We start from the raw sequence: 57,671 nt of genomic DNA, 5'->3' as shown, positions 1-57,671 counted from the left end.
ACAGGTGGTTATACACTGAATACTTTTCAGTTACCAAACTATCTATATGGTGAGAATTCTGTATTTTAATATACTGATTTTGATTTAAAGATTAAAAAGTTTCCTAAGAAAATTAGAATGGCACAAATGATCATAATAATTACATTAATATCCTGATCAAATAACACAAATGCAAATAGAGGCCCCCAAATAATATAAGTAATATTTAATGACATTGCCAGCGTTACATTAGAGTGTTTAAAAGCTTGCATATATGATAAGTCAGCGATATATCCAATAATTCCAATGGCAAGAATTAGAAGTAAAATATAAATGTTAACAGTATCTATTACAAGCCATGTGACTGGTAAAAAAACAAATATTGTTGAGATTTTACGTAAGAAAAGCAGAGTGTTAACCTCAACATTAGCATTAAGAATTAATTTATAAATAACTCCTTCTAACCCCCAAAATACTGCAGCTAAGATTGCAAAAAATAGACCAGTTAATCCATTTGCTTTGTCTCCGAGTTCATTTGTGGCTGTCAAGGCTATCCCTATGGCAACTATTATAAATCCTATTATCTTAAGTTTTGTTAGTGATTCTCTAAGAAATATTCTAGCTCCGATCATCCCTACTGCAGGATAACATGAAGATATTATAATAGCCGTTCCTGTAGCAATATCTTTGGTTGAAAGCATATACATAGTCATTGCTAAGCCACCTAGTAGAGGGATACAGCAAATACTTATGATTTGCCATGGTTTTAGATCTTTGACTTTTTTTACGGATGATTTGGAAATAACTCCTATAGTTCCAGCAACTCCTAAATCATGAATAGAAGTTAGCCACATTGAAACTAAGAAAGTCATAGTTAATAAAGTATGAACTTGTCCTGCTAATGTATAATCAAGTCCCCAGAAAATGCCTGATAAAGCGCCAAAAAGAAATGCTCTTTTCTTAAAATCCAAATGTATAACCGATATTTATAAAAATTTACAATACTTTAGCGAATTGAGGTAGTTATTACAAGTTAATAATTTATTTTATAGATTTTTATTAACCACTAATAGGTTCTTTTTGAGGTTCTATAAGGATTTCATTTAAAGCGACATTTTTGGGTTGATTCATGGCGAATACTATTGTTTCAGCTATTTGCTGAGGTGTTATAAAACATTTAGAGTCATTACTGGCATATTTTTTGACAGCATCATGATCAGAAGACATATTCTGTAGAGGTGTTGCAACATTGCCTGGTTGGATATTTATAACTCTAACATCCTTATCTATAAGCTCTTGACGGATTGCTCTTAGGGTATATTCCATAAATGCTTTTGATCCAGAGTATATCGCAAGTCCTGGGAAAGCTTGTCTAGCAGCATCAGAAGTTATATTAATAAGCATACCTTTATTTTTGATTAACGATGGTAGAACTGCGTAAAGTAGATTTGTAAAACCAATTACATTGGTATTTATAGTTTTCATCCACTCTTCGTAATTTCTATTTTCTATACATTGATAGTACATTACCCCAGCACAATTGACTATATAATCAAATTCGCCAAAGGTTTCTATAGATTTAGTGATAAGATCCTCCACAGAACTTAGCTCTTGAATATCTACAGACTGATAAAAAACATTATCGCCTGTGATATTTGTCTTGCGGCGAGAGCATAGAGATATCTTCATTTCTTTAGTAAGACATAGTTCAGCTATAGCTTTGCCCATTCCGCTAGATGATCCAACTATTAGAATATGTTTATCTTTGAGTAGATTCATTATCTCTCCTTAGGAAAATTTTATTTATGTAGCTTTCAGTTATTTCTGGATAATCAATATTTATCTTTGACATTAGTGATTCATAATTTGACCTATCATATAAGTTTATTGAGGCATCAATATTTGCATGGTCAGAAGCTAAGTATTTAGCAGAATTATCAGTAATTGATTTGCTCCAAGTATCTGAAGGAATAATCTCGTAATTAGAAACTTTTGCTAATGTTTGTGCATTAAGGAAATTCTTGTTAGTTATATTGTAGATATATCTATCAGCATGCTTCTCTAAGACAAGGTGCTCTATAATTTTAGAAATGTGATCAACAGGAGTCATTTCTAGATTTATATCAGTTGGTATTTTTCGTTGAGAATTTATTTCTTTAATTAGTATCCAGTTTGTATCTGAATCATTAATATAATTATTATATACAGGTGAAATATTGCCTAGCCTTAGTACTGTAGCATTTAAGCCTTCTTTTACTGAATTATGAATTAGTTTTTCAGCAGCCCATTTAGTTTGAGAATATCCTGATTGTAATGAGTCTAGCCATTCGATATTTTGGTTTTCGCTAAACTTTTTGTTAAGGTGTAAAGGGAAGATACCATTTGTAGATATATGGACTAAGTGCTTTGCTTTACTTGTAGAGCAAAAATCAATAATATTTGCGGTTCCAATAAAGTTGCTACTTCTTAAAGCATTATATGGAAGTAATAAATTAACAGATGCAGCTGTATGAATTACAGTATCAATTTTGCTAGCATACTCTAGATACTTTCCTGATTGCCAACCAAATTCTTTTGCTGAAATATCTCCACCTAGACAAACAATTTTATGAGATTTTTCAATATTGAGTTTTTTAAGGATATTTTCTAGTCTAGTTTCTGCTTGCTGTTGGTTCTTAGCGCGAACTAAACAATAAATAGCTTCTATATTTTTATTAGCAACTAATGTTTTAAGAGTATGAGATCCAAGAAAGCCTGTTACTCCAGTAAGAAGTATATTTTTAGATGATTCGTTTAGCTCTTGTTTAAGGTTTTGTATTTTAGGCTTTAAATCTGTAAATAAATTATCAACATCATCTAGAATTAATTTTGAGAGATTTTGCTCAGAACCTTTAGAAGATTTTGATAATAAATTATAGCTACTACTAAGTTGACTTGCTGCAATAAAATCAGTTATTTTAACTTCAAAATCAAGTTCTTTAAGTTTGCTTATTAGTAACATCGTTGATAATGAAGAACCACCAAGCTCAAAAAAACAACTATCTGTATTAATATCATCTTTTGAGATATTCAGGATATTTGCCCAAAGTAATTTATAATCATCTAGTGATTCAATATTTTTTATTTCCTGCTCAACATAAACAGCTTTATCATCGAGAGTTAAACTATTTCTATCTAATTTGTTTGAATACCTATTTAGAGGGATCTCATCAAGAAGAACTATATGTTTTGGAAGCATATAATGTGCTAGGAAAGGTGATATTTTGTCAAGAAGTGCTTTTGAAGGTTTATTATCTTTAAGTTGCCATTTTTCACGAAAACTTTGTTGTTTATCGCTTGGTATTTCTAGATATGCAACTAGATATTCTGACATTCGAGTCTCACCAGTTTTATTAACGACACAATGCATGATATCAAGCTTGTCTTTAATAACTGATTCTATGAAAGGTAGTGAAAGTGTATAGCCTCGCAGCTTTATGATATAGTCACAGCGACCATATATTGTGATTAGTTGACCATCTTCAGATAATTTACCATAGTCACCAGTTTTATATAGACGTTTACCAATAGGACTATTACTAGCTTCAATAAAACGCTCTTTATTTAAATCTGGTCTATTTATATATTCATTAGCTAAGCCTATAGCATGGATATAGACTTCTCCTTTATCGCCATTTTTGACCATTTGATTATTATCATCTAAAACAATAGCATCTACTTTAGGTAGTACATGTCCTACAGGTACAATGCCATCAGCTTCTAGATTTTTATCATTTCTATGTAATTTATAAGTGGCTACATCGTGACATTCTGAGATTGAGTATAAATTATAGATGTTTGTCTCAGACATGAACTCTTCTAAATTATGCTGTAACCAACTAGATACAACTTCACCATTAAGCCAGCAAGTATCTATATTTTTAAATATTTCTTTAGCAATATCTTTTGATGTTGAAAGTAGTGTTTCTAGATATGATGGCGTAAAGAGTATCTCATTAATTTTTTTATCTATAATATATTGTGATAGTGCTTTGAAGTCATAGAGCACATCATCAGGAATAATATTAGTTCTTCCTCCTTTGATTAGAGGTCTAAAAGCTTCCCATAGATAGTAAATATTACAGCCAATTGAGCTATTCTCATTATATGCTTTGACTGTTTCTCTAATCTCATAAGAAGATAGTATTGCTCTATGGGATATGGATATACCTTTATTTTTACCAGTAGTACCAGATGAATATACCAACCAAAATCCTTTTTCAGGATCGACAGAAATTTGATTGAAATTTTGTATATCCTCTAGGTTATACTGATTAATTATATTGATATAGTTAAAACACTCTACAGTCTTTATATCAGGTATTTCATCACATAATATTAAATCTGATTGAGTATCTTCAATAATATCTTTTAGTAAGGGTAGAGGGAAAGATTTATCTAACTGAACACAGCTTGCACCAAAGCTAGAGATAGCTAAAAAAGCTATAATAATTTCATAGCGTTTTGAGCTATATATAGAGATTATGCTTTCTGGCCCATATCCTTTATTTTGTAAATATTGTGCTAAAAATTTAACATGATTAGCAGTTTGTTGGTATGTTAATTCTATATTTGAGTCTGTAATAGCAATATTATTAGGCGTTTGCTTTGCTTGATTTAGAAAAAAATCACTTAAAGTAGAGTTCACGAAATTCTCTTTTAAAATCATTATTAATGATTCGAATAATAATAAATTATTTATGCTGAGATGTATATCTTAGAGGCCAAAATCAGCTTGTAGATGATATTTTTATTAGGATATGCTCTAAAAATATATAATTTATCTTTTGCTATAACCTTAATTATTCGAACTAGAAAAGTAACAAACTGTCAAAAATTAGTTTAGAATAAATATTAGGTAGAAGAAATATTTCTTTAAATAATGATAGATAAAAGTGGGTATAGAGCAAATGTTGCTATAGTTTTACTTAATAAACAAAATAGGGTTTTTTGGGGCCAAAGAAGAAACAGGGCTTCATGGCAATTTCCTCAAGGGGGAGTATCTTCTGGAGAGACTCCATTACAGGCTATGTATCGTGAACTTCACGAAGAGGTCGGTTTGAGGCCTCAGGATGTTGAGGTTATAGCTTCAACAAGAGAATGGTATAAATATGATATCCCTGATTCATTACTTAGAGGTAAAGAGCCAATATGTGTTGGACAAAAACAAAAATGGTTTTTATTAAGATTGAAAAGCTCTGAAAATAACATTGATTTAGAGGCTAATGATTCGCCAGAGTTTGATAATTGGCGTTGGGTTAGTTATTGGTACCCAATAAATCATGTGGTTTATTTTAAACAAGATGTATATAGAAAGGCTTTGACTTATTTTAAAGAGTTTATTTAGTAGCTTGTCTACTTTCGACAAAAGCTTTTGCCCATAAATAGCAAAATGATCCTATATATGCAGATAATATAACATCAGAAACATAATGATCTAAGACAATAACTCTGCTTATCGCAACTACAGTTGCTATAACTGCAGCGATTATCGTAATGTATTTTTTCTCAAAAAAGTTAGCTATTGCTAATAAGCCAGCAAATGATAAAGTAGTATGCCCAGATGGCATTGAGTTATAAGCTTTTTTAAAAGATAAAAAGTGAAAACCGTATTGATCTTTAAATAAAAGCATCTCGGGTCTATACCTAGCAAGTAAAACTTTTAAAACACCTGCAACGATAATAGTTAGTATTAAAGATAGAGACATTACATATAATTTGTCAGAGGTTTTTTTACGCAAATATCTGATAATGCAAATTACTGTAACTATTAAGGTAAGTACTGCCCAAACTTTTGGTGATGCTACTTGAGATATTAAAGAAGCTAAAGTGCTTATCTTAGTGCCAAAAAAATCATCTGAGTGGATTGCTGTAGTTACTTTGATATCCAAAAAGTTATAACTAAGTATTACAATAATTAATGTAATAATCCCATATATAATAGTATTTTTCGCAAGTTTACAATCTAAACACTTCATAATTAAACTATTTAAAACCATTAGGTTAGTTGATAGAGTATAATATTATCATAACTACTTTTGAAAACCTAAGATGTTCAATCAAGGCTGGTATAAAAAAGCTAAACATATCGTTAGTAAAAACTTTAATCAAAGACCTAGTGATTTAGAAATTAATTTGGTTGTGATTCACTGTATAAGTTTGCCTGAAGGGGAGTATTTAAACGATAATGTTGAGAATTTATTTAGAAATAAGTTAGATTGTGAATCTCATAAGAGTTTTGCTGATCTAGAGGGTGTTGAAGTCTCTGCACATTTTTACATCAAACGTACTGGAGAGATTATTCAGTTTGTTTCAGTAGATGATAGGGCCTGGCATGCTGGTGTGAGTAGCTTTCAAGGAAGGCAAGGTTGTAATGATTTTTCTATTGGAATAGAGCTACAAGGTACAGATAAAACTGCTTATGAGTTTGAACAGTATAAAAGTCTAAATGCTTTATTGTCAGATTTGAAAAAATCCTACACTGGATTAAATGCTATTACAGGACATCAGAATATAGCTCCAGGAAGAAAGACTGATCCTGGCAAATGTTTTGATTGGGCTAAAGTAAACAATCTACAAGGAATAGATAAATACTGCTAAAATATATTTTTGGGAGGTGCTTGGAGCTATTCTCAAATTTATACATTTTGCTATCATATTTTTAACCACTTTTTAAATTAAATGATAATATTTATCCACATTCGTAAAATGAATATTTAAGAATGTAAATTTGAATGTTAATAAATACTTGTTTTAGGGGAGGTAAACCCTTTGTCATTTAAGAAGAGTTTTATAAAAACAGTTAAGGTATCATTCGGCAATATGATAGAGTGGTATGATTATTCGTTATATGGTTATTTTGCTATAATCATCTCGCATCAGTTTTTTCCATCACAAAGTAGTTGGCTATCTTTATTGCTAACTTTTGGAACTTTTGCTGCGGGGTATATTGCAAGACCATTAGGATCTATATTTTTTGGATATCTTGGAGATAGAAAAGGTCGTCATTTTGCTATGAATATAGCTATATTATTTATGGCTATACCTACTATAATAATGGCTTTTATACCTACTTATGCAAGTGTAGGCGTACTTGCACCTATAATTTTAGTTGTAATAAGAATATTCCAAGGCGTTTCAGCTGGAGGCCAGTTTGGTAACTTGATGGCTATTGCTTCAGAAGATAGCCAGCTTAGATATACTGGATTTAATGTCTCAGTTGCATTTTCAACATCAATTCTTGGCTTTATTTTGGCATCTGCTGTTAGCTCTCTAGCTGTAAATATTTTTCCTGCTGATTGGGGTAATTTAGTTTGGAGAATTCCTTTTGCATTAGGGGCAATACTTTTAATAGCATTTTTATTCTTTAGAGAAAAAGATGAAAAAGAGAGTTTTCTATCAGAGTCAAGATCTCCCGTTATTCAGTTAACAAAAACATATAGAAGACATCTTATATCTGTTACAACAATAGCGACAGTTGCGCTAATGATTTACTATATAGATATAACCTATATGACGACATATATGGTTGATATATTAGGTATGCATCTATCTGTGGCCTTGACAGTTAATACTATTGCCATATTCTTTATGTTTTTATCAACCCCTTTCTTTGGTTTTATATCTGATAAGATAGGCCGAAAAGAAGTATTACTTTTTAGTTTTATAGTTTCATTAATTTTATCACCAATATTGATATATTTATTAGATGCTGGACGCTTAGAGTTTTCAACTTTTATACTTATTATTTTAGCTATTATGACAGGTATGATACAAGGAGCTGCAAATCCATGTTATACAGAAGTGTTCCCTTCAAACGTGCGAGCTTCTGGTGCATCTATCGTATATGGACTTGGAGCATCAATTTCTGGATTTGCTCCTTTACTTGCAACATTTATAACTGGTGTAATGTCTCCAGTGTTAGGTGTTTCTTTACTTATGTTTATACTATGTGGCATTGGTGTACTTATGACATTTGTTATGCCTGTTAAGCAGATGGGTAGAAGAAGATTAAATGATCTTGAGCAGGTAATATATAGTAAAGAAAAAGTTGTTAAATATAGCGTATAAGTATTCTACTTATTAGAATATAATTATCTAGGGCTATAAAAATAAACCTCGTTTTATATTTATTTAATTTTGTTATCTATATAGTGGGTATTAATTAGGATATTAAATATAATGACTAAACAGAGATGGATTTTTAATCAATTTCTGCTTTATCACCATGATTTTCTAACCAATCACGACGATCTTTAGATCTTTTTTTAGCTAAAAGCTTATCAAGTACCTCCTCATCATCATAGATATCTGAGATAGTCAGTTGTAATAGTCTTCTAGATGAAACATCCATGGCTGATTCACGTAACTGTATGGGATTCATTTCACCAAGACCTTTAAAACGCATAATATTGATTTTGCCAGTTAGCTTAGAATTCTCTGCTAAAATAGTTTCTTTTTCAGCTTCGTCTAGAGCGTAAAAGGTATTTTTACCAATATCAATTCTAAATAAAGGCGGTTGAGCTATATAAATATGTCCATTTTCGATAAGTTTTCTAAAATGCTTTAGAAACATCGCGCATAGTAGAGTAGCAATGTGTAAGCCATCAGAATCCGCATCGGCAAGAATACATATTTTGTTATATCTTAGTCCAGATATATCGTCACTATCAGGATCAACACCTATAGCTGTTGCTATATTATGAACTTCTTGAGAATTCATAATCGTATCAGCATCAAGCTCCCAGCTATTTAAGATCTTACCTTTAAGAGGCATCACCGCTTGGAAATTCTTATCGCGCGCTTGTTTTGCAGAACCTCCTGCAGAGTCTCCCTCAACAATAAAAAGCTCAGTTGAATTTACATCAGAACTAATACAGTCTGTTAGCTTCCCTGGTAGGCGAATAGAAGTATTCATTATACGTTTACGAGCAGTTTTCTTATCTGCATTAATACGCTTTTGAGCAATCCTATTAATATTCTCTATTATTTGGCGAGCTTCTTCAGCATTTTGGTTAAGCCAGATTGTTAGTAGATCTTTTACAGTTGTCGCAACAAATGCTGTTACATCTTTGTTGGAAAGCTTTTCTTTAGTTTGTCCAGCAAATTGAGGATTTGTTATTTTTAATGATATAACATAGTTTAGTTGAGCAAATGAATCATTTGCTGTAATTTTGATATTTTTAAGCCCCAAAGAGTTTTTTTCTACATATGTTCTAATGGCGTCATAAATTCCGTTTTTTAGGCCTGTAACATGAGTACCATCTTGAGGTGTTGGGATTAGATTTACATAGCTATTTTTTATAACCTCTGCAGGAGCTTCACACCAGCAGAATACAGCATCTAAAAATGATTCTCCATTTGAAAAGTTATCTATCATAAAAGGCTTATTCGGCAGAGTTTCAGATTCTAGCTTATGATCTAAATAACCTTTTAAACCATCTTCAAAATGCCATACTAGTTTTTCTTTTTTTGCCTCATTAGAATACTTGATTGTAAGAGCTTTACAAAGGATAGCTTTTGCTTCTAATAAGTTCTTTAGAGCTTTAAGGTTTACTTTGATATCATCAAAATATTTTTTATTTGGCCAAAATCTAATTTTTGTCCCTGTGTTTTTTTTACCAACTGTATCGATAACTTCTAAATCTTTAGTCTTAAAACCATCTTCAAAGACTATATGATAAAGTTTTCCATCTCTTTTTATCTCAGCTTCAAGCCTACTAGATAAAGCATTAACAACAGAGACACCCACACCATGAAGACCTCCAGAGTGCGTATAGTTTTTGTTACTAAATTTACCACCAGAATGAAGCTTTGTCATAATAAGCTCAATACCTGACATTTTATGCTCAGGGTGAATATCTACAGGCATTCCACGACCATTGTCAGAGATTTCTATACTATTATCTTGATAAAGAGAAATATCTATTTTATTAGCAAAGCCTGCTAAGACCTCATCGACACTGTTGTCTACTATTTCTTGGATAAGATGGTTTGGGTTTTCGGTATTTGTATACATCCCTGGTCTTTTTTTGACAGGGTCTAAGCCAGTTAATACTTCAATTGATTTAGCATTATAGTTTTGCATTAATATTAATTAGATCGATAAATTATATTTATTAAATGAAATTTTATCACATAATTTACTTAATTCGTAAGCTTGGCAAAGTGTTAATAGCTATTTCCTTAAAAAGTAGCAGCTATATGGTAGAAATACTATCAATCCAATTAAGGGTAAAAGTATGAATGCTAGAGATAGAGTGAACTCACTTCCTAAGTCAATTTGACTCATGATAGCTGTTGTAATTGATGCGATTCCCATTTGCATGAAGCCCATTATTGAGGAAGCTGCGCCAGCTGTTGTAGTGAAATTTTCCAATGCTATTGGTGTAAGTAGTGGCACACTAAAAGATACACCAACAAAGGTTAAGGATAAGATAGCTGTGAGTGCTAAAGAAAGCTCTAAACCTGTAAGCTTTTTAAATGCATAAACAAGTAATATTCCTGATATCAATGTACATGTCATACCAAAGTTGATTAGGTGTTTATATGCTATGACACGACTAAGTTTTGAGCAGATAATAGACCCTGAAACGACAGCCACTACCATTAAACTAAGTAGGTATAGGAAGTTTGATTTCTCGAGTTTTAAAATATTCACAAAGATATCAGGTGCTGTAACAAGGCAAGCATAGATAATACTGATATTTAGCCCTAGAACAAAAGTTGCAAAGAAGAACTGGTGATCACTAAATAGCGAGAAGTAATTCTTAAAGAGTGATCTAATAGTTAGTGCTTCATAATTTTTTTCTCTAATTGTCTCAGGGAAGAATAAGGCAACTTTTATAAAAAGTAAGCTAGCGGCAACTAGAAGTACCCAAAATATTAGAGATGGGCTTAAAAATACACCAAGAATAGCTCCAAAAGCAGGAGCTAATGCAAAAGCTATATTCATAATAGCAAATACAGCTCCTTGCTCATTAATTTTAAATGCATCTTTAACTGCAACTGTAGCAATAACTCCACCAGCAGCAGCTCCAAAACCTTGAAGAAGGCGAGCATATATCAATGTATCAATATGTTCACTGAATAAACATATTACTGAGCTAATTATGAAAAAACAGGATCCTATTAGCATGATAGGTTTACGTCCGAATCTATCAGAAAATGGACCATATAAAATTTGGCTAATAGAGTAACCCAATAAGTATGAGGTTATTGTAAGTTGAACATGTGGATAATCAGTACCAAGAATTTTCTTTAGCTCAGGTAGGGCTGGGGCGTAGATCGTATCGCCAAAGGGCCCTAATGAAACCATTAGTATTAGAATAAAAATTGATGGTCTTATGCCTTTATACATTAGTAGGTTTACCTTTGCTAAAGTCTCCTATTATTATATTAACTTTTAAGCCTTTTGTATCTGCTTTTTTAGATTTTTTGTTTGCTTCGGCTAGGGCAGCTGGCTTAATCGATGAATTAATATGTTTAACATTTTCACCTTTGTCAACTTTATAATCACCTAGGATACTATCATATATAACTTTGTCACTATAAGCATCAACTAAGTAAGTTGTGCCATTCTCAGCCTCAACAAGAATCCCTTGCTTAGTTGGAACTAATTGAGCAGATATTCCAGTACTTGGGAATAATGTTGGTGTAGGTGTAAGCTTGTATCTACCAAGATACTCACCATTTAGTGAACTAAAGAAGTGTAAGTATCCTTGATAGTCTGCAACAACTATTAAACCTTTATAATAGACAGGTCCTGTAATCTTGCGCCATTTTAGAGTATCTTGAGTCCAAACTGTTTCACCATTTTGAATATTGTATGCTTTAAGCTCACTATCAGCTTGAGTTGTGAAAATAACATTATTATCAATAGCCATATTACTGATTATAGAAGCTTTTTTTGCCCATAGCATTTTACCAGAATCTTTATCTAGGGCTACGATAGCACCTTGGAATGCGGCAAAGAGCAAATAATGATGATATAGCATTGGGTTTGCAGTTATATCAACCATTTTATCAGCAGGAGATGATCCGTGAGCTATTGCGATTGGAATATTAATGGTTTTGTCACCATTTTTTACAGTAAAGCCAAGAACTGTACCAAAAGCAGATCCTATCATTACCGTATCATTTAATACTATAGGAGAAGAGTTGCCAGGTAGTGTTAATTCTGGGATATTATTTGAAGCACTCCATTGTTTTTTACCAGTTGTAGCATCAAAAGCAGCTACTGAACCGTCGTGTGTATGGGTGTAAATAGAGTTATTGTAGACAGTTGGTTGAGCAAATAAACTACTTGGAGTTTCACTTAACCATAAAGTTTTACCAGTTTTAGCATCTAGTGCTGTAAACTTACCTTTCATTGAGCCAAAAATTACAGCATTTGCAATAGTATTTGGTTCAGCAGATAAGCTTGAATTAGTATCTTTTTTCCATATAACATCACCATTTTTCATTGATAGGGCATATACCATACCATTTTCATTAGGGACAAATGCAATATCATCTAGGTATGTTGGAGCTAGATTATAGTTGCCTAAGCCATTATCGCCATTGCCAGTACTTTTTTTCCATTTTACTTTTACATGAACTTGTTTAGGAGGCTTCTCATTTAGAGGCGTTGGCGGCGGCACATTACTCTTAGAACAACTAGCTATCAGAAAAGATAATAGTAGGGGTAGTGTTAAAAAATAAGATTTTTTCATTTTTAATTTAGTAGTTATTTATTAGTTGTGTAATCACTTGTTTAAACTCAGCTGAGCTATCAGGATCTTGTAGTGCTTTATGCCAAGCATCTAGGGCTTTTGCTTTATCATTTTTCTGTTGATAGGCTTCTCCTAGTAGCATAAGAGGGTAAGCTTTGTCTTTCAATGATCCTAAGTTATTTAGAGTTTTGATAGCTTGATCTGGTTGTTTTGCAGTAATGTAAAGTCTAGCTAGTCTAGTTTTAGTAACATTAGTTAAGCTATTATCAGGATTATCCTTGATACTTTGCTCAAGTGTATCTATTGCTTTTGGTAAATTTGCAATATTCATATTGAAATTGCTAGTATTTAATTTCGTTGGCGTAATATACAATTCTGCTAATTGCCAACTAGCAAATATTCCAAAACTAGTGCTTGGATATTGGTTTACCACAGAAGTAAATTTTGCTATTTTAGTAGCTGATGACACATCAGAGTTTTCACTAGCGATCAAGGCTTTTTGATATGCCTTAGATGCTTCTATGATCTTTTTATGATTATTTGAATTATAAAATTGAAATAGTATTACACATATCAGTGCTATGATAATTATCCCAACTATTGTGTATAGTGCTTGGTTTTGTTTTTTTGTTAAGCCTTTAATACTCATATTTGTGATTTATTTTTTCAATAAATTTTACAACATCTTAACATAAAAGTACTAAACGTTGTAAGTTTATTAATCAGATTACAATGTAATGTCTAATACTTTTGTGTTAAAATATATTCTTGTTTTTCTAGGTTAATTATTGTAATACACTTTTTATTTTAATATGGCATTAATATCTTTAGCAATTGATTATAAAAAATCCCCAATTGAAGTCCGTAGTGAGTTTGCACTATCTGGGTTAGACGTGTCTATGCTGTATAGATCAATACTTGCTATAGATAATGTGATTAATGCCGTTATTCTATCAACTTGTAATCGTACAGAAATATATCTAGAAATATCTAATCTTAGAGTTGTCGATGATGTTTTAGCATGGTGGCAAAGCTATGTTAGAAACCCTGAATATAAGATAAGAGACTATTTCAAACTAAGACAAGGTACTGAGGTTATAATGCACCTTATGAAACTTGCATGTGGTTTAGAGTCAATGGTTTTAGGCGAGCCTCAAATACTAGGACAAGTTAAGGACTCTTATACTCTTAGTAAGAAAAATCATGCTCTAGGTAAGGAGTTAGATAGGGTTTTTCAGAAGGTTTTTGCTACAGCAAAGAAAGTGCGTAGTGAAACTAGAATAGGACATTGTCCAGTTTCAGTTGCCTTTTCAGCAATTACTTTGGCTAAGAAACAGTTAGATAATATCTCAACTAAAAATGTACTTATCATTGGTGCTGGACAAACAGGAGAGTTATTGTTTAGACATGTTACAGCTCTAGCACCAAAGCAAATTATGCTAGCTAATAGAACTATTGAAAAAGCAGAAAAAATTACCTCAGCATTTAAAAATGCTAGTTCACATGCTTTGTCAGATTTAGAAGCATTAGTTGAAAAAGCAGATATTATAATTACAGCTATACATTCTAAGGGTTATATGATTTCTGTAAATGATGTTGATACTAAACCAAGAGTGTTTATCGATATATCTATACCGCAAGCTTTAGATCCAAAGTTAGGTGAAATGGGTAAAAATGTTTACTATTGTGTTGATGATATTAACGCAGTTATTGCTGACAATAAAGATAAAAGAAAGCATGAAAGCTCTAGAGCACAAAAAATCATTGTCAAATCATTAGAAGAGTATTTAGAAAAAGAAAAGGCAATTATTTCAAATAGTGCAATTAAAGAGCTCTTTGATAAGGCAGATGGACTTGTTGATTTATCTTTAGAAAAAAGCTTAGCAAAAATTAGAAATGGTAAAGATGCTGAAGAAATAATGAAAAGATTTGCCTATGAAATTAAGAAGAAAGTTTTGCATTATCCTGTAATGGGTATGAAAGAAGCTTCTAAGCAAGGCAGAAATGATTGCCTTGTGTGTATGAAACGTATGTTTGGTTTAAATGTGGAAAAGTAAATGAAAGATTCAATTAAAGCAAAGTTACAAAGTTTGATTGAAAGGCATGAAGAAGTAAGTGCCTTATTAAGTGATGCTAATATTATTTCGGATCAAAATAAGTTTAGAGATTTATCAAGAGAATACTCACAGCTTGAGCCAATAGTTAAGGCATTTAAAGAATATTCTCAAGCTTTAGAAGATAAAGAAGCCGCACAAGAGATGCTTAATGAAAAAGATGCTGAGTTGGTTGAGATGGCAAAAGAAGAACTTAAATTAGCAAATGAAGCTATAGAAAATCTTGAGGCAGAATTACAGATTCTTCTTTTACCGCGTGATCCTAATGATGATGCGAATGTTTTTTTAGAGATTAGAGCAGGTACTGGTGGTGATGAGGCTTCGATATTTTCTGGTGATTTATTTAAGATGTATTCTAAGTATGCTGAGCAAAGAGGCTGGAAAGTTGAAGTGATTTCATCAAGTGAAGGTGAGCATGGTGGATACAAAGAAATTATTACAAAAGTTAATGGTGAAGGTGCATATTCACAGCTAAAATTTGAATCTGGTGCTCATAGGGTACAGCGTGTACCAGCTACAGAGTCTCAAGGTAGAGTACATACATCAGCTTGTACAGTTGCAGTTATGCCAGAGGTAGATGAAGTAGAGGGGATCGATATAAATCCTGCAGATATAAAAGTAGATACTTTTAGAGCTTCTGGAGCGGGTGGTCAGCACGTCAACAAAACAGATTCAGCAATTAGAATTACGCATATTCCAACAGGAGTTGTAGTTGAATGTCAAGATCAAAGATCTCAGCATAAGAACCGTGCAGCGGCAATGTCGATGTTAAAGTCAAAATTACTTCAAGCAGAGATAGATAAGCAACAAAAAGAGCAGTCAGATACACGTAAGAGCTTAGTTGGTAGTGGTGATAGATCTGAGAGAATTAGGACATATAACTATCCACAAGGTAGGGTTACTGATCATCGTATAAACTTGACTCTTTATAAGCTTGATGAGGTTATGGAAGGTAGTTTAGATAGTGTTATTCAACCTTTAGTTTTAGAGTATCAAGCAGATCTTTTAGCAACAATGTCAGATGAGTAGTTACACAATTTCATCTTTTATTTCTTATATTGTTGAAAGCTATAAGCAACAGTCTAAATCTAAATATTCTACAAATGAATTAGCTATATTAAAAAATGATATACAAGCTATTGTTTGTGATGTTTTGGATGTTGATAGAACTTACTTATATCTAAATTCAGATAAAGTTTTAGATGATGATGTTTTTGAAAAAATAAATACTAAAATTCATCGTTATTTTTATGGCGAGCCTTTAGCTTATATCTTGGGGTATAAATATTTTTGGAATCAAAAGCTTTTTGTAACACAAGATACTCTTATCCCACGAGCAGATACTGAAACTTTAGTTGAAGCAGTTTTAGATGATATCTCAGATAAGAGTACTAAATTAAATATACTTGATCTTGGAACAGGTACTGGAGCAATAGCGTTAGCATTAGCATCTGAACTACTAAATAGCCGTGTTATAGCGGTTGATTTTTCTAATAAAGCTCTGGATGTTGCAAAGAAAAATGCCAAAGAAAATAAGGTATCTAATGTTGAGTTTATCCAAAGTGATTGGTATCAAAATTTAGAGAATAAAAAATTCGATATTATTGTTTCTAACCCACCTTATATAGACTTTTGTGATGATGAAATTGATCATGAAGTAAAAAAATATGAACCTCAAAGTGCTTTATTTGCTGCAGATAATGGTCTGGAGGATATTAAAACTATAATTTCTCAATCTTATTTATATCTAAATAAAAATGCTCGCATATATATTGAGCATGGGTATACACAATCTAAAGCTATTGAAAATATATTGATTGAGAATGAGTTTAGTAATATTACGACTGTTAAGGATTTAAACGGTAAAGATAGATGCACTTATGCAATATCAAACAAAAAACGTTAATAAAAAACATTCTTAAACTATTTTTAATATAGAAATAATAGTATCTATAATATTATTCAAAAGTACTAGATTATTGATGCAAAGTAGCTTGGTTTTAGGAAGTCCAGAAATATTTTATGGTAGAATCTATACATACAAATATTGAATTTGTAAGGTTTATGTATATATGATAAATGTAAAAAGCAAAGGGTTTACAATATTAGAGGTGTTGATATCATCAGCTCTAGCTATGTTCTTGTTTTTTGCGATTTTCTATACTATAGGTAATATAATTTCCAAAGCGATTTTAATGGAAAAGAAGGTTGAATTAGCAGATGAGTTAGACGACCGAGTTAATAATTTTATGCTATCAGCAGTTTTTGATGATAGTTCTATTGGGAATATGACTTTCTCAAAATCCTCTAATATTGGTGAAAGCATACAGGAGTTTATTGCTACTAATCCTGATATGTCTCTAACTGTTACAAAAAGAGTTTACGCAAGTAATCCAGTTGCAGATGTGATTAATCAACAACTAGGAGCATACATGCAAAGAGCTAATGAAATATATATAAATGCAGGAGTTGATCAAATAGATGATCCTGCGGTACTTGCTGATATCAATACAGCTAGAGATAGTTTGTTATCTAGTAGTACTCAGAAGCATTCAAGTAATACTGGAGTATTATTAAACTTAAGTAACTCTCAGATTAATACAACTGTACCATTAGATAATCCTCCGTTTGATAGTAGTGGGCAATACGTTGTGATCGGTCCTAGTACTAATGCTGATATTACATCTACTGGGGTAATTTGGCGCTGTACAGCCTATAATTTTGATACAGAGCTTTTACCTGGTTGGTGTAGTGTATAAACATAAGAAAGAGGTTGGTATGAGTCATCTACAGCTTAGAGAAAATAGATCTAGAGGTTTTACCTTAATTGGTCTTTTGATTTCTACAGCTATAGCAATGATAGTTGTTTCGGCCTTGATAGCATCTTATGTTGCAGTCAAAGATAAATATAATTCGCATAAAAATAAAACAGAAGTTGAGACAAAAGAATTGTTAGTTAAAAATATTATTTATGATTTTGTGAAAGATGTTGGCTTTGCTTGTAAATTTGGATATTCAAGCCAAGACTACTACGATAGTACATCTGATTCATTAGATAATTATTTTACGAGTAATTCCGCAATTATGGTGGGCAAGCTTCCTCTCCCAAGTGGATCGAGTTTTTCAGAAGCATTGGAAGAAAGCTGTAGTGGCGAGTGTTTCCAGGAAGATACAGACTATATTATGGTTAAAAAAGAGGAAAGCCATACAGAATTTAATGCTATAAATGCTTTAGATACAACACTTTATGCTAAATCAATAAATGATGTTGATGTGGGAGATTATCTGTTTTTGTGTAATAGAAGTGGCATAAATTTGGTTAAGGTTGCAAGTATAAATACTAGCTCTAACGCTATTGGTTTAGCATCAGCGCCTCAAGCTACAGAATATTATCCCGGAGATTATATAGGTAAGTATTCATTGGAAATACTTTATATAAGAGATACAGGTCAAAAAGATAAAGATGGTCAAGATATATACTCATTATATGTATATATAAAAGGAAACTCATCAACTGGGATGTCTTACGAGTTAGTAAGAGGTGTTGAAGATTTACAAGTTGAATATGCAACAGTAAGTAGTGGAAATGTTACATGGAATAGTATCTCAACAGATACTACTATAGGTTTTGATATACCTGCGATTAAAGTATCATTTAGTGTCGATGGTAAAAGTTTCTCAAAGGTAGTTAATTTATAGGATTGTTATATGAGATTTAAAAATATAAAAGGGTCTTCACTATTAGCAGTAATTATATTTGCCTTTGTTGTTATGGTTGTAATATCTGCTTTAGCATATAACTTTAATGTAAGTTCCTTATCTATAAAAACTCAGATACATGAAACTGAAAATATAAATGTTCATGAAGGGTATTTTAAGAATGTTATAGGCTCTGATGTTTTATCTACAGATTCAGATAATAGTATTGGAGACTTTAGATTTCTTACACAGGTTAATAGTGTTACCCCAGGTTTTGATTTTAAGAATGCAAATATAACTTTATATAATTCAACACCATATTTGATTAGTTATAATTTGACACACCATTCTTTTCATGAAAATACTCATGAATATACCCGTGACTTCATTTTTAATGTCTTACCTAATATAACAATGACTCAATATGAGGAAACAATAATTCCGTTGAATCTTCCGTATATAAATACTGATGCCATGAGTAGCGCTTTGAAGAACTACAAGCTAGGATCACAAGATAATAAAGTAGCTATATACGGGGGGTATATTGGCTTTATTGAGAAGCCTCTATTTGATAGTGATCCAGGTGATGATGTAGAGGTTGAGTGTAATATAAATGGAAATGGAAATGGAAATGGAAATGGAAATGGAAATGGAAATGGAAATGGAAATGGAAATGGAAATGGAAATGGAAATGGAAATGGTGGCTGTGAGGCAATGCATGAACATCATATATTAATATGTCATAACCCAGGCGAGCCAAGTGAAAAAACTATGAGTTTAGCTGGTGCTAGTTGGGGTGCTCATAAAGACCATGGTGATTATAGAGGACCGTGTCATGATAATCCAAGTGAAACACTAGTCATTAATGCTTATGGCAATGATTTAGATATAGGTTTTCCACTTATCTTATCCCTAAGTGACTACAGACTTAGTGTAGGTTGGAGTCTTGTTGGTGGTGAATGGATTTTTCATTTAGCAATCTATGACTTTGATAGAGTATATACATCATCAACTACTCTAACTAATCTTCGTACTAATCCTTCTCAAGCAAGAGTAGATTTATCTAATTGGGTAGGAGTTCAAGGTTTGGGGTTTGCTGATGGTGATATAGTTTTGGTTAAGTGGTACTATGATAGTGCTCAAGAGTTGCCAAAGCTTTTGATTTTAGAGAAGTTTCTTAGATCTGGGAACTATGAGTTAGATGCATATAACACAACATATACTAGTTCTAGTAAAGTCTATGCAGCTATTAAAACAGATACGTATACTGTTGGTGGTGATGATTTTGATAGCTCAAGTGTCCATTTATCCATTCCGGATAGTTTGTTTACACTAAGTCCAGGAGCGCCTTTAATTTTTGAGCATAGTAATATTTTGGATTTTAACCTTAGCGGAAGTTATCTCTTTGGAGATGGTACTGGCTCAACTAAAGCTACCTTAGCTGCTGACGTACTTGATGATCCTATCCTTGTAAAGAAAAATACAAATCAATTTTATATAATGTATTTCAATAATAGTAATCTTTATATATATCTTTATAGCCAAGGGGTATCTGCCCCAACTTTGGCTTCATCTCAAACTTTTACTGGAGAAATTATACAAAAGCTTATTGTAAAATTTGGTGCATTATTTATTGTTACAGATAAGAAGATATATGTTGAAGATATTTCAACAAGATCTTTAATAAGTTCTGTATCAACTTCCTCTGGATCAAACTTTCAAATAAATCGTGATGGTAATGGTAAGATTTATGCTATGAGGGATGGTTTAGAGTGTAGTGTCAATGGCAACTGTAATAGTGCCCTTAGGATATACTTAGATACAGGATGTTCAGCATATACAGATGGTTGTCAAGAAATGGCAAAGTTAGATGGAGTTGATCCTCATCTTAATGTAGTATATAAAAGCTTTAAGCATTAAAAGTTCAAAAAAAAATAATATTAGTTATACTGATAATCTATAATATGTAAATATATAAAACTAGGCTGTTTATTTTATGATTTTTTATAATTCCTTATCTGGGAAAAAAGAAGAGTTTAAGCCAATTGAGGCTAATAAGATTAAAATGTATGTTTGTGGAATCACTGTATATGATGATTGTCATATTGGCCATGCTCGTACAAATATAGCTTTTGATGTTATCAATAGATACTTTAAATATCGTGGTTTTAACATTGATTTTGTACGAAATATCACAGATATTGATGATAAAATCATCAAAAGAGCAAATGAAAATGGTGAATCTACTAATCAGTTAGTCGAAAGAACTATCAAATCAATGCATGATGCTTTTGATAGATTAAATATTCTTCGTCCTACACAAGAGCCTAGAGCTACAGAAACTATTCCTGAAATGATTGCAATGATTGAAGAGCTAGTTGAAAAGGGCTATGCATATCAAGGGTCAAATGGAGATGTTTTTTATCGTGTAACTAAATTTGCTGATTATGGTAAATTAAGTAAGCAAAATCTTGAAGCATTACAGCAAGGCTCAAGAGTAGAGATTGTTGATGAAAAAGAAAATCCAATGGATTTTGTACTTTGGAAAATGGCAAAACAGGGTGAGCCTGCATGGGATTCTCCATGGGGAGCTGGCCGCCCTGGTTGGCATATTGAATGTTCAGCGATGTCAAAAAAACTTCTAGGAGATACTTTTGATATCCATGCTGGTGGTTCTGACCTTAGATTTCCTCATCATGAGAATGAAATAGCTCAGTCTGAAGCTTGTAATGATTGTACATTTGCTAATTATTGGCTTCACTCAGGTATGGTGAAAGTTAATGCTGAAAAAATGTCTAAATCTTTGAATAATTTCTTTACAATAAATGAGGTCTTAGAAGAGTATCATCCAGAAGTTGTTAGGTATTTCTTAGCTTCGACTTCTTATAGAAGTGAGATTAATTATTCAAAAGAGAATCTTGATAATGCTAAAGCATCTGTTGAGAGGTTATTTAATGCTCTAAGAGATATTGAACCCATTGAAGTAAATCTTCCAGATGATGCAAGTCAATATGAGGAGAAGTTTGTTAAAGCTATGGATAATGACTTTAATACTCCTGAAGCATTAGCGGTTTTATTTAGTCTAGCTAAAGAAATAAATACTCTAAAAACAACGAACAAATATAAAGCTAGTGGATATGCGTATCTTTTACGTAAGCTTTGTAATGTACTAGGTATATTGTTTACAGATATAGAAGAGTACTTTAAGCAAGATAATGATATCGATGCTAATGAAATCGAAAAATTAATCGCTGAAAGAACTCAAGCGAAAAAAGATAAAAATTATGCAAGAGCTGATGAAATTAGAAATCAGCTTCAAGCACAAGGAATAATATTAGAAGATAGTGCAACTGGTACTACATGGAAAAAAGGTTAATAAATGTATAGTCAAGAAAAACAACAAGATATTATAAACAATTTACATACTATAAGAGATTTTATACGTTGGTCTATTTCTGAAATGTCGGTTAATCAGGCATATTTTGGCCATGGTTCAGACTCTGTTTGGGATGAGGCGGTACATTTAGTTCTTTCTGCAATTAATATGTCTCATGATATAGATGGTAATATGGTTGCATCAAGACTTCTTCTAGAAGAGAAAAAAACAATAATAGAATATGTTTATCAAAGAGCATATGAGCGTAAGCCTTTGCCATATATTCTAAAAAAAGCATGGTTTGCAGGTATGGAGTTTGATATCGATGAGAGAGTGATCATACCTAGATCTCCTATTGCGGAGCTTATACAAAATGATTTCTCTCCGTGGGTTAATGATATCGATGATGTGAAAAATGTTTTAGATTTATGCACAGGAAGTGGTTGTATAGGTATTGCATCAGCAACTGTTTTTGAAGAAGCTGATATTACTTTAGTAGATATTTCTGATGATGCTTTAACTATAGCTAATCATAACATAAGAAAACATCAGCTTACAGATAGAGTAAAAGCAGTTAAATCTGATTTATTTAGTAATTTAAAAGGGCAGAAGTTTGATGTTATAGTTTCAAACCCTCCATATGTGGATAAAGAAGATTTAGATAGTATGCCTAAAGAATATCACTATGAACCAAAACTAGCTCTTGAAGCAGGTGATGATGGTTTAGATCTTGCTAAGAAAATAATTTTAGAAGCAGATCAGTATATGACTGAAAATGGTGTGTTGATCGTAGAGGTTGGCAATAGTCAGTATGCTTTAATGGAAATGTGTCCAGATATTCCGTTTACTTGGTTAAGCTTTAGTGAAGGTGGTGATGGAGTATTTTTACTAACTTATGAAGAGCTAGTAAAGTATAAAGATTTATTTAAGCAATATTTTAGTAATCAAAATCAATTAGGCGCTAAAAGCTTTGTAATTTAATATAAACAATATAGGGTGTTTATAAGATGGCTAAGGGACAGATAAAAAAAATATCTTCAGAAAAAACAGTGATATTAATTATCTGTCTATTAGGGGTTATGTCTCAGTTTGCTACAGATAGTTTTTCACCATCTTTACCTCATATTATGAGTTATTTTGGTGCAGCAGCAAAAGATGTTAAGCTTACTGTTGGAATATATTTCTTAGGTATGACTTGCTCTGTGTTTGGTTTTGGTTATATTTCAGATAAGTATGGTCGTAAACAAGCTCTCTTATTAGGCTATGTTGTTTTTTGTTTGGCTAGTATTTTATGTATGCTAGCACAAAGTGAAGATCAGTTATTATTCTTTCGTTTTCTACAAGGTTTGGGTATGGGAAGCTCTTTTATTTCTTTTAGAGCGATTATGAAAGATGTATTTAGCGATAATCATTCATTGGCTAAAGCTAGTTTAGTCATCTCTAGTATCGTATCCTTGACACCACCATTAGCTCCTATAACAGGAGGGATTATACAGGAGTGTATTGGGTGGAGAGGTAATTTTGCTTTGCATTCATTAATGGCCATAATAGTGATGATTTTGATTATAAAATACTTGCATTTAGAAGCTATACCAAAAAGTAATACTAAGTTGTTAGAGTCATACAAAAAAATATTATCAAATAAAACTTTTGTGCTAAACGCTAGCTGTAGTGGTTTAGCTTTATCATTAGTGTTTGTATTTGTTACTCTTTCTCCTTTTCTTTTTCAAGTCCTTCTAAAATTTTCAGCATTTGAATTTTCACTTCTATCTACACTTGTTATAGTTCCCCCAGCTTTATTTTTATTTTCTTTTAAAAATAAAGTAAGTAAATTAGATATGAATAAAGTTAGTTTGTGTAGTGCATCTTTTTCTGTTTTTTGTGGGTTAGCTTTGGCTCTTTCATACTTTATTTTTGGCTTAAATACTATAGTTATAATTGTATTATGTGCCTTAGCTTTTTGTGGTAACACTTTTCAATACACGGCAACCTATGTATGTGCATATAAAGATGTTAATACAGAAGTTGGTGTAGCTTCAGCGATGTTTGGTTTTATACAGATTGCTGTTGCAACAGTGGTGTCATCTGCTATTTCATATGTGAATTTAAATAATCAGACTGTTTTTGGAATATTGATGGCTATTCCTCCATTATTAATAGTATTGCTAAAAATAATAGATATTAAGAGAGAATCTAAGTAGCATAATTTTATAAAATAAATCTTTTTTGCATAGTATATTCAAAACTAATACAATGGTTAGTACTGTACTTTTATGTAAATGTGATTATGAAAAAATTAAAAATTGTATTAACTACTATGGCTTTAGCAACACCTGTTGTATCTTTAGCGACAGATTACGCAGCATTAGAAAAAGAGCTAAAAACAGCAGAGTCTAGCTCTCAATCAAATTATTGTGGTGATGCAGCCGCTATGCAAGGCGGTTTTGCTCAGAAGCAGCAGAATATAGGTAGATCTATTTATAATCAAAACAGAGGTATTTCTGGAGGTCAGCAAAATTATGGTGCAGATCAAGCAAATAATATAAGTACAACTGATTTTGGAGGCCAACAAAAGCAACAAAATATAGGTAGATCAATATATGACCAGAATAGAGGGATTTCTCAAAGACAGCAAAGAAATAATATAAAAACTACATATTTTGGAGATCAACAAAGTCAGCAAGACTCTAGTAGATCAAGATATGATCAAAATAGAATGGGTTATCAAAGCCAGCAATATAATAGAGATCGAGGAAATAATATAGCTACGTCTGAGTTTAAAAGTCAACAAAGTAATCTATCTCGATCTTCAAGTAATCCTGGAGAAAACTTGTTTGAACAGAATCAATAAAATAGTTATGTGATGATTAAATTAGAAAAATTTACACAAAAAAACATTCCTGAACTTTTATCTCAGTTGGAAGATCAAGATATTCGTTTTTTATATCAATTTGGTGGTATCAACTATAAATTTCCTCTTGACTCGGATCAAATAAAACAAACTATGGATAGTAAGTTTAATTTACTTTTTAATGTTCTAGATAATAATGGAAAATCTATAGGGCATTGCCAAATAATCAGGTTAGATCAAGAAAACCGTAAGGCATCTATAGGTAGATTGCTTATATATAAAGAATATCGTTCCAAAGGTTATGGTAAACTGATGATACAAGAGCTTTTAAGTTTTGCTAAGTCTATAGGTTTACAATATATAACTCTTAGAGTTTTTGATTTTAATATTTCAGCAATTAAATGTTATGAAAATATAGGCTTTAAGAAAACCTTTGAAGAGTATTTAGATATCGAAAATTTAAAAGAGAAATGGAAGATAATCTCAATGGAAATTGAGATCTAAGATTATTATTTTTCTATAATTATATCAGGGAAGTGGGCTTTAACACACTTAGTATAGTCACCTGGTGTGAATGCTGAATATGGTGTTTGATAACCTACTAATTTACATGCGTATGTTTTACCACCTGGGTTATTAGCATTATAGCCAAAATCTTGTTCCCAATAAATCTTAGTAGCACCAGCACCTTCTGCATCAAACTGTTTCATGCCTTTACATCCTAGAACCTCATCATTTGGTATAGTTACACCAAGTTGTTTAGCGAAGTTATCATAATAATCTATACGATTAATAGATTGAGCTACCTCAACACTTCCACCACATTCAACACCACCGTTAATAATTTGAGTAGTCACACCAAATCCTGGAGTCAGGCCATTACTAATATCACGTTCATTTGGCTGCCATGTACCATCTATCACATGAAGCATAGAAGGTTTAGGTGGTTGAGGGTATACAAAGAAGAATACAGCAGATGCTAAATTCAACCATGTATCAGCTACTAATTCAGGTTTATCTAATAATGTTCTTACATCACCATATATTGCTTGAGAGAATGGGCCATAATTATAGTTGTAGCTTAGTTGTTTTGCGCCACGACCAAAGTAAGATTTATAATCACCATTTTCAAAAGTACCGCAAGGCCAAGTTTGCCCTTGCCATACATCAGGGTTACACTCACCATTGTAGCCGCCACGCATATTTTCATCCCAACCCATCTCGCGAACATGTACTAGACCTTGGCGCCACTCAGGTACATCCCAGTGAGCAGTATGTCCACCTGTTTCTTGTGTGAAATGAGCAAACATAGTAGCAAGTGATTTACGACAAATTGCATCAGAATCTCTACCGTCTGTATATGTACCACAGAATGCAGGGAATTTTGCAACTGCTTTTAAGAAGTTTTCATAAGTATACTCAGGAGATCTTTTTGGGAACATATAATCCCAGTCAGCTTCAGAAATTATACTTTCAACACGTTTTACGTTCTCAGGATTGTTAGGGTTATTAGCCGAGACAGCCTCTACAACACTATTATCTCTTGTTACGATAGATTTTTTGACTTCACTCATAACTGGACCACTAGTTAACTCTTCTTCTTTTGCATCTAGAGCTGCTTGAGTAGTTGTATATGTGTCGCCAGGAGTTGGTGTTGGATCGACTGGATCTGTCGGTTCAGTAGGGTCAGCAGGGTCGACTGGGTCAGTTGGATTAACAGGATCAGTAGGGTTGTATACATCCCAGGCAGTTTCCCAAGCTGTCCCAGAACCTGGAGCATAAGCCCATGCTGCTGAACTAGAGCACCAAGCGCCTACTCCAGATTTACACTGATATAGTTTGCCATTTGATGATACTATGTCGCCACTTTTATACTGTGTGCCAGCACTATATGTTTGATAATCACCACTTGGATTCGTAGGCTCAACAGGGTCTGTAGGTTCGACTGGATCAGTAGGATTAGTAGGTTCAACAGGATCAGTTGGCTCAACTGGATCAACAGTTCCTCCATTACCAACATGGAAATTTACAACGTTAAAAACAGGCTTACTAGGAGAGAAGCTAAAGCTAACGGATTGCCCAGCTTTAGCAATAGTTGGCTGACCGCTCCATTGTTTTGATGTAATTGAGACTGTACCATTGCTTGCTTCTGTTAGAGTATGGTTTCCTATACCCCAAACACTACCTACTTTACCATCGCTTAGTTTGAAGCTAATAGGGTTAGTCTCTAAGTTAGTATCCTTATCACATTTAAAAGTAATTTTACCTGTCCAACCTGAAGTAACATCTTCTAATTTACAATCAGCAAAAGCAACTGTGCTTATCAAAGACAGAGTTAACGCTGTGATTGTTTTTATGCGCATCTGTATCATTTTAATACTCCTTATTAATATACATTTTGTACTAATCGCCATTATTGGTATATCTTGAGTTTATATGCCTTTTTTTAGCAAAACAACGACTTTTGAGATATAAAATAATAGCTTAATTTAGAAAGAATTTAATATTGTTAAAATTGACAGGTAGAGTTAAAAAATAACAAGTTTATATTAAGATTTAGTTAGGATAAATTTATTTATGATAAGGGTGGCCTTCTAAAATTGTATAAGCTCTGTATAGCTGTTCTGCGATAATAATGCGCACAATAGGATGTGGAAAAGTCATTTTAGAAATAGATATTTTTTCTTTAGCGAGATCTTTAATACTTTGATGAATACCATCTGGACCGCCGATTAATATTACAACATTTGGATTATTGAATTTCCAGTTTTGCATTTTATCAGCTAACTCTTCCGTAGAGATGATCTTAGATTTTACATCAAGAATCACTAAGTGCTCAGAACTATTGATCTTGCTTAAAATTATCTTAGCTTCTTGCTCCATCCAGATACTGGGATTACCTGTTTTGGTTCTTTTTGCTATTGGCAGCTCTATTAGCTCAAGAGGAATAGATTTGCTAAGTCTTTTCTTATACTCGTTAAATCCATCTATAACCCATTTAGGTGGTTTCTCTCCTAGAGATATTATTTTTATTTTCATAGATTATCTTGTAAAGCAAAGAAGATCATCTTTAGATAGATCTTGGCTAAATTCATACCCGGCAACATTAAACTTTTTAATGCTACTAATATCTTCTATTTGATTCTCAAGGATAAATCTTGCCATTAAGCCACGAGCTTTCTTAGCGTGAATACCAATAGTTTTAAATGTACCATTTTTGTTCTCTTTAAAATCTATATCTAACCACTTTGCATCAAGAGTTTTCTTATCTATAGCTTGTGAATACTCATTAGAAGCAAGGTTGATTAGAGTTTTATTTTTCTGCTTAGTAAAGAAGCTATTTAGTTGAGGTGTAATTTTATCTTGCCAGTACTTATGTAGAATTTTTTCATCAATTTTTACTTTTGTGCCCATTTCTAACCTATAAGCCTGCATCAAATCAAGAGGGCGGATAAGACCATATAGTCCAGAGAGCATTAGTAAATGATCTTGCGCATATTTGATTGTTTTCGTATCAAGAGTTTCAGCATCTAAACCCTTATAAACATCACCACTAAATGTGAAAATAGCAGCTTTAGAGTTTGAAGTATTATAGTTATTTGGATCGAAGTTATTATGTTTATCAAATACCTCTTGCGCTAGCTTAGGACTAATTTTCATGAGTCTTTCAATTTCATCTACTTCGTAATGTTTTAGTTTATTAATCAAAAGATTAATTTGATCTTTAAATATAGGTTGTGTAAAGTCGTAGTTTTCTTTTAAAGAGTCAAAGTTTTGACTCTTTGCTGGAGATATTACTATAATCATTTTGTTATCGTTTTGTGAATGCTTTTAGCTTAATAATACCAATTTATATTAGATAATGGAATTTGCTTTGTTAGCTTGTAATTTATAGATATATCTAGTAACATATGCATTGCTAACTTGGTTTCCACGCAATGGTAGATTGTGAACCCCGCCAGATCCGGAAGGAAGCAACGGTAACAGTTGATCCATGTGCCGTGTCAAGGCTAAGTTAGCACTTCAAAGATTTAAATCATTTTGGTATATCATTTATAATATTACTGCTTTAAAGTATGATTTAATAAATATAAATCATGTTTCTTGTTATAAAATGAATTTTCCTAAGTTAGAAGACATCATTAACTATGATATTAATCATGGTTTCCCTGGCGCAGCTATAAGTGTTTTACATCAAGGCAAAGAAGTTTATAAGAAGGTTTTTGGCTATGCTTGTCGCTATGATAAAAAAGCTCAGCAGCTTAGAAATCCTCAAGAATTAAACCAAGATATGCTATTTGATGTTGCTTCGATAACAAAGATTTTTGCAACAACTTATGCTGTTATGTATCTTTATCAGAGAAATCTTGTAGACTTAGATGTTCTAATTACAGAATATATTCCTGAATTTAAATTTGCTAATACAAGCTATATCCCAAGTGTTCGTGATTTACTTAGCCATACTAGTGGAGTTGCGCCATTTTTTGATTTTTATAATAACCAAACAGCTGGTTCATTATATAGTCAAGATCGTCATACAACTATAGAGTTTCTAAAAACAAAAATGTCGATAGTAGAGTCGCCACATAAATACTGTATATATAGCGATATTGGGATGCAGGTGTTAGGGTGTGTAATTGAGGCTATTACAAGGCAACGACTAGATATTTTTCTTGAAGAGAATATTTATTCTAAGCTAGGCTTAAAAGCAACATGCTTTAATCCATTAGAAAAAGGTTTTTTACCAGAAGAGATTGTAGCTACACAAGTCGATGGGCATTGCAATTTTGGCACCACGAATTTTAATAATATAAAAACAGGCACTCTAAGAGGTTATGTGCATGATGAGAAAGCTCTATACTCTATGGCAGGTGTAGCGGGGCATGCAGGGTTATTTTCAACTATTGATGATGCAATCAAGTTAGCTGAGCTAATATATAAAGACAATACTTTCTTCTCACAAGATGTAGTTAAACTCTTTAGCCAGTCATGTGATACAAATGAGGCTTTTGCTTTAGGCTTTTGGACTGCAAAAGGTCGAAAAAATAGACATTTGTTTGGAGAAAAATGTAGTAATCAAACAATAGGACATACTGGCTTTACTGGTCAGTGTCTTGTTTCTGACCCTGAAAATAAAGTTACTATAATGATTATGACTAATAGCGTGCATAGCCCTATTATTTATCCAAGGATATTTGAAGGCAAAACGTTTAGAACAGGCTTGTATGGGCAATTAATAGATTCAGTTTATGATGAATTAGGAATATAGGAGATATTTGTGAATTTAAATTTTAGATATAGTTTTAAATATATATTAGCAGTATATATATTAGCTGCAATTTTAGGTGGCTATGCTTTGGCTATTGTTGGGGGAGTAGGCGAGGAGATTAGCAATAGTTTTCATTTAAATACGCACCAATTGTCGATACTACTAGGGCTAGTATTCCTAGGTGGAGTTTTAGCAAAAATAATTTGGTTGGCTACTGATTATATTGGACGAAAATTTATGATTTTAATTTTCGTAGCTTTTTATATTATTGGAACATATATCTTTGTGATAGCTCAAGGATATGAAACTTTGATTATTGCAAGATTAATTCAAGGAGGATCTATCTTATTAGGGTCTTATGCTTTTCCTATATATGTGACAGAAATATCCCCAGCTGACCGACGCGGTAGATATGTAGCTTTGTTCCAATTGTTATGGACTGCAGGGATGTGCTTGTCAGGAGTTCTAATATTTTTATTTTATAAAACTTTTAATTGGACTGAGTACTTTGCGATAACTCTGACTTTTGGGATTATTTTGCTTATAGCTTCATGTTTTTTACCCTCAAGTCCAACGTGGTTAGTGCTTAAAAATAAGACTGATAAAGCTTATGATGTTATTAAAAAGACACAACCTAATCTTACAGATATAGAGATAAATAAGCATATAGAAGATATTAAAGTTAGTTTAAGAATGCATGCTCCTAGAACACTTATTAGTAAAATCTTAATAGGTAAGGATATTTGGCCTGTTGCAATAGTAACTATTGTCTTAATTTTAAACCAGCTTACTGGGATTAACTTTATTGTTTTCTCATCTGAGTTGATAATAGCACCCTTAACATCAAGTAGTTATGTTGCTCATGCTGCTAATTTTCTTATTTTGGCAGTTAACTTTATTATTACAATTTTGACGATATTTTTTATTGATAAATGGGGTAGAAAAAAAGTTATTTATTTAGGTTTAACAGTAGCGTTGATTAGTATGTTAGGATTGATTATTTTATATAGTCTTCCGGATTTTACTTATAACTATATATTGGTGATTATATTGTTAACAACATGTATAGCTGGACTAGCTTTTGGTCCTTCTGGAGTGATTGTGACCCTTATAAATGAATTATTGCCAAATAGAGTAAGAATAATAGGGATATTTATGGCGGGAGTTATTTCAATGTTGTTCTCATTTTACTTTATAGGTTATTTCTTAAAAGTGGGTCAGGATTGGGGCTTTAATGTAATGTTTGGGTTATTATTTATAAGTTCATGTATTTATCTTTGGGTTGTTAGAAGATTTGTCCCAGAAACATCAGGTAAAACATTAGAAGAAATTGAAAATGAGTTTGAGTAATAATAAGTAAGAAAATAAATAGTATAGGTCCCATGAACAAAAAATTATCTAAGCCAAATAAATGTGCTAGCTAAAGCCACAAAGCCAAGAAAAGCAGAGCAAGTTTTATCAAATCTAGAGAAAACCCTTCTAAAGTGCTTAATTTTAGAGAAAAAGTTCTCAATTAAGTGTCTTTCTTTATATATATGCCAATCTATATCATGATTTTTAGTATAGTTTTCTCTAGAAGGAATCACAGGCTTATTTTTGTTTTTCTTAAGGAATCTTATGTTTTCTTCAGAAAAATATGCTTTATCAGCAAGAATATAAGCATTTGTTATTCCTTGTAAAAGTTGTTGCGAAGGTAGAATATCGTGAACATTACCAGCAGTTATTATAAATCTCACAGGATTCCCTAAAGCATCTGTGAGGGTATGAATCTTTGTTGTTAGACCACCAACGCTTCTACCTAATGCATTAATTTGATTACCATTTATTTCATAGCCACTAGCACATGCATGTGCTTTGACAGATAATGAATCTATCATAAACTGTTGTGAATCAACATCTGAAACATAGGTCATTAAATTATTCCAAATTCCTTTGTCAGCCCAATATTTATCGTTTATGGATAGATCTACTATTACCATACTCTTTATGAAGATATTTCCATTGGGAACCAGTTTTTAGAATATAAAAAACTGCTTTTATAAATTTTCTAAGCTTAGCTGTGTCTTTTGTATGTAAGCCTTTTTGATTTGTAAGAAAACTTAAAATTGTTGACCAATTTGATTCTGATATATAATATTCCATATATGTTAAGTGTGTTATTTGTTTCGCAAAACTATTTAAATACACTTAACATCTTTATGCAAAAATTTTGTTCATGGAACCTAGTATATATTAATGTTTATATGTGCTCTATGTTGAGTATGTGGCACACCCAGAGGGACTCGAACCCCCGCATCCGCCTCCGGAGGGCGACGCTCTATCCAGTTAAGCTATGGGTGCAGTAGTCTATATAATATAAGTAAAATAGGTAAATCTCTAGCAGGGATTTAAAGTATTTATTATTTATAATAAAGTTTAACTAAATATTGTAATAAATAATGGTGCATTAGTTGTATTTCTTATAAAAATGTTTGATATTTTATATATTGAATTTTTTAATTAGATTATTTTAAATATGTGGAAACATTCACCATTAAAGACTGTACTAATATTAGCACCTATAATTTTTTGCTGTGAGTTAGCAATGGAAGCGTATGTTCCAGTATTACCTATTATGGGGAAAAGCCTACATACAACACAATCTATGGCTCAGCTGACAATATCAGTATTTCTGATAATCTCAGGGGTTGGGCAGCTAATTTTAGGACCTTTATCTGATCAGATTGGGCGATATAAAGTAATTTTTATGTCTGCTATCTTATTTCTATTTGGAACTTTATTTTGTGTATTTTCTCCAGGAGTAAAGTTTTTGATATTCTCAAGAGCTATCCAAGCTGTAGGAGCATGTGGATTAAGTGTGGTAGCTTTTGTAATTATTCGAGATGTTTTTTCCGGAAAGCAAAGCTCAATGGTATATAATCTAGTTGATGCGATAGTATCAATGTCTCCTATATTAGGGCCTCCAATAGGTGTGACTTTAGCATTACTATTTAATTGGCAGTCTATATTTATATTTCTATTTATTTTGTCAGTAATGATGCTTTTAATAATTATATTTTTTGTTAAAGAAAGTCTACCTGTTGAAAGAAGAAAAAAATTCTCTTTTGATATTATTTATAGGTATTGGACAGTATCTAAGTCTTTACAGTTTTGGGCCTATTCAATATCTGCAGTATCTGGGATGTCTGCATTTTTAATATTTTTCACTATGATCCCTTACATAATTACATATTTAGACGATCCTTATACAAAGATCTATATCATGTTTGGATTTACAGGCATAGCTTATCTGATAGGCGCGGTATTTGCTAGTTTTATTGTCAACCATTTAGGAGTTTTTAGAACCACTATAGTTGGTGTTGTATGTGTGTTTGTTGCTGGGATTTTATCTTTAGCCTCTTATGTTGGCTTTGGGTTAAGTCTTTGGATGTTTTTTGCACCGTGTTTTTTTGCAGCCTTTGGCTGTGCAATTGCCGCAGGTACAGGAGCTAGTGGTAGTATGGAACCATTTTTTGAGATTGCTGGAGTAGCCTCGGCAATGTTCGGCACAATGGAGTTATCATTAAGTGCGATAGTGGTTGGCATCGCAATGTCATTTCCAGCTACTTCAGCATTACCAATTGCTTTAACTATGTTGATTACATCAGCTTTTGCATTATCGTTATTGTTTATATTAAAGATTCTAACTAAAGGAAAGCTGGATTAATTTGAAATTACCCTAGGCTATTAATTATCGAACTAAGTTTAGCAGATTTATCCCAATCTATAGCATGTCCAGATTTTGAGAAATGGATAATGTTAATTAAAGATTTATTTTTGATAAGATCAAGAGATTTTTGGGTGTCATTAGGGTTTAAAATCTCATCATTTTTGGCTAAGAAAAATGTTGTTGGCGTTTTAATGTTAGTGAAATTTTTTAGGCTATCTTTATTTGAAACCCATGAAGTTAAGTATTTTTTCTGTTTAGCATAAGTTTTGTTTGTTGGAAAAAGTTTAGAAATATCAGGGTTTATAAATCGAGCAGTATTTTTGGCTAAGTCTTTCGGTGAATAATTATATAAATTATTACTAAAGACATAATTGTATATATCTGCTTTAGTTTTTAAGACAGGGTTTTCAGCTAGTTTTTTAGGTAATTGAGGTTTTATATCTAAAGGTACGGCTGGAGATATCAAGAAAACTTGTTTAAAAGCTTTAGGATTGTCAAACTCTGTTTGCAGAGCAATAGCTCCTCCCATTGACCAGCCTAGAAGATATGTATCTTTTAAATTTAACTTTTTGATAAAGGCATTTGTATCATTAGCTAGATCCTTTATAGAATAGCTTAAGTTTGAGCTATCTTGATCTGTATTGATACCTCGATAATCGAGGATGTAAAGATTGTATTTTTGAGATAGTCTTTCTATAAAATCTTTTGGCCAAAAATTAGCTGTAGTACCAATACCTGTTAGCATGACTAAATTTAGTTTGCTTTTAGAATTATCAACTTGATAATAATGGATCTTATTTTTGTTTATTTCTATCGCTTTACTCTGGATGTCTAAAGCAAAGAGTTTAGTTGAGAAAATTACTATAGTTATTGATATAAAAATAAGTTTTTTCATACTTTAGGAACGTTTTATATTAAAAAGTTAATTAAATTTTAACAAAAAATAAAAAAAATTCTTGAAAAAGAATCTTTTGGCTCAATATGTAAGGTTGCAAGTGCTTAGAACTTAAGGTTGTTCTAAGATGCAGACAAATTCAAAAACTTTAACAAAACAATAGTCAATTTAACAAAGGAGTAAGATTGTTATGAACATTCGTCCATTACAAGATAGAGTATTAGTACGCCGTGCAGAAGAAGAAACAAAATCTGCTGGTGGTATTATCTTAACTGGTAGTGCTCAAGAGAAACCAAGTGAAGGTGAAGTTGTAGCTGTTGGTAACGGTAAAAAGCTAGAGAATGGAACTACACTGCCGATGGATGTAAAAGTTGGTGATAAAGTACTATTTGGTAAATACTCTGGTAGTGAAGTAAAAGCCGGTGATGAAACTCTTCTTATGATGAGAGAAGAAGATATCATGGGTATTATTGGGTAATTAAAAAACACTATAAAAGTAGTACGTCATTCCGTCAGGCTTGACCACGGAATCTAGTAAATATCTTGTTAAAGATATTTCTCAAGTACTACTTTTGAAATATTGAGATTCTGGTCGGCTACGCTCAGCAACCGAGTTCAGAATGACATATAAGTTTTGAAACATTAAAAGTTTAAAAAATTTCAAAGGAGAAATAAATATGGCTGCAAAACAAGTTTTATTTTCAGATGAAGCTCGTGCAAAAATGCTTGATGGTGTTAACACTTTAGCTAACGCTGTAAAAGTTACTTTAGGTCCTAAAGGCCGTAATGTTGTTTTAGATAAGTCATTTGGTGCGCCAACTATCACTAAAGATGGTGTATCTGTTGCAAAAGAAATCGAGCTAGAAGATAAGTTTGAGAATATGGGTGCTCAAATAGTGAAAGAAGTAGCATCAAAAACTGCTGATGTAGCTGGTGATGGTACTACTACTGCAACTGTACTTGCTCAGGCTCTACTTACAGAAGGCCTAAAAGCTGTTGCGGCTGGTATGAACCCAATGGATCTAAAAAGGGGAATCGATAAAGCTGCTGCTAAATTAGTAGAAGAGTTAAAAGTACTTTCTAAGCCTTGTTCTGATTCTAAGGCTATCGAGCAAGTTGGTACAATCTCTGCTAACTCAGATGCTACAGTAGGTAAGCTTATTGCTGAAGCTATGGCAAAAGTTGGTAAAGAAGGCGTGATCACTGTAGAAGAAGGTAAAGGCTTTGAAGATGAGCTTGATGTAGTTGAAGGTATGCAGTTCGATAGAGGTTATTTATCACCATATTTTGCTACAAACCAAGAAAATATGACTACTGATTTAGAGAGCCCATATATTTTACTTGTAGATAAGAAAATCTCTAATATCCGTGAGTTACTTCCTGTACTAGAGGGTGTTTCTAAGTCTGGTAAAGCTTTATTAATCATCGCTGAAGATGTAGAAAGCGAAGCTTTAGCTACTTTAGTTGTAAACAACATGCGTGGTGTGGTTAAAGTATGTGCTGTGAAAGCTCCTGGATTTGGTGATAGAAGAAAAGCTATGTTAGAAGATATAGCTATCTTAACTGGCGCTACAGTTATCTCTGAAGAACTAGGTATGAAGCTTGAAGAGGCTAATATGGAGCATTTAGGTACAGCTAGTAGAGTACAAGTGTCTAAAGATGATACTACAATTATTGATGGAGCTGGTGATAAAGAAGCTATCTCTAATAGAGTAACTCAAATCAAAGCAAATGTTGCAGAAGCTACTTCAGACTATGATAAAGAAAAACTACAAGAAAGATTAGCTAAGCTATCTGGTGGTGTTGCTGTGATCAAAGTTGGTGCTGTTACAGAAGCTGAGATGAAAGAGAAAAAAGACCGTGTCGATGATGCTCTACATGCTACTCGTGCAGCTGTGGAAGAAGGTATCGTTGCTGGTGGTGGTGTTGCTCTTATCAGAGCGCAAAAAGCTCTTGATGGTTTAACTGGTGATAATGATGATCAAAACCACGGTATAGCTCTACTTAGAAAAGCAATAGAAGCTCCTCTAAGACAGATCGTACAAAATGCTGGTGGCGAGTCTTCTGTAGTTGTAAATGAAGTAAAAGCTAAAGAAGGTAACCACGGTTATAATGCAGCTAATGATACTTATGGTGATATGGTTGAGATGGGTATCTTAGATCCAACTAAAGTTACTCGTTCAGCTTTACAGCATGCTGCTTCAATTGCTGGTCTAATGATCACAACAGAAGCTATGGTTGGTGAGATCAAAGAAGATGCTCCTGCTATGCCTATGGGTGGCGGCATGGGCGGTATGCCAGGCATGATGTAATCTAAAAATTATTTATATGCTAATTCTTAACATTTGATTAGCATTTCTTTGGAACTCGTAAGAGCTTTTCTCAATACTATATTTATAATTATTTTTATCTAATACCTCCAATACTTTATCTAAGTGTTTAGACCTATTTGATTCTAAATCAAGTATTGGAAATATTTTTACTTCAGATTTTGCTAATCTACACATTTCTAAAATTGATTTTATGTGGAAATCTAAATCTAGTTGCTCACTATATAAAAATAAAAAGTGAGAGCATAAGACTATATCGAAAGATTTATCTGCAAAGGAAGATAGATCTGGTAGTGTATTATATATGTATCTGCCTTCAGACTTACCACGCTCATAATCTCTAAGGAAATTATCCATAGACTTCATGCGAATATCATAGAGAGCATCTATAGACTCTATGTTTTTCCATACATATTTATCTTTATTTATTCTAAGTTGTTCCATTACTTCATTTGAAGTTTCAATAATTCGTTGTTTTATATCCTTTTCAGAAAACTTATAAGTTGGGTCTATAGAAGTAATATTTCCACCTAAACTAGTTGCTTCATAATTAAAACTTGAAGGCCCGTCACCACAACCTAAAATTTTTGACTTTAAGTCATTTTCTGAGAGTAAGAACATTTGTTTGTATTCTTCAAGGCTTCGCCCCCACGGGACAATATTTTTCAATTCCATCTAAAAATCCTCTATAAGTTAACTTTATAATTTAGCTTTATCTCATCACCAGTGATTCCTCGAAATCCCCAATTAGAGGGTTCACTTTCTATAATACAAATTTCTATATCATTAAGGGCGATCTTTAATTCTTTGTTTATATTTTTGAATAAAGATTTTATTAGATTTTTCTTTGTACTAGTTTCTCTTCCTTTCATCATCATGATTTCAATAATTATATATTGCTGAGTTTTATCATTAGGAAATATCATATTCTCTTGATCAAAAGAGATAAAACGGTGAAACTTTTTGTCTTTAGGAAAAGATAATACATCAACTATTGTGGTATGGACTATCTCGGATAGTTGCTCTTTAATTTCTTTTAGATTCTTTTCTAAGCTAAATATCTTTACTTGTGGCATTCGTATTACTTTTTATTATCAGTTTTATATATGATAGTTATTTTTCTAAATATTTAGAATATTGTTATATATTTATTTCTGATTACATATAATAAAACTTATTATTTATCTTAAAGAGTATAGTTATGGGTTCAGTTTCAACTGAAAATAAGGTTTTAGGTCTAAAAGATGTAACAATAATGGCAGTTACAGCTAACTTTGGTATTCGTTGGATACCTGTTGCTGCTTGTTTAGGCGCTTCAGCAATATTCTTCTGGATACTTGGTGCGCTAATGTTTTTCTTACCACTTGTTGTAATTGCGGTTCAACTCTCTAAAAAGCATCCTGATGAAGGTGGTATTTATTCATGGACTGTTAGAGCCTTGGGTGAAAAAGCGGGTTTTATGGTAGCTTGGCTTTATTGGGTCAATACTGTGTTTTACTATCCAGCAGTACTTATTTTCTTAGCAACGAATTTTGCATATTTTATTGGAAGGCCTGATTTGGTTAGTAATCACTATTATATTACGATTGTAGTTTTAACAGCTTTTTGGCTAGTGACAATTGTTAGTTTTTATGGGCTAAAAGCAAATAAATACCTAGTTGATATTGGTGGTGTTTTAGGTTCATTTTTACCTGCTATAGCAATTATTGTTTTAGGTTTTATTGCATATTTAATGGTAGGGCAAAGTGCAACTGATTTTTCTTTAGGGAATATCATACCTCACGATAATGTCTGGCATAATCTATCGACTTTGACAATTATTATGTTTGCAATGGCAGGTATTGAGATTATCCCAACTTTTGCAAACTCAGTAAAAGATGCTAAACGTAATTTGTATTATGGTCTGATGATTTCAGCTTTTATTTTATTAGGGTTATATATCTTAGGGACAGTTGCTTTAAATTTAGTTGCTTCACCGGATACTATAAATAGTGCCTCTGGTCTTATGCAGGCATTCGAAGTAATAGGTCAAAGATTTGGTTGGGATTGGTTTCCAAGGTTGATGGCTTTTTTACTTACATTTGCAGAGCTTGCTGCAGTAAGCATCTGGCTTTTAGCTCCAGTAGTTATGTTTTTTAAATGTACTCCTAAAGGCATACTTCCTGAATGGTTACATAAGACTAATAAACATGACTCACCTAGAAATGCCTTAATATTTATGGGAATACTTGTGACATTGATAGTTTTATTGACTAATTTCTTACCATCAGTAAATGTAATGTATCAGGCCTTGATACTTATGGCAACAGTACTTTATTTTATACCATATCTATATTTGGTAGTTGCTTATATAAAACTTAAGGATAATAGTTATAAATATATTCTAGGAGCTTTAGTTTTTATATCAACTTCGTTGGGTATTATTTTTAGTTTCCAACCACCTGGAGATTTAAAAGGATTTTATGATATTGCAATATATGAGTTTGAGCTGATTTTAGGACCTATAGTATTTATTTTGATAGGGTGGCTATTATTTAAATTTAGAAAAGTAAAGTAAGTGAATTCTTATTAATATTTCTTTAGAATTTTATCAAGAGTGTTTGTTGAAAGTATTCTTTTGAATATTGCCATAATCCAAGTAGCTTTTGTTATATAGTATCTTGGCTTAGGTTTATTAGAATTAATTATTTTCTCAACTACTTTAGCAACTGATAGCGCAGGTTCATTAAAAGGTACAGGTTTGTTTTGGCGAGCAAGTATTTTTTCATACTCATCTTTATGGGCAGAATTTTCGTAATCAACATTTTTTATAGTCTTGATAGAGTTTTCTCTAAATTTACTAGTTATAGGCCCTGTGTTTAAGCTAGTTATAAATATATTTGAACCTTCAAGCTCTAAACGCATTGTATCAGTTAGCCCTTCAATTGCATATTTACTAGCATTATAAAAACCACGATATTTCATTGAAACAAGCCCTAATACAGAACTATGTTGGATTATTTTACCATAGCCTTGTTTACGCATTATTTTCATCGCTTTTGTAGTTAGATAGTGAAGTCCAAAAACATTAGTTTCAAACTGTTCGTTTAAGAACTTCGTCTCTATATCTTCTATAGCTCCTGCTTGACCGTATCCGGCATTATTAAACACTACATCAAGAGTTCCATTAGTCTTAGTTAAAATATCATCTAGAGCATTATCTATACTTTGATAATTAGTTACATCAATTAAATAAGTTTCAAAACCCTCAGAAATTAAAGCATCGACATCTTTTTGTTTTCTTGCTGATGCGAAAACTCGGTGGCCGAGCTCTTTAAGATGAACAGCTGTAGCATATCCTATACCACAGTGAGAGCAGCCTGTTATTAAGATCGATTGTTTTCTCATGTTTGAGTTATTTATTTTATAGTGACTTGGTAACTTAGTTTAAGTTAAAGCGCTTGTCATGTAAATTATTATAGTTATTTTATTCGTAGTAAATAGTTTTATGGTTTATAATACTCGATTACTACAAATTTATAATAGAAGATTATTGTATGTTTATTATTGACGGTTGTTGTCCTCTTTTAGTTGATAGATCTAAAATACAAGACTATAGAGAAGGAGGATGTTCGATTGTAACTCCAACAGTGGGGCAAAATTATGGGTATTCTTTAACTTATGGTTATGTTAAAGAATGGTTTGACTTTGTAAACTCTAGTGAAGATCTTTTACTAATAAAAGACTTGTCAGATTTGGAAAAGCTTCAAAATAGTCAAAAATTAGGTGTGGTTTTTCACTTTCAAGGTACGGATGCTATTGAGGGAGATATTGATAATGTAACTGTTTTTAAGCAGTTAGGAGTCAATATAATGCAACTAACATATAACAAGAAAAACCTAATAGGTAGTGGATGTGAAGTTGAGCAAGACCAAGGATTGACTTCCTTAGGTTTAGATTTTATAGATAAGTGCAATAAAGAGAAAGTGATTATAGACTGTGCCCATACTGGTGAAAAAACATCACTTCAGGCCATTGAAAGATCATCATCACCTGTGATTATTTCACATGCTAATCCTTATGAGTGTCACGCAACTCATTCTTCGAGAAATGTCTCTCGTAAGCTTATTAAAGCTATAGCTGATAATGGTGGTGTGATAGGATTAACTGGATTTCCACCATTTTTAACTTCAGATAATCATCCTAGTACAGAGTGCTTCATGAAGCATCTTAACTATTTAATAGACACAGCAGGTATTGAGCATGTTTCTTTAGGTTTGGATTATTATGAAGGTATGTCTCCATATATGAGTGATGTAGAGGCAAAAGCTTTTTATGATAAAATGAAGTCAAGAGGAGATTGGTCAGATGATTATACTCCACCTCCACATTACTATCCTGAAGGTATAGAAACTCCAAAGAAAATTAAAAACTTAATACCTATTATGCAGAAGTACGGCTATAAAGATAGTGATATTGCCAAGGTTATGGGAGAGAATCTTCTAAGAATTTACAAAGAAGTATGGTAGTTTATAGTAAACTAATTTAGAAAACTACAATGAACTATTACAGGGCGCGTAAGCTTGTTAAACTGAAAAAATCTCTTGGTCAAACTAAAGGTCTTAGATTTGTAGAAGAGAAGTTACTTAAAAAGTCTTTGTGGCGTTTAAGCTATGGATCTGTTGCAAGAGCTTTAATGATAGGTTTATTTTGGATGATGATCCCGATGCCTTTTCAGATGATTCCGACAGTTATTATGTGTGTTTATCTAGGAGCAAATATACCTATAGCTATAGCTTGCGTATGGATTAGTAATCCTGTTACATGGTTACCGATATATTTTGCTAATTATATTTTTGGTAGTTTTTTACTTGGGTTAAATATTAATATAGTAGATTGGCGCTCTTATGCAACCTATGTTATGCAAAATATTGATCAGTTTTGGCGACCACTATATTTAGGTAGTATTGTCGGTGGATTAGTATTAGGGATAGTAGCTTTTTTATTGGTTTATTTAGTTAAGTTCTTGAGAAGAGGTTAACTTTTTTTTTTAATAAATTTACCAAAGAGTTTTTGCAAGAGTCCTTTTTGTTTATCATTAGGCTCTTCGATAGGAGTGAAGTTTTGTTTTTTCTTTAAAATTTTTACTTCTACTTCTTGTTCTTCTTCAGGTTGCTCAGCTTGGTCATTTAGATTTTGTACGTGATGATCTTTAATATGTACATATTGATTATCTTTAACTTCTAAGCTTTCACTTTGATATGATAACTCAAGGTCAGCTGTTTTAGGGACTTTAGATGGCTTTATAGAGAATTTATTTGGTGATATTACATATACACCGTTTTCATTCTTTTGGATAAATCCTTGTTCTACTAATCCTCTACGATATTTATAAATAGTACTTTTAGATACACCAAAGCTATCTGCTAATTTAGCAGGACTTGTGTTGTTTTCTATAGCCTTTAATATAGCTTTTTTAATATCTAACTCTTTTGAAGCGGGGATTTTCATACTATGTAGCAACTCGTCTGTATCTAAGGGGTTATTATAACTTAGCTTTTCATCTTATACAACTTGTCCAGCGGCCCAACCAGAAGCCCAAGCCCATTGAAAATTGTAACCTCCAAGCCATCCTGTAACATCAACAACTTCACCAATAAAATATAAGCCTTTGATTTTGTTGGATTCTAATGTTTTTGACGATAGTTCATCGCAACTAACACCACCTAGTGTTACCTCTGCGGTGCGATAGCCTTCAGTGGTTTGAGGATATATAATCCACTCATGTAATTTTGTATGAAGGATATTTATATCATCAAAAGATAAATCACAAGCTCTTTTATTTAGTATGCCATCATCAAAAAAAACAGCAACAAAGTTTTTAGGAAATAACTCCGATAATATGTTTTTTATAATTGATTTTGACCCTAGTGCTTTTTTTTGATTTAGAAAATCGTTGATTTGGACATTTGGTGATAGATCAATTTTTATAGATTCTCCAGTATTCCAATATGATGATATCTGTAAGATAGCTGGACCACTTAAGCCTTTATGTGTAAAAAGGATATTTTCATCAAAATGTGTTTTATCATTAGATACTCTACAAAAAATAGAAATTCCCTTTAATTGTCCAAATCTTTTTTGATCTTTTTGATTAAATATAAAAGGTACCAATCCAGCTCTTTGAGTGTTTACTTTTAGACCAAATTGCTTTGCTATTTTATAGCCAAAGCCTGTCGCTCCCATTGTCGGGATTGATAAACCACCAGTAGCAATTACAAATGAGTTACATGTATAGTCATTATCCTGTGTAGTAATATGAAATAGCTCATCTTGTTTCTTTATACTCGTTATTGATGTGTGTAGCTTTATTTGGGCATTATATTTTTTACATTCATCTAAGAGCATATTAACTATATCTTTAGCTTTATTATCACAAAAAAGTTGCCCTAAAGTTTTTTCATGAAAGGGTATTTGATAATCACTTACTAAGGATATAAAGTCCCATTGAGTATAGCGAGATAGAGCGGATTTCATGAAGTGTTGATTATCAGCTATATATCTATCAGGTGCAATATTATAGTTAGTAAAGTTGCAACGCCCACCACCAGACATCAATATTTTTTTACCAACTTTATTAGCGTGATCTAGCACAAGTACTTTGCGATTTCTTTTTGCTGCTTCGATAGCACACATAAGCCCAGCAGCGCCTGCGCCGATTATTATCACATCGAATTTACTATTTGGTATAGTCATTATAGAAAAATATACTTTATTTATAGTTATATGAAGTAAAGTATATCAGTTGTTTGAATTTTTTAGGAAAAAGAAATAAAAGAAAGGTTATTAATATCTACCTTGTTGGATCATCGCTTCAGCAACTTTTTCAAAACCAGCTAAATTAGCACCAGCAACTAGGTTATAACCAAGGTTATATTTACTACTAGCAAACTTACAAGCATGGAAAATGTTTGCCATGATTTGTTGTAGTTTAGCTTCAACTTCTTCAGCTGTCCAAGATAGACGTGCTGAGTTTTGTGACATCTCTAAACCAGAAACAGCAACACCACCTGCGTTAGCAGCTTTACCCGGAGCTAGGTTTATACCTTTTTTCATTAAGAACTCAATAGCTTCGTTAGTAGTAGGCATGTTAGAAGCTTCAACAACGTATTTAACACCAGCCTCAATAAGTTTTTTAGCATCTTCAACATCTATTTCATTTTGAGTTGCTGCAGGAATAGCGATATCAGCTTTTATACCCCAAGGCTTCTCACCTGGGTGCCAGCTAGCATCGAACTCTTTAGCATAATCTTGCATAGTTTTTTCACCATTACGGATTTTTAGCAAGAACTCGATTTTTTCTTCTGTTGTGATACCTTCAGGATCATGAACAAAACCTTTTGAACCAGAGATCGTAACAACTTTACCACCTAGTTGAGCAACTTTCTTACATACACCCCAAGCAACGTTACCATAACCAGAAGTTACTATAGTTTTACCTTCCATAGTTTCGCCATCATGCTTAAGCATTTCGTCTAAGAAGAAAACAGCACCATAACCAGTAGCTTCTGGACGAATTAAGCTTCCGCCAGACTCAAGAGATTTACCAGTTAGTACACCATTTTCAAAAGAGTTTCTTACTCTTCTATATTGACCATACATATAGCCAATCTCTCTACCACCTACACCGATATCACCAGCAGGAACATCTCTATCTGGACCAATATGACGTTGTAGCTCCATCATGAAGCTTTGGCAGAAATTCATGATTTCTTGTTCAGTTTTGCCTTTAGGGTCAAAGTCAGCACCACCTTTACCACCACCCATAGGAAGTGTAGTTAAACTGTTTTTGAAAACTTGCTCAAAACCTAAGAATTTGATAATTCCAGAATACACGCTAGGATGGAATCTAATACCACCTTTGAAAGGACCGATAGCACCGTTGAACTGGTATCTAAAACCTCTATTTACTTGAACATCACCATTTCTATCAACCCATGGGACTCTGAAAGAAATACCTCTTTCAGGTTCAACCATACGCGCTAAAATATTTTCTTCAATATATTTAGGGTTTTGTTCTAATGCTGGCTTAAGAGTAGAGAATACTTCTTTCACTGCTTGAATAAATTCTTTTTCGTGACCATCTCTTTTTTCTACCTCAGCAATTACGCTATCAATGTATTTTTGAGCATTCATTTATGCATCTCCTTTGTGATTTGAAAGTTTATGAGAATACTTATATAAAAAAATCTCTTCACATATAGTGAAAGAAATTTAACATATAACCACTCTATTTTTTTATAAGGTAATTTTTAACTTGGTTAGATCTAACTAACTAGTTGTATTAATACGATTGTATAATATTTTCTTAGTAATAAAAATCAAATAATTGAATTTTATATGTAAAAAATTTGCAAATTATACATTATTATTTAGTCTTTATTATTTGAGGTGTTTTTTGCTAGATAAAAAGTAAGTTAAATATAATTATATCTTTAGGTTTTTTTAATTAATATTAATGAATTTCGAGAGATATATTTTAGTATTGAAGTTTACTATTAATAATGTTTCAAAAAATCATTTTAAATTTAGATATTTATGAGGGCCAGAAATGATATACCAAGAGTCATTCGAGTTAATAAATCAAGCTCAACAATTGATAGTTGTGGTAACTAAGAATTGGCAAAGCATTCAGGGCAGATTATGGTTTTTTACTAAAGATAATCAAAATAATTGGTTGCCAGTTAAACTAGATATACCTATTGTGGTCGGTAAAAAGGGCTTAGCGTGGGCTGATAAAGCATTTGAAGAAATAGCTTATGCTCCGCTAAAGCAAGAGTCTGATAATAAAGCTCCAGCGGGAGTTATGAGGATCGGTAAGTCTTTTGGTTTTGAAAATAAAAAGAACAATGATAAAAATTATATTCCGGTGCAAACTGGAATAGAGTGTATCGATGATATTAATTCAAAATACTACAACCAAATTATTGATATCAATGAAGTAGGGAAAGACTGGCAATCATCTGAGAAAATGTCAGAAATACCTTTATATAAGTATGGGGTTGAAATTCAATACAATAAAAATCCTACTAAGTCTAAAAAAGGATCTTGTATTTTTATGCATACATGGAGGTCTCAAGATACTGGTACAGAGGGGTGTACTGCTATGTCAGAGACAGATATTAAAGATATTACACAATTGTTAGTTATTAATAAATCTCCAGTATTAGTACAGTTACCTCAAGATATCTACAATAAATTACAACAATCGTGGTGCTTACCAGATTTATCCTAAGGAAATTATAATGAAAGATTATATTATTTTTAATAATGAAAAGTTGTTTGACTATGTACAAAAAAAATCGCTAAAAACACCTAGTTATATCTATGATACTCAATTGTTAGAAGATACTTTTAATAGGGCAAAACAGGCGTTGAATAAAAGCTTTAAAGATGCTGAGATTCATTATGCGATAAAGGCAAATCATAATCCTAGAATTATAGATTTTGTCAAAAAGCATGATATGGGTATAGATTGTGTAAGTGGTGGTGAGATAAAAAGAGCTTTAGAGTGCGGAGTTGACCCTAGTCGTATAGTATTTGCTGGAGTAGGGAAAGCAGATTGGGAAATCAATTTAGCTATTGATTCGGATGTTTTTATTTTTAATTGTGAGTCAATAGAAGAAATAGAAGTTGTAAATGAGATTGCTAGAAATAAATCAAAGCAAGTAAATATTTGTTTGAGAATAAACCCAAATATAAATGCTCAAACACATCGCTATATTAGTACTGGAGAGTTTGATGATAAATTTGGTATTGCGTTTGTAGATATCTTTAAATGGCTAGAAAAAGATTCTGCAAATCTTAAGAATATTAACTTAGTTGGGTTACATTATCATGTAGGTTCACAAATCCTAAATCATCAAGTTTTTCAGTCTTTAGCAATTATGACAAATAAACATGTTAAACAATTACATGAAAAGGGAGTCGATATAAAACATATTAATTTTGGTGGTGGATTAGGAGTTGATTATGATAGCCCTAAAAAGAATGCTATTGCAGATTTTGAAAGTTTTTTTGAGAGCTTTGCTAACTTTTTTGAATATTGTAATGATGTGAAATTGCATTTTGAGCTAGGTCGATCATTAGTGGGTCAATCTGGAATACTCTTATCACAGGTGTTATTTAACAAAACAACCCAAGAAACAAACTTTCTTATAGTTGATGCTGGAATGACTGAGCTAATTAGACCTGCTCTTTATCAAGCGCAACATAAAATAGTAGGATTAGTGGATGATATAATTGATAGGCAACATTATCATGTTGTAGGACCTATCTGTGAATCAAGTGATGTTTTTGCTAAGCATTATTTGCTGCCTAAATTAAAAAGAGGGGATTTAATAGTTATATATTCAGCAGGAGCTTATGGTAAAGTATTGGCCAGTGAGTATAATTTAAGACCAGAAGTTAAAGAATATTTTATATAGGGTTAATATATATTATGAGTTTATCTAATAAGAAAATTTCGACTTTATCGTTAACGATGTTAAATATCTCTGCGATAATTAGCTTAAGTTCTATCGCATATATGGCAACGATTGGTCTACAGAGTATTTTCTTTTATCTAATTGCTGCAATTACATTTTTACTACCAACATCATTAATATGTGCTGAGCTTAGTAGTATGATTACACAGAATAATGGTGGGATGTTTAGTTGGGTCAAAGCCGGATTGGGTGAAAAAGCCGGTGTGCTTGCGATGTGGCTGGAGTGGTTTAATAATGTAGTGTCATTCCCTAGTTCTGTAACGGCATTAGTTGCGACTTTTGCTTATATTGGATTTCGAGGTTTTGCAGAGAATGCTCATACAAGCGTTTCCTTTTGGTTGGTAATGGTATGCGTGTTTATCGCTATAAGTTTATTTAATTGTTTACCTTTGAGAAAAGTTGTTGTTTTAAATATTATTGGTGCGGTATTTGGCATGATAATACCTGGGGTATTATTGATTTTGGGAGCAATTTACTTCTTAGCAACAGGTCAAAGTAATTTAGAGTATCATGGGGTTGAGGATATTTTACCAGCATTTTCTTTAGGAACTTATGCTTTATTAGTTAAAACTTTGTCTTCATATTCAGGTATCCAATCAGTAGCTTTTCATATGACAAATATTGATAAACCAGAGAAGAATATTCCTAAGTCAATTTTGATAGCTACTCTAATAATTGTTTCTTTAACTATTTTAACAACTGTAGGACTGGATATTATTATTCCGGTAAAAGATGTAAATGTCTTAAATGGTCTAATACAAGGTATTTCACAGGTTTTAAATATTGTTGGCTTAGGTGGTGTTAAACCCCTAATAGTTATAATGATAAGCATTGGGATGTTAGCAGCTCTAAGCACATGGGTTTTAGGTCCTGCTAGAGGTATGCAAACAGCAGCAGAACAACAGCTTTTTCCAAAAATAATGGCTGGTAAAAACAGATTTAATATGCCGGTTAATATGCTGATGATACAAGTATGTATAGTTATAGTATTATCGACAGCTTTTTTAATAATGCCATCAGTTTATGCAGCTTTTGCTTTATTGATCGCTATTACTTCACAATTTACAGTAGTTACATGGGTTATGGTATTTGTAGCAGCGATTAGGCTTAGATTTACTCAACCAGATACTCATAGAGTATTTTATGTAGGTAAGAGAAACTCTAATTGGCTATTGATAACTATGTCTTTGGTAGCAATATTTATGTGTTCTTTAGGTTTTATACTTGGGTTATTCCCACCAGGGTTTTCGCATGTTAAAGATATTTTACGCTATACTACTATTTTGATTATTGCCGATATAATAATTATCGCAATTCCACTTGTGTGGATTTGGTTACATAGAAAAAGAATTGTGTAACATTCGTAAAAGCTAGATAAAAGTATTTATTTTCCTGACTCTAATTTTAATAGAAACTCTTTCTTCTCTAACCCTCCAGTATAACCTCCTAATTTACCATTAGCATTGATTACTCTATGACAAGGTATGATTATAGGTAAGAGATTTTTGCCATTAGCATTTGCAACAGCTCTAAAAGCAGTTGGTTTGCCGATATTTATAGCTTCTTGCTGATAGCTAATAGTTTCTCCATATGGAATTTTTAGTAACTCTTGCCAGACTTGTTTTTGAAACTCTGTACCTGTTAGTTTAATTGGGATAGAGAATTTCTTTAACTTCTTACTAAAATATTGGTCTAGCTCAAACTCTGTCTTTTCTAAGATATTATTCTTTTGAAAAGTTAATCTCTCAGAATATGTTTTAAGGAGTTTTTCTATTGATTGAATTTTTGAGTCTTTTATATGGCAGCAAGTATACAAATATTTATTATCTGCTATAGCTATTATTGTTCCAATGGGAGTCGTTATTTCTTGAATAAAAAAACTATTTTTAAAGTTGTCTTTGTTTATTCTTATCAAGGAATTTTTGGGTTTATCTTCTAGCATACTTTAATTTATCTAAAGATTTTATAGTTAGATAATAATTAAGTTTATAAAGATAATCTAGCTTGTTTAAGAGGATTTTGCTTGCACGAACTTCTTGGAACATTTATATTTCTATAGGTAGGTTTAAAATATAGAGGATGTGAAAATGAAAAGTTTTTTAAATAAGATATTTGTAGGTTTCGTATCGGGCTTGATTAGTGCGATGGTGTTGTATTTTATTTTTACTTTTATTCGTCAACAGGGTATAGAGTTAAATGACCAGTTTAAGTATACACTATATAGATTAATGGTTTGGGGTGGTGTATGGGCGATACTATTTGCTTTACCCTTAACAAAAAATATCTTTTTCAAAAGTTCTATTGTGGGGTTAGCTGTTATTTTCTTTAACTTTATAGTTCTTATGCCATTGTCAGGCAAGGGTCTTTTTGCCTCAAATGCAGGTGTAGAGGTTTTTGTTATGAATATAGTGTTTAATTATTTATGGGCGCTATTAGCAGGAATTATTTATAAGACAGTTGCTGTCAGTAAATAGTTTTTCTTAATATTCCTTGTTTTTCTCTAAATAATCCTTATATCTACTAGTAGGCATAGTTATATAGATTAATTTTAATATATCTGTAGAAATACATAGATATATTTTATGAAAGTTTTAGGAGTTAAATATGGCAGATTATTATTCATTACTAGGGGTGAGTAGAGATGTCTCAGAAGCTGAATTAAAAAAAGCATACAGAAGGTTAGCAAAGAAGTATCACCCTGATGTTAATAAAGAGAAAGGCGCGGAAGATAAGTTTAAAGAAATCCAAACAGCATATGATGTTTTAGGTGATAAAGAGAAAAGAAAACTTTACGATACTTATGGGGAAAACTGGGATAAAGTTCAACAAGGCGGCTTTGGCGGCAGTCCTGGAGGAGGTTTTGGAGGTTTTTCTCAAGGCGGAGGCTCTCAGAATTTTAACTTTGAAGATTTAGGTGATATATTTGGAGACCTTTTTGGCGGTGGTGGCGGAGCTCGAGGTTTTGGTGGAGGTCAACCAAGAGCTAGAAAAGGTGAAGATATAGATATATCGTTACGCTTGAATGTCGAGGAAGCAATAAAAGGTGGTAAGAGATCAGTATCTTATAGTTATCAAGAAGCTGGGGCTAACGGTATGCCTACAATGCAACATAAGAGTGTTGATGTGAATATACCAGCAGCAATAGGTAATGGTAAAAAACTACGTGTAAAAGGTAAAGGTGGTGCAGGTGTTGGTACGAATGCTCCAGCAGGTGATCTATATATAAAAATAGAAGTAGTAGATCATAAGAACTATAAAGTTGATGGTAACGATGTTTATGAGCATATAAATATTGCACCATGGGAAGCAGCTTTAGGTACAAGCTTAGAGATTGATACCCCATATGGTAAGAAGAAAATGAAAGTCCCGGAGGGAAGTCAGTCAGGGCGTAAAATGCGTATAAAAGGTAAAGGTCTTGGTACAGGAGATTTTTATATAGTTTATGACGTTAAACTACCTCTTGCAGATACGGATGAGAAAAAAGAGTTTTATAAACAAATGCAAGACAAAATGAATTTTGATCCAAGGGCTTAATAACTGATGTTACGCACCAAACATAAATTTGAGCAAAAAGATAAAGTATCATATTCAAGGCAGGTTTTTATTAGCATAGCAGTAGCTATGGTAGTAGTTAATAATACTTTGTTGTATTAATTTATATTGGGGTTAGTATTATCCTCTTTTTTGTCTTCTTCTATTTCCAAATTCAATTATAAAATAACTTGCAAGTATCAATAAACCACCAACTATAGTGGATAAATATATTTTCTCATCATTAATTACTCTACCAAAAATAGTGGCAAAAATAGGTTCAAATGAAAATATTACAGCGACCTCTGCCATACTTAGATATTTTTGATATGTGTTTTGTAAGTAGTAGCATACAATAGTTGTAATAGAACAGAAGACCAAAGAAATTACTAAAATATAATTAAACTGTAAATACATAGAGGGGATATCCGAAATAAGAGGAATAGGTATGCCAAAAATAATTTGTAAAACTATAAGTAATCGTAAATCTTTGAAGATTTCAGTATCTTGGTTTTTTCTAGTTTCATAGCTTAGATAAACTACTGATAGAGCATAAGCTAATGCACATAGTATTGACCAAAGATATCCCATAGTGAAGTTATGAAAGCTAGCCCCAGAAAGAGCATATATACCAACTAAAGATACAAATGATGCAACTACACTATAGATGGTTAAACGATCAAGTTTAAAAATGCTACCAATAAACGGAATCATAATAACACTTAGAGCTGTAAGAAATGCAGACTCACTTGATGATACTGTATATAGGCCATGAGTTTGAAAGTAAAAACTTAAGCCTTCTAAAGATCCAAAAATGGCTCCTACCTTTAATAGGTATCTTTTATGCTTAAAGTTTGATTTTATGATGATCGGTATAAAAAGTAGCAGTGAAAGACTAAGTCTAAGTGCTACAAATAATCCTGGTGAGATATACGCTAGAGAAATTTTTATAAGAGGAAATGTTGCTCCCCAGAATATAGTAACTACAAAAAGAGCAAGCATAGCTTTTCTTTGAAGGCTCATATAGCGATAGATTTTAGAGAAAATATTGCAGATAGTTTGCAGAGGTTTTACATTAAGATCAAGTAATAAAATGTAAATATAGTTGATGATGACTTTGATTTACCGATGAGTAATCTTGTTTATTTACATTGAATAATTAAACTTGCTATAATTTAATGTTTTTGAAATTAAATAGAGAAAGGCATTTGATGAAAGAGGTCTCAATTGTAAAGCAAATAGGGGCAGTAGCTATAATAGCTGGAACTGCAGTTGGAGCTGGTATGTTAGGTATTCCTTTTGCTGTTGCCGCAGTAGGCTTTAATTATGCAGTATTGGCTCTATTCCTAGTTTGGATAATTATGTATGCAACTGCTTTATTAATTGTTGAGGCAAATATTTCTCAGCCATTAGGCACAGATATGGATTCGATTGCTAGTAATATACTAGGTAAGCCTGGCAGGGTCTTGAATTTAGTCTTCTATTTACTACTTTTATATTCATTACTTACTGCTTATATATTTATGGGTGGACAGTTATTTAATGCTTATATATTTAGCTGGATTCATTTAGAAAATATAAATTTAGCAAAAATTCTATTTTGTGTAGTTTTTGGGTTCTTTATATATAAAGGGATTAGGGTAGTTTTTAGGGTTAATGAGTTGTTTCTAAGCCTAAAGATCTTAGCATTTATTTTATTTATAGCTTTTGTTGCGCCAAGTATACGAAGCTCTCTTTTAGAAGCTGACTCGTTAGGTGAAGGATATATTTGGTTTGCAATACCTATTCTTGTTACTTCATTTGGTTTTCATATTGTTATCCCTGCTATTAGGAACTATTTTGAAAATGATAGGATTTTTAAGAGAACTATTGCAATAGGAGCACTTACACCATTGATTATTTATTTAGTATGGGTGGTTGCTACTTTAGGTACTGTTAGTTTATATGGCCATGGAGGCTTTGTTGAGCTTAGTAGGGCAGGTAAAACACTTGCAGCCGCTTATCAAAACTTGGGTCAGCATAGTTCACTAATTTTCATAAAACTATTTGAGAATTTTGCGATTATTACATCGTTTTTAGGTGTTGCGTTAGCTCTATTTTCTTTTAATAGGGATCTATATAGTATTGATGTGGCTAAAAAGTTAAAAAGAGCATTAGTTCTTGTTATAACATTAGTACCACCTTTAATATTTGCTATGTATTTCGTAAATAGCTTTATAGCAGCTTTAGGCTATGCAAGTATATTTGTCGCAGTTTTGTTAATAATCCAGCCAGCTATGATGGTTTGGGTAGTTAGATCAAAAGAAGCTAGAAATACTCTTGTTAGTAAGGTGTATTTACTGGTAATATTATCAAGTGGCGTAAGTATTATAGGATTGCAATTGTTAGTAGCCTTTGATAGATTACCACATATATAAATTTCATTAACTTTTAAATCTTTAAATTATTTCTATGAAGAAACCTAGCTTTGATATTAAAAAGAAACCTATTACAGAAGATAAATCTGCAAATTATAAATATAACAAAACATCTAGTGAAGAAAGCTTTAGCGCTGAAAAGCTAAATGAATTTTCCGAAGAGTTAGTTGAGTTATTTAAGCTTATCCAAGCTGTTAGATATGATAGAGTAAATCTACAAGAAGAGTATAATCAATATCGTCTGAAACTAAATAATGATAGAATGAATTTAGAATCTGAGATTATAAAAATAAAAAAACATTATGATTCTAAAATATCAGCTTTGCAGGAAGAGTATAATTCGGTAAAATCTAATAATATTATTGAGCTAACAAAAGTTAGAGAAAGCTAATAAATTACAAAGTTAATCGGACAGTCGCGCTTTTATTGAGTGAGGAAAGTCCGGGCTTTACAGAGCAAGATGCCAGATAACGTCTGGGAGGCGTGAGCCTACGGAAAGTGCAACAGAAAATATACCGCCTTAATTTTTTAAGGTAAGGGTGAAAAGGTGTGGTAAGAGCGCACCGCACTGGTGGTAACATTCAGTGGCATTGTAAACCCCATCTAAAGCAAGACCAAATAGCGCCACAAATGCGTTGCTCGCGCAGTGGCAGGGTAGGTCGCTTGAGTTTACTGGTGACAGTAGACCTAGATAAATGACTGTCTATTACAGAACCCGGCTTATAGATTAACTTTGTATTTTTTTATAAAAAAGTGGGTATTTATGCAAGTTATTGACTCTAAACTTTTAGATAGTGATGGTCGTATAAAAGACGAGCTCTTAATATCTGAGCTTAAAAGCTTTTATAATGGTGATAAGTTTGAAATTATAGCTGCAGCATTAGATCTTCTAAAAGCTAAAAATGCAGAGTCAGTGCGACATCCCACGGGAATCAACTCTTTTTTATATGCTATCGAAATGGCATATGTACTCTTTAGAATTAAGGCTGATGAAGAATCAGTTTCAGCTGGAATACTCTATGAGCTTTACAACTTTGGAGATCTTACTGATGAGGAAGTCCAAGAGGCGACTAATTCTACAGTTGTTAAGATCTTACAAGGTACTCGTAAGATGTCGGCTATCAGAATGTATCGTTCAGATAATATCTCTCTTGAGCAGATTGATACATTTAGAAAAATGTTATTGACGATAATAGAAGATGTTAGGATTGTATTAGTTAAAATTGTCGATAAACTATGCACGATTCGCCATCTGAAGTCTCTAAATGATAAAACTCAGCGTGTTATTGCTCGTGAAACATTAGATATATATGCTCCTTTGGCAAATAGACTTGGTTTAGGTGCTATCAAATGGGAACTTGAAGATAGGGCTTTTTTCTTTTTAGAACAAGATAAATATAAAGAAATTGCTAAAGATTTAGGAGTTACTCGTAAGCAAAGAGAAAGCTTCTTGAATGATGTGATAGCTCAACTAAAGCAAGCTCTGAAAAAATATGGTCTAGAAGATGCAATACAAGGACGAGTTAAACACATATATAGCATATATAAAAAGCTAAAAAAGAAAAGCTACAAAAGCCTTGATGATTTATATGATATTACAGCAGTAAGAGTTATAACTCACAGTATTGACGAGTGCTATAAGGTTTTAGCGGAGGTTAATGATCTTTTCTCCCCAATACCTGAAGAATTTAGCGACTACATAGCAAATCCAAAATCAAATGGTTATAAATCTATACATACTGTGGTACATTGCCAAGATCAAAATATTGAAGTTCAAATTAGAACTCATAAAATGCATGAAGAATCAGAATTAGGCTTTGCAGCGCATTGGCGTTATAAAGAGGGCGTTAAGTTTGATGCGTCATACGAGGCAAGAGTAGCGTGGTTAAGATCTCTTCTTGAGTGGGAAAAAGAGATCAATGATGATGATAGTGATATTGCTAAAGAGCTTAATAGTAGACTTTACATTTTTACTCCAGCAAATGAATTAATCGATTTGGCAGAAGGTTCTACAGTTTTAGATTTTGCATACTCTGTGCATACAATGGTTGGACATCGTACTAAAGGGGCTAAACTAAATGGTAAAATAGTACCTTTAACAACTAAGCTAAGTACAGGAGATAAAGTTGAAATCTTAACTCAAAAAGAACCAAATCCAAGTAAGGATTGGGCATCTGAGGGATTAGGATATTTGTCCTCAGCTCGTAATAGATCTAGGGTTACTAAATGGTTTAATGAGCAAAATAAAGAAGACAATATTGCTTTAGGAAAAGATAGGCTACTTAAAGAGCTTAAAGGTTATGATCTTAAAGAAATTGATTTTGTAGAAGTTGCATCTAAGTTTAATATGAAAAATAGCGATAGTTTATTTGCATCTATTGAAAATGGTAATGTAAGAGTAAACAGTATCGTTAATCATATTATTGATACATATTCAGCTGAAGAAAAGCTTATTAAAAAAAGATCAAGAATCATAACTGATAGACCAAAAGTCTCAAAAATTTTAGTTTCAGGTTTTGATGGCATGAAATATGAGTTGGCTAAATGTTGTCAACCTGTCTATCCTGATGAAATACAAGGTTATATGAGTGTTACAAAAGGTGTTGTGATACATACTTCAAACTGTCCTAATTTAAAACATTTAAAAGAGAAGAGTCCAGAGAAGTTTATACACGTAGCGTGGGAAAAAGATTAAGTTTTTTATGACGAATATACGGGCTTATGCTTTTGGTTATTTACTGACTGGGCTAACCAACCATTTCGAACAAAGAAAGTAACCTCATTAATCGAATGAATGTTCATACCATTTGAAGTTTGTCCTGCAATGCTTAGTTCAATTTGTCCTGGTGTTGGTCGTGGTATTTGCCATTGACCATTTTCAAAAGTTGCAGGTATTGTTGCTCCATTTACTATGAATATAGGTTTATCATCAGGTGAAATTTCAGGTGTAGTAACTATGGGGATATTCTCATCTTTAGTGAAAATATTAGCATCTTGCTTAGGAGATATTATTTGAACATTTAGGTCACTATTCTGATTTTCATTACCTAAAGTTTGCATATTTTTTTCAGCTAAAGTTGAACCTGAAAGTTTTTGTATATCTGATTGATTAATATTTACTTTTTTTGTTGTTGCTGCAGCTGCGGCTTTAGAGATGCTTTGTTTACCCTCTGGGTTTATAATTGTTGGCTTACCAACCTCTATAGTCTTGTAATCTATGTCACCACTTGGCTTTGTCTCTGAAAATACAACATTTCCTGTTTCTGATCTCCATGAGTAGACCAAAGTTGTTCCATTATCTGCAAAAACGGAGCCCGAATATGCTGCAAATATCAAACTAAAAATGACCTTATTAAATTTTGACATTTATTAGACTTATGTAGTAATAGCTATAGATTAAGTATATATAAAATTGTGAATAATCAAAAGTATTTGTAAATTAATTTTATCTACCGAAGACTTGTTTTATGTTAAAGTTAGTATCTTGAGATGAAGTTATAGTTTGATGATCTTTAGTACTACCTCTGACAGATATACTAACAGGTCCTGGATTAGGCCTATTAACTTTCCATACACCATTTTCAAAGTGAGCAGGATAAGGTATTCCATTTAGAATAAAAATAGGATGATCTTCAGCTGTAAGAGCTGGTTCTAATACTATCGGGAGCTTCTCACTATGAACAAATCTATTTTCACCATTTGCAGGAGAAATTATTTTAACATTCAAAACCCCATTTGACTTTTTATCATTATTAGAGATTGTATTTGTTTCTTCTTGAATGTACATATTATTCTGCTTAAGTGAAGCAAGTTGCTTCTCTGCGGGAGATTTTGAATGAATTTGATTTTTAAAGTGAACTCCAACTTCCTCATATTCTTGTTCAAAAACTGGTTCTGATTGTGAAAATACAGTACTACCATCTTTAGCTTTCCATATGTAAATGCTGTCATTTGCATAGCATATATTAGCAATCAAGTTAGCTAATATTAGTGTCAAAAAAGTTTTATAATACTTCATAATAATTGTTTAATCTAAAAAACTTTATATTTATGATTATATATGTTTTTATATTAAAATCTATGAAGTAGGTTTTTTTAAACTATCGGAGAAGTATGATTACTTTGAATTATGTTATTTATGATTGTATAGCAAATATTTGTTTATTAGCGTTTGCATTTTTAGCTCTTAAAAGCGTCAGGTTTGCTTGGATCTTAGTTTTTGC

Annotated in this window: 54 protein-coding genes, 1 tRNA gene, 2 other RNA genes and 1 pseudogene (2 of these 58 running past the window's edge); 34 read left to right on the top strand and 24 right to left on the bottom strand. The window is 32.3% G+C overall.

Annotated features, from left to right (window positions below):
- Positions 1 to 69, top strand: the 3' portion of a protein-coding gene (locus FIP56_RS08935) for an HAD family acid phosphatase (protein WP_192578565.1). It extends 516 nt beyond the left edge of the window; the window shows 69 of its 585 coding nt (coding positions 517–585); its start codon lies beyond the left edge, outside the window; it ends in the stop codon at positions 67 to 69.
- On the opposite strand, the gene FIP56_RS08930 is transcribed toward FIP56_RS08935, so the two are convergent.
- From FIP56_RS08930 to FIP56_RS08920, 3 genes are all read right to left on the bottom strand, one after another.
- Complete coding sequence (locus FIP56_RS08930; RefSeq protein ID WP_192578564.1) at positions 66 to 950, bottom strand: DMT family transporter; 885 nt, start codon at positions 948 to 950, stop codon at positions 66 to 68. The genes FIP56_RS08935 and FIP56_RS08930 overlap by 4 nt on opposite strands.
- Before the next feature lie 88 nt (positions 951 to 1,038).
- Complete coding sequence (locus FIP56_RS08925) at positions 1,039 to 1,758, bottom strand: SDR family oxidoreductase (RefSeq protein WP_192578563.1); 720 nt, start codon at positions 1,756 to 1,758, stop codon at positions 1,039 to 1,041.
- On the bottom strand, positions 1,739 to 4,666 hold the full coding sequence (locus FIP56_RS08920) for an SDR family oxidoreductase (RefSeq protein WP_245323071.1): 2,928 nt from the start codon (positions 4,664 to 4,666) through the stop codon (positions 1,739 to 1,741). Before FIP56_RS08920 ends, FIP56_RS08925 begins: the two co-directional genes overlap by 20 nt.
- A gap of 234 nt (positions 4,667 to 4,900) precedes the next feature.
- Here FIP56_RS08920 and FIP56_RS08915 point away from each other — a divergent pair, with 234 nt between their 5' ends.
- The gene (locus FIP56_RS08915; RefSeq protein ID WP_192578561.1) at positions 4,901 to 5,365 is read left to right on the top strand and encodes an RNA pyrophosphohydrolase; all 465 of its coding nucleotides are present in this window, start codon (positions 4,901 to 4,903) and stop codon (positions 5,363 to 5,365) included.
- Here FIP56_RS08915 and FIP56_RS08910 read toward each other — a convergent pair.
- The gene (locus FIP56_RS08910; protein WP_192578560.1) at positions 5,358 to 5,996 is read right to left on the bottom strand and encodes a phosphatase PAP2 family protein; all 639 of its coding nucleotides are present in this window, start codon (positions 5,994 to 5,996) and stop codon (positions 5,358 to 5,360) included. The two genes, FIP56_RS08915 and FIP56_RS08910, sit on opposite strands and share 8 nt — an antisense overlap.
- Before the next feature lie 73 nt (positions 5,997 to 6,069).
- Here FIP56_RS08910 and ampD point away from each other — a divergent pair, with 73 nt between their 5' ends.
- Both ampD and FIP56_RS08900 read left to right on the top strand, forming a co-directional pair.
- Positions 6,070 to 6,618, top strand: coding sequence for a 1,6-anhydro-N-acetylmuramyl-L-alanine amidase AmpD (ampD, locus tag FIP56_RS08905; protein ID WP_192578559.1), 549 nt, complete (start codon positions 6,070 to 6,072; stop codon positions 6,616 to 6,618).
- 171 nt (positions 6,619 to 6,789) lie between these two features.
- Positions 6,790 to 8,088 (top strand): MFS transporter, encoded by a 1,299-nt coding sequence (locus tag FIP56_RS08900; protein WP_192578558.1) that lies wholly within the window; start codon positions 6,790 to 6,792, stop codon positions 8,086 to 8,088.
- Positions 8,089 to 8,221: 133 nt separating this feature from the next.
- Here FIP56_RS08900 and parE read toward each other — a convergent pair whose 3' ends face one another.
- The 4 genes from parE to FIP56_RS08880 form a co-directional block, all read right to left on the bottom strand.
- The gene (gene parE, locus FIP56_RS08895; RefSeq protein WP_192578557.1) at positions 8,222 to 10,105 is read right to left on the bottom strand and encodes a DNA topoisomerase IV subunit B; all 1,884 of its coding nucleotides are present in this window, start codon (positions 10,103 to 10,105) and stop codon (positions 8,222 to 8,224) included.
- A 90-nt stretch (positions 10,106 to 10,195) separates the two neighbouring features.
- Positions 10,196 to 11,377 (bottom strand): multidrug effflux MFS transporter, encoded by a 1,182-nt coding sequence (locus FIP56_RS08890; protein ID WP_192578556.1) that lies wholly within the window; start codon positions 11,375 to 11,377, stop codon positions 10,196 to 10,198.
- Positions 11,370 to 12,731, bottom strand: coding sequence for an outer membrane protein assembly factor BamB (gene bamB, locus FIP56_RS08885; protein ID WP_192578555.1), 1,362 nt, complete (start codon positions 12,729 to 12,731; stop codon positions 11,370 to 11,372). The genes FIP56_RS08890 and bamB overlap by 8 nt, the downstream gene beginning before the upstream one ends.
- A gap of 7 nt (positions 12,732 to 12,738) precedes the next feature.
- Positions 12,739 to 13,374 carry a tetratricopeptide repeat protein gene (locus FIP56_RS08880; protein ID WP_192578881.1) on the bottom strand — a complete coding sequence of 212 codons (636 nt, stop codon included), beginning with the start codon at positions 13,372 to 13,374 and terminating at the stop codon, positions 12,739 to 12,741.
- Positions 13,375 to 13,543: 169 nt separating this feature from the next.
- Between FIP56_RS08880 and FIP56_RS08875 the strand changes: the two genes are divergently transcribed.
- From FIP56_RS08875 to FIP56_RS08825, 11 genes are all read left to right on the top strand, one after another.
- A complete protein-coding gene (locus FIP56_RS08875; RefSeq protein WP_192578554.1) occupies positions 13,544 to 14,788 on the top strand; it encodes a glutamyl-tRNA reductase in 1,245 nt (414 codons plus the stop codon).
- Entirely contained in the window at positions 14,789 to 15,874 is a 1,086-nt protein-coding gene (prfA, locus tag FIP56_RS08870; RefSeq protein WP_192578553.1) for a peptide chain release factor 1, read from the top strand.
- A complete protein-coding gene (prmC, locus tag FIP56_RS08865; RefSeq protein ID WP_192578552.1) occupies positions 15,867 to 16,751 on the top strand; it encodes a peptide chain release factor N(5)-glutamine methyltransferase in 885 nt (294 codons plus the stop codon). Before prfA ends, prmC begins: the two co-directional genes overlap by 8 nt.
- A gap of 166 nt (positions 16,752 to 16,917) precedes the next feature.
- Positions 16,918 to 17,604 carry a type II secretion system protein gene (locus FIP56_RS10360; RefSeq protein ID WP_245323070.1) on the top strand — a complete coding sequence of 229 codons (687 nt, stop codon included), beginning with the start codon at positions 16,918 to 16,920 and terminating at the stop codon, positions 17,602 to 17,604.
- A gap of 19 nt (positions 17,605 to 17,623) precedes the next feature.
- Positions 17,624 to 18,544, top strand: a complete 921-nt coding sequence (locus tag FIP56_RS08855; RefSeq protein ID WP_192578551.1) for a prepilin-type N-terminal cleavage/methylation domain-containing protein — start codon at positions 17,624 to 17,626, stop codon at positions 18,542 to 18,544.
- A 9-nt stretch (positions 18,545 to 18,553) separates the two neighbouring features.
- Positions 18,554 to 20,464 (top strand): hypothetical protein, encoded by a 1,911-nt coding sequence (locus FIP56_RS08850; RefSeq protein WP_192578550.1) that lies wholly within the window; start codon positions 18,554 to 18,556, stop codon positions 20,462 to 20,464.
- A 76-nt stretch (positions 20,465 to 20,540) separates the two neighbouring features.
- Positions 20,541 to 21,920, top strand: coding sequence for a cysteine--tRNA ligase (gene cysS, locus FIP56_RS08845; RefSeq protein ID WP_192578549.1), 1,380 nt, complete (start codon positions 20,541 to 20,543; stop codon positions 21,918 to 21,920).
- 3 nt (positions 21,921 to 21,923) lie between these two features.
- Entirely contained in the window at positions 21,924 to 22,901 is a 978-nt protein-coding gene (prmB, locus tag FIP56_RS08840) for a 50S ribosomal protein L3 N(5)-glutamine methyltransferase (protein ID WP_192578548.1), read from the top strand.
- A 26-nt stretch (positions 22,902 to 22,927) separates the two neighbouring features.
- A complete protein-coding gene (locus FIP56_RS08835) occupies positions 22,928 to 24,121 on the top strand; it encodes an MFS transporter (protein ID WP_192578547.1) in 1,194 nt (397 codons plus the stop codon).
- Positions 24,122 to 24,207: 86 nt separating this feature from the next.
- Positions 24,208 to 24,771, top strand: a complete 564-nt coding sequence (locus FIP56_RS08830) for a hypothetical protein (RefSeq protein ID WP_192578546.1) — start codon at positions 24,208 to 24,210, stop codon at positions 24,769 to 24,771.
- A gap of 12 nt (positions 24,772 to 24,783) precedes the next feature.
- Positions 24,784 to 25,275 (top strand): GNAT family N-acetyltransferase, encoded by a 492-nt coding sequence (locus FIP56_RS08825; protein WP_192578545.1) that lies wholly within the window; start codon positions 24,784 to 24,786, stop codon positions 25,273 to 25,275.
- Between the two features lie 5 nt (positions 25,276 to 25,280).
- Here FIP56_RS08825 and FIP56_RS10425 read toward each other — a convergent pair whose 3' ends face one another.
- The 3 genes from FIP56_RS10425 to yaaA all read right to left on the bottom strand — a co-directional run bounded on the left by FIP56_RS10425 (position 25,281) and on the right by yaaA (position 28,578).
- Positions 25,281 to 27,143 (bottom strand): chitinase, encoded by a 1,863-nt coding sequence (locus FIP56_RS10425; protein WP_209451838.1) that lies wholly within the window; start codon positions 27,141 to 27,143, stop codon positions 25,281 to 25,283.
- Positions 27,144 to 27,342: 199 nt separating this feature from the next.
- A complete protein-coding gene (gene rlmH / locus FIP56_RS08815; protein ID WP_192578544.1) occupies positions 27,343 to 27,810 on the bottom strand; it encodes a 23S rRNA (pseudouridine(1915)-N(3))-methyltransferase RlmH in 468 nt (155 codons plus the stop codon).
- Positions 27,811 to 27,813: 3 nt separating this feature from the next.
- Positions 27,814 to 28,578 (bottom strand): peroxide stress protein YaaA, encoded by a 765-nt coding sequence (gene yaaA, locus FIP56_RS08810; protein ID WP_192578543.1) that lies wholly within the window; start codon positions 28,576 to 28,578, stop codon positions 27,814 to 27,816.
- 115 nt (positions 28,579 to 28,693) lie between these two features.
- Between yaaA and ffs the strand changes: the two genes are divergently transcribed.
- The 3 genes from ffs to FIP56_RS08795 all read left to right on the top strand — a co-directional run bounded on the left by ffs (position 28,694) and on the right by FIP56_RS08795 (position 31,390).
- An RNA gene (gene ffs, locus FIP56_RS08805) (signal recognition particle sRNA small type) lies at positions 28,694 to 28,790 on the top strand.
- Positions 28,791 to 28,885: 95 nt separating this feature from the next.
- Positions 28,886 to 30,040 (top strand): serine hydrolase, encoded by a 1,155-nt coding sequence (locus tag FIP56_RS08800; RefSeq protein WP_192578542.1) that lies wholly within the window; start codon positions 28,886 to 28,888, stop codon positions 30,038 to 30,040.
- A gap of 9 nt (positions 30,041 to 30,049) precedes the next feature.
- On the top strand, positions 30,050 to 31,390 hold the full coding sequence (locus FIP56_RS08795; protein WP_192578541.1) for an MFS transporter: 1,341 nt from the start codon (positions 30,050 to 30,052) through the stop codon (positions 31,388 to 31,390).
- A 44-nt stretch (positions 31,391 to 31,434) separates the two neighbouring features.
- On the opposite strand, the pseudogene FIP56_RS08790 reads toward FIP56_RS08795, so the two are convergent.
- Both FIP56_RS08790 and FIP56_RS08785 read right to left on the bottom strand, forming a co-directional pair.
- Positions 31,435 to 32,182 (bottom strand): annotated as a pseudogene (locus FIP56_RS08790) (IS5 family transposase).
- Between the two features lie 122 nt (positions 32,183 to 32,304).
- Positions 32,305 to 32,380: transfer RNA gene (locus FIP56_RS08785), tRNA-Arg, on the bottom strand.
- Between the two features lie 175 nt (positions 32,381 to 32,555).
- On the opposite strand from FIP56_RS08785, the gene FIP56_RS08780 reads away from it, so the two are divergent.
- A complete protein-coding gene (locus tag FIP56_RS08780; protein ID WP_192578540.1) occupies positions 32,556 to 33,746 on the top strand; it encodes a multidrug effflux MFS transporter in 1,191 nt (396 codons plus the stop codon).
- Between the two features lie 7 nt (positions 33,747 to 33,753).
- Here the strand turns inward: FIP56_RS08780 and FIP56_RS08775 are convergent, their stop codons facing one another.
- Positions 33,754 to 34,644 carry an alpha/beta hydrolase gene (locus tag FIP56_RS08775; RefSeq protein WP_192578539.1) on the bottom strand — a complete coding sequence of 297 codons (891 nt, stop codon included), beginning with the start codon at positions 34,642 to 34,644 and terminating at the stop codon, positions 33,754 to 33,756.
- Positions 34,645 to 34,834: 190 nt separating this feature from the next.
- Between FIP56_RS08775 and FIP56_RS08770 the strand changes: the two genes are divergently transcribed.
- The gene (locus tag FIP56_RS08770) at positions 34,835 to 35,122 is read left to right on the top strand and encodes a co-chaperone GroES (protein ID WP_072713209.1); all 288 of its coding nucleotides are present in this window, start codon (positions 34,835 to 34,837) and stop codon (positions 35,120 to 35,122) included.
- Between the two features lie 199 nt (positions 35,123 to 35,321).
- Entirely contained in the window at positions 35,322 to 36,956 is a 1,635-nt protein-coding gene (gene groL / locus FIP56_RS08765; protein WP_192578538.1) for a chaperonin GroEL, read from the top strand.
- Positions 36,957 to 36,968: 12 nt separating this feature from the next.
- Here the strand turns inward: groL and FIP56_RS08760 are convergent, their stop codons facing one another.
- The gene (locus tag FIP56_RS08760) at positions 36,969 to 37,649 is read right to left on the bottom strand and encodes an SAM-dependent methyltransferase (protein ID WP_192578537.1); all 681 of its coding nucleotides are present in this window, start codon (positions 37,647 to 37,649) and stop codon (positions 36,969 to 36,971) included.
- An 11-nt stretch (positions 37,650 to 37,660) separates the two neighbouring features.
- Positions 37,661 to 38,050 carry a tautomerase family protein gene (locus FIP56_RS08755; protein ID WP_192578536.1) on the bottom strand — a complete coding sequence of 130 codons (390 nt, stop codon included), beginning with the start codon at positions 38,048 to 38,050 and terminating at the stop codon, positions 37,661 to 37,663.
- 125 nt (positions 38,051 to 38,175) lie between these two features.
- On the opposite strand from FIP56_RS08755, the gene FIP56_RS08750 reads away from it, so the two are divergent.
- Positions 38,176 to 39,531 carry an APC family permease gene (locus tag FIP56_RS08750; RefSeq protein ID WP_192578535.1) on the top strand — a complete coding sequence of 452 codons (1,356 nt, stop codon included), beginning with the start codon at positions 38,176 to 38,178 and terminating at the stop codon, positions 39,529 to 39,531.
- Between the two features lie 11 nt (positions 39,532 to 39,542).
- Here FIP56_RS08750 and FIP56_RS08745 read toward each other — a convergent pair whose 3' ends face one another.
- Positions 39,543 to 40,361, bottom strand: coding sequence for an SDR family NAD(P)-dependent oxidoreductase (locus FIP56_RS08745; protein ID WP_192578534.1), 819 nt, complete (start codon positions 40,359 to 40,361; stop codon positions 39,543 to 39,545).
- A 149-nt stretch (positions 40,362 to 40,510) separates the two neighbouring features.
- On the opposite strand from FIP56_RS08745, the gene FIP56_RS08740 reads away from it, so the two are divergent.
- The gene (locus tag FIP56_RS08740; protein WP_192578533.1) at positions 40,511 to 41,482 is read left to right on the top strand and encodes a membrane dipeptidase; all 972 of its coding nucleotides are present in this window, start codon (positions 40,511 to 40,513) and stop codon (positions 41,480 to 41,482) included.
- A 29-nt stretch (positions 41,483 to 41,511) separates the two neighbouring features.
- Entirely contained in the window at positions 41,512 to 41,994 is a 483-nt protein-coding gene (locus FIP56_RS08735; protein ID WP_192578532.1) for a DUF2062 domain-containing protein, read from the top strand.
- Here FIP56_RS08735 and FIP56_RS08730 read toward each other — a convergent pair.
- From FIP56_RS08730 to gdhA, 3 genes are all read right to left on the bottom strand, one after another.
- The gene (locus FIP56_RS08730) at positions 41,991 to 42,464 is read right to left on the bottom strand and encodes a helix-turn-helix domain-containing protein (RefSeq protein WP_192578531.1); all 474 of its coding nucleotides are present in this window, start codon (positions 42,462 to 42,464) and stop codon (positions 41,991 to 41,993) included. The genes FIP56_RS08735 and FIP56_RS08730 overlap by 4 nt on opposite strands.
- Positions 42,465 to 42,518: 54 nt before the next feature.
- On the bottom strand, positions 42,519 to 43,709 hold the full coding sequence (locus FIP56_RS08725) for an NAD(P)/FAD-dependent oxidoreductase (RefSeq protein ID WP_192578530.1): 1,191 nt from the start codon (positions 43,707 to 43,709) through the stop codon (positions 42,519 to 42,521).
- Between the two features lie 90 nt (positions 43,710 to 43,799).
- The gene (gene gdhA / locus FIP56_RS08720; protein WP_192578529.1) at positions 43,800 to 45,149 is read right to left on the bottom strand and encodes an NADP-specific glutamate dehydrogenase; all 1,350 of its coding nucleotides are present in this window, start codon (positions 45,147 to 45,149) and stop codon (positions 43,800 to 43,802) included.
- A gap of 415 nt (positions 45,150 to 45,564) precedes the next feature.
- Here gdhA and FIP56_RS08715 point away from each other — a divergent pair, with 415 nt between their 5' ends.
- From FIP56_RS08715 to FIP56_RS08705, 3 genes are read left to right on the top strand one after another with little or no spacing between them, the layout of a single operon-like run.
- The gene (locus FIP56_RS08715; RefSeq protein WP_192578528.1) at positions 45,565 to 46,248 is read left to right on the top strand and encodes a L,D-transpeptidase family protein; all 684 of its coding nucleotides are present in this window, start codon (positions 45,565 to 45,567) and stop codon (positions 46,246 to 46,248) included.
- Between the two features lie 10 nt (positions 46,249 to 46,258).
- Positions 46,259 to 47,440, top strand: coding sequence for a diaminopimelate decarboxylase (lysA, locus tag FIP56_RS08710; protein ID WP_192578527.1), 1,182 nt, complete (start codon positions 46,259 to 46,261; stop codon positions 47,438 to 47,440).
- A gap of 14 nt (positions 47,441 to 47,454) precedes the next feature.
- Positions 47,455 to 48,858 carry an APC family permease gene (locus FIP56_RS08705; protein WP_192578526.1) on the top strand — a complete coding sequence of 468 codons (1,404 nt, stop codon included), beginning with the start codon at positions 47,455 to 47,457 and terminating at the stop codon, positions 48,856 to 48,858.
- Positions 48,859 to 48,884: 26 nt separating this feature from the next.
- On the opposite strand, the gene FIP56_RS08700 is transcribed toward FIP56_RS08705, so the two are convergent.
- Positions 48,885 to 49,442: a methylated-DNA--[protein]-cysteine S-methyltransferase gene (locus tag FIP56_RS08700; protein WP_192578525.1), complete on the bottom strand. Its 558-nt coding sequence runs from the start codon at positions 49,440 to 49,442 to the stop codon at positions 48,885 to 48,887.
- 145 nt (positions 49,443 to 49,587) lie between these two features.
- Between FIP56_RS08700 and FIP56_RS08695 the strand changes: the two genes are divergently transcribed.
- Together FIP56_RS08695 and FIP56_RS08690 are read left to right on the top strand one after the other, a co-directional pair.
- Positions 49,588 to 49,974 (top strand): membrane lipoprotein, encoded by a 387-nt coding sequence (locus FIP56_RS08695; protein ID WP_192578524.1) that lies wholly within the window; start codon positions 49,588 to 49,590, stop codon positions 49,972 to 49,974.
- A 130-nt stretch (positions 49,975 to 50,104) separates the two neighbouring features.
- A complete protein-coding gene (locus FIP56_RS08690) occupies positions 50,105 to 51,034 on the top strand; it encodes a DnaJ C-terminal domain-containing protein (RefSeq protein ID WP_192578523.1) in 930 nt (309 codons plus the stop codon).
- Positions 51,035 to 51,172: 138 nt separating this feature from the next.
- Here the strand turns inward: FIP56_RS08690 and FIP56_RS08685 are convergent, their stop codons facing one another.
- Positions 51,173 to 52,054 carry a DMT family transporter gene (locus tag FIP56_RS08685; protein ID WP_192578522.1) on the bottom strand — a complete coding sequence of 294 codons (882 nt, stop codon included), beginning with the start codon at positions 52,052 to 52,054 and terminating at the stop codon, positions 51,173 to 51,175.
- Positions 52,055 to 52,242: 188 nt separating this feature from the next.
- On the opposite strand from FIP56_RS08685, the gene FIP56_RS08680 reads away from it, so the two are divergent.
- The 4 genes from FIP56_RS08680 (at position 52,243) to FIP56_RS08665 (ending at position 56,143) form a co-directional block, all read left to right on the top strand.
- Entirely contained in the window at positions 52,243 to 53,448 is a 1,206-nt protein-coding gene (locus FIP56_RS08680; RefSeq protein WP_192578521.1) for an aromatic amino acid transport family protein, read from the top strand.
- 34 nt (positions 53,449 to 53,482) lie between these two features.
- Complete coding sequence (locus tag FIP56_RS08675; RefSeq protein ID WP_192578520.1) at positions 53,483 to 53,839, top strand: hypothetical protein; 357 nt, start codon at positions 53,483 to 53,485, stop codon at positions 53,837 to 53,839.
- 8 nt (positions 53,840 to 53,847) lie between these two features.
- An RNA gene (gene rnpB, locus FIP56_RS08670) (RNase P RNA component class A) lies at positions 53,848 to 54,187 on the top strand.
- A 24-nt stretch (positions 54,188 to 54,211) separates the two neighbouring features.
- Complete coding sequence (locus FIP56_RS08665) at positions 54,212 to 56,143, top strand: RelA/SpoT family protein (protein WP_192578519.1); 1,932 nt, start codon at positions 54,212 to 54,214, stop codon at positions 56,141 to 56,143.
- A 5-nt stretch (positions 56,144 to 56,148) separates the two neighbouring features.
- Here FIP56_RS08665 and FIP56_RS08660 read toward each other — a convergent pair whose 3' ends face one another.
- Together FIP56_RS08660 and FIP56_RS08655 are read right to left on the bottom strand one after the other, a co-directional pair.
- Positions 56,149 to 56,814 (bottom strand): DUF4124 domain-containing protein, encoded by a 666-nt coding sequence (locus FIP56_RS08660; RefSeq protein ID WP_192578518.1) that lies wholly within the window; start codon positions 56,812 to 56,814, stop codon positions 56,149 to 56,151.
- A gap of 79 nt (positions 56,815 to 56,893) precedes the next feature.
- The gene (locus tag FIP56_RS08655) at positions 56,894 to 57,466 is read right to left on the bottom strand and encodes a DUF4124 domain-containing protein (protein WP_192578517.1); all 573 of its coding nucleotides are present in this window, start codon (positions 57,464 to 57,466) and stop codon (positions 56,894 to 56,896) included.
- A gap of 95 nt (positions 57,467 to 57,561) precedes the next feature.
- Between FIP56_RS08655 and FIP56_RS08650 the strand changes: the two genes are divergently transcribed.
- Positions 57,562 to 57,671 carry the start of a hypothetical protein gene (locus FIP56_RS08650; protein ID WP_192578516.1) on the top strand. The gene runs 511 nt beyond the window's last position, so only the first 110 of its 621 coding nucleotides appear in the window; the start codon lies at positions 57,562 to 57,564; its stop codon lies off the right edge, out of view.

Origin of the sequence: Francisella sp. LA112445 (assembly GCF_012224145.1) — a bacterium.
Taxonomy (GTDB): Bacteria; Pseudomonadota; Gammaproteobacteria; order Francisellales; family Francisellaceae; genus Francisella.
This window is presented reverse-complemented; position numbering and strand designations above follow the sequence as displayed.

Coding starts and splice junctions, on each gene's coding strand:
- FIP56_RS08685 (WP_192578522.1), bottom strand. CDS start 52,054: ATGAGCCTTCAAAGAAAAGCTATGCTTGCTCTTTTTGTAGTTACTATA.
- FIP56_RS10360 (WP_245323070.1), top strand. CDS start 16,918: ATGATAAATGTAAAAAGCAAAGGGTTTACAATATTAGAGGTGTTGATA.
- FIP56_RS08740 (WP_192578533.1), top strand. CDS start 40,511: ATGTTTATTATTGACGGTTGTTGTCCTCTTTTAGTTGATAGATCTAAA.
- rlmH (WP_192578544.1), bottom strand. CDS start 27,810: ATGAAAATAAAAATAATATCTCTAGGAGAGAAACCACCTAAATGGGTT.
- FIP56_RS08915 (WP_192578561.1), top strand. CDS start 4,901: ATGATAGATAAAAGTGGGTATAGAGCAAATGTTGCTATAGTTTTACTT.
- FIP56_RS08850 (WP_192578550.1), top strand. CDS start 18,554: ATGAGATTTAAAAATATAAAAGGGTCTTCACTATTAGCAGTAATTATA.
- FIP56_RS08775 (WP_192578539.1), bottom strand. CDS start 34,644: ATGAAAAAACTTATTTTTATATCAATAACTATAGTAATTTTCTCAACT.
- FIP56_RS08705 (WP_192578526.1), top strand. CDS start 47,455: ATGAGTTTATCTAATAAGAAAATTTCGACTTTATCGTTAACGATGTTA.
- FIP56_RS08875 (WP_192578554.1), top strand. CDS start 13,544: ATGGCATTAATATCTTTAGCAATTGATTATAAAAAATCCCCAATTGAA.
- ampD (WP_192578559.1), top strand. CDS start 6,070: ATGTTCAATCAAGGCTGGTATAAAAAAGCTAAACATATCGTTAGTAAA.
- FIP56_RS08835 (WP_192578547.1), top strand. CDS start 22,928: ATGGCTAAGGGACAGATAAAAAAAATATCTTCAGAAAAAACAGTGATA.
- FIP56_RS08855 (WP_192578551.1), top strand. CDS start 17,624: ATGAGTCATCTACAGCTTAGAGAAAATAGATCTAGAGGTTTTACCTTA.
- FIP56_RS08725 (WP_192578530.1), bottom strand. CDS start 43,709: ATGACTATACCAAATAGTAAATTCGATGTGATAATAATCGGCGCAGGC.
- FIP56_RS08890 (WP_192578556.1), bottom strand. CDS start 11,377: ATGTATAAAGGCATAAGACCATCAATTTTTATTCTAATACTAATGGTT.
- FIP56_RS08760 (WP_192578537.1), bottom strand. CDS start 37,649: ATGGAATTGAAAAATATTGTCCCGTGGGGGCGAAGCCTTGAAGAATAC.
- FIP56_RS08655 (WP_192578517.1), bottom strand. CDS start 57,466: ATGAAGTATTATAAAACTTTTTTGACACTAATATTAGCTAACTTGATT.
- FIP56_RS08825 (WP_192578545.1), top strand. CDS start 24,784: ATGATTAAATTAGAAAAATTTACACAAAAAAACATTCCTGAACTTTTA.
- FIP56_RS08910 (WP_192578560.1), bottom strand. CDS start 5,996: ATGAAGTGTTTAGATTGTAAACTTGCGAAAAATACTATTATATATGGG.
- FIP56_RS08675 (WP_192578520.1), top strand. CDS start 53,483: ATGAAGAAACCTAGCTTTGATATTAAAAAGAAACCTATTACAGAAGAT.
- cysS (WP_192578549.1), top strand. CDS start 20,541: ATGATTTTTTATAATTCCTTATCTGGGAAAAAAGAAGAGTTTAAGCCA.
- FIP56_RS08925 (WP_192578563.1), bottom strand. CDS start 1,758: ATGAATCTACTCAAAGATAAACATATTCTAATAGTTGGATCATCTAGC.
- FIP56_RS08755 (WP_192578536.1), bottom strand. CDS start 38,050: ATGCCACAAGTAAAGATATTTAGCTTAGAAAAGAATCTAAAAGAAATT.
- prmB (WP_192578548.1), top strand. CDS start 21,924: ATGTATAGTCAAGAAAAACAACAAGATATTATAAACAATTTACATACT.
- FIP56_RS08730 (WP_192578531.1), bottom strand. CDS start 42,464: ATGAAAATCCCCGCTTCAAAAGAGTTAGATATTAAAAAAGCTATATTA.
- prfA (WP_192578553.1), top strand. CDS start 14,789: ATGAAAGATTCAATTAAAGCAAAGTTACAAAGTTTGATTGAAAGGCAT.
- bamB (WP_192578555.1), bottom strand. CDS start 12,731: ATGAAAAAATCTTATTTTTTAACACTACCCCTACTATTATCTTTTCTG.
- groL (WP_192578538.1), top strand. CDS start 35,322: ATGGCTGCAAAACAAGTTTTATTTTCAGATGAAGCTCGTGCAAAAATG.
- FIP56_RS08665 (WP_192578519.1), top strand. CDS start 54,212: ATGCAAGTTATTGACTCTAAACTTTTAGATAGTGATGGTCGTATAAAA.
- gdhA (WP_192578529.1), bottom strand. CDS start 45,149: ATGAATGCTCAAAAATACATTGATAGCGTAATTGCTGAGGTAGAAAAA.
- FIP56_RS08750 (WP_192578535.1), top strand. CDS start 38,176: ATGGGTTCAGTTTCAACTGAAAATAAGGTTTTAGGTCTAAAAGATGTA.
- yaaA (WP_192578543.1), bottom strand. CDS start 28,578: ATGATTATAGTAATATCTCCAGCAAAGAGTCAAAACTTTGACTCTTTA.
- prmC (WP_192578552.1), top strand. CDS start 15,867: ATGAGTAGTTACACAATTTCATCTTTTATTTCTTATATTGTTGAAAGC.
- lysA (WP_192578527.1), top strand. CDS start 46,259: ATGAAAGATTATATTATTTTTAATAATGAAAAGTTGTTTGACTATGTA.
- FIP56_RS08690 (WP_192578523.1), top strand. CDS start 50,105: ATGGCAGATTATTATTCATTACTAGGGGTGAGTAGAGATGTCTCAGAA.
- FIP56_RS08800 (WP_192578542.1), top strand. CDS start 28,886: ATGAATTTTCCTAAGTTAGAAGACATCATTAACTATGATATTAATCAT.
- FIP56_RS08680 (WP_192578521.1), top strand. CDS start 52,243: ATGAAAGAGGTCTCAATTGTAAAGCAAATAGGGGCAGTAGCTATAATA.
- FIP56_RS10425 (WP_209451838.1), bottom strand. CDS start 27,143: ATGATACAGATGCGCATAAAAACAATCACAGCGTTAACTCTGTCTTTG.
- parE (WP_192578557.1), bottom strand. CDS start 10,105: ATGCAAAACTATAATGCTAAATCAATTGAAGTATTAACTGGCTTAGAC.
- FIP56_RS08745 (WP_192578534.1), bottom strand. CDS start 40,361: ATGAGAAAACAATCGATCTTAATAACAGGCTGCTCTCACTGTGGTATA.
- FIP56_RS08830 (WP_192578546.1), top strand. CDS start 24,208: ATGAAAAAATTAAAAATTGTATTAACTACTATGGCTTTAGCAACACCT.
- FIP56_RS08780 (WP_192578540.1), top strand. CDS start 32,556: ATGTGGAAACATTCACCATTAAAGACTGTACTAATATTAGCACCTATA.
- FIP56_RS08695 (WP_192578524.1), top strand. CDS start 49,588: ATGAAAAGTTTTTTAAATAAGATATTTGTAGGTTTCGTATCGGGCTTG.
- FIP56_RS08660 (WP_192578518.1), bottom strand. CDS start 56,814: ATGTCAAAATTTAATAAGGTCATTTTTAGTTTGATATTTGCAGCATAT.
- FIP56_RS08735 (WP_192578532.1), top strand. CDS start 41,512: ATGAACTATTACAGGGCGCGTAAGCTTGTTAAACTGAAAAAATCTCTT.
- FIP56_RS08700 (WP_192578525.1), bottom strand. CDS start 49,442: ATGCTAGAAGATAAACCCAAAAATTCCTTGATAAGAATAAACAAAGAC.
- FIP56_RS08715 (WP_192578528.1), top strand. CDS start 45,565: ATGATATACCAAGAGTCATTCGAGTTAATAAATCAAGCTCAACAATTG.
- FIP56_RS08770 (WP_072713209.1), top strand. CDS start 34,835: ATGAACATTCGTCCATTACAAGATAGAGTATTAGTACGCCGTGCAGAA.